This is a genomic window from Actinoplanes couchii, from assembly GCF_016862075.1.
Classification (GTDB): domain Bacteria; phylum Actinomycetota; class Actinomycetes; order Mycobacteriales; family Micromonosporaceae; genus Actinoplanes; species Actinoplanes couchii.
In genome coordinates this window covers 1-41,755 of record NZ_BOMG01000130.1, presented here as the reverse complement: position 1 = coordinate 41,755, position 41,755 = coordinate 1, and the positions used below count along the sequence as shown (strand labels likewise).

Annotated in this window: 43 protein-coding genes, 1 tRNA gene and 3 pseudogenes; 31 read left to right on the top strand and 16 right to left on the bottom strand. The window is 69.2% G+C overall.

The genetic code is table 11. The features are described 5' to 3' along the window. Positions 1-55: 55 nt before the first annotated feature. The gene (locus tag Aco03nite_RS49700) at positions 56-793 is read right to left on the bottom strand and encodes a carboxylesterase family protein (RefSeq protein ID WP_203809723.1); all 738 of its coding nucleotides are present in this window, start codon (positions 791-793) and stop codon (positions 56-58) included. Here Aco03nite_RS49700 and Aco03nite_RS49695 point away from each other — a divergent pair. Further along, positions 786-1,352: a helix-turn-helix domain-containing protein gene (locus Aco03nite_RS49695; protein ID WP_203809721.1), complete on the top strand. Its 567-nt coding sequence runs from the start codon at positions 786-788 to the stop codon at positions 1,350-1,352. The genes Aco03nite_RS49700 and Aco03nite_RS49695 overlap by 8 nt on opposite strands. On the opposite strand, the gene Aco03nite_RS49690 is transcribed toward Aco03nite_RS49695, so the two are convergent. After that, positions 1,345-2,307: a hypothetical protein gene (locus Aco03nite_RS49690; protein WP_203809719.1), complete on the bottom strand. Its 963-nt coding sequence runs from the start codon at positions 2,305-2,307 to the stop codon at positions 1,345-1,347. The genes Aco03nite_RS49695 and Aco03nite_RS49690 overlap by 8 nt on opposite strands. Before the next feature lie 214 nt (positions 2,308-2,521). Next, positions 2,522-2,791 carry a hypothetical protein gene (locus Aco03nite_RS49685; protein ID WP_203809717.1) on the bottom strand — a complete coding sequence of 90 codons (270 nt, stop codon included), beginning with the start codon at positions 2,789-2,791 and terminating at the stop codon, positions 2,522-2,524. Here Aco03nite_RS49685 and Aco03nite_RS54955 point away from each other — a divergent pair. Next, positions 2,754-3,179: pseudogene (locus tag Aco03nite_RS54955) on the top strand (alpha-L-rhamnosidase-related protein); the annotation flags it as partial. The gene Aco03nite_RS49685 and the pseudogene Aco03nite_RS54955 overlap by 38 nt on opposite strands. 537 nt (positions 3,180-3,716) lie before the next feature. Continuing rightward, positions 3,717-4,178, top strand: a complete 462-nt coding sequence (locus Aco03nite_RS49675) for a hypothetical protein (protein WP_203809715.1) — start codon at positions 3,717-3,719, stop codon at positions 4,176-4,178. On the opposite strand, the gene Aco03nite_RS49670 is transcribed toward Aco03nite_RS49675, so the two are convergent. Continuing rightward, positions 4,103-4,822, bottom strand: a complete 720-nt coding sequence (locus Aco03nite_RS49670) for an IS6 family transposase (RefSeq protein ID WP_203809713.1) — start codon at positions 4,820-4,822, stop codon at positions 4,103-4,105. The genes Aco03nite_RS49675 and Aco03nite_RS49670 overlap by 76 nt on opposite strands. Before the next feature lie 17 nt (positions 4,823-4,839). Here Aco03nite_RS49670 and Aco03nite_RS49665 point away from each other — a divergent pair, with 17 nt between their 5' ends. Both Aco03nite_RS49665 and Aco03nite_RS49660 read left to right on the top strand, forming a co-directional pair. After that, on the top strand, positions 4,840-6,102 hold the full coding sequence (locus Aco03nite_RS49665; protein WP_203809712.1) for an IS701 family transposase: 1,263 nt from the start codon (positions 4,840-4,842) through the stop codon (positions 6,100-6,102). 33 nt (positions 6,103-6,135) lie between these two features. After that, on the top strand, positions 6,136-6,540 hold the full coding sequence (locus Aco03nite_RS49660) for a nuclear transport factor 2 family protein (RefSeq protein ID WP_203809710.1): 405 nt from the start codon (positions 6,136-6,138) through the stop codon (positions 6,538-6,540). A gap of 111 nt (positions 6,541-6,651) precedes the next feature. Here Aco03nite_RS49660 and Aco03nite_RS49655 read toward each other — a convergent pair whose 3' ends face one another. After that, positions 6,652-7,845, bottom strand: a complete 1,194-nt coding sequence (locus Aco03nite_RS49655) for an MFS transporter (protein WP_203809707.1) — start codon at positions 7,843-7,845, stop codon at positions 6,652-6,654. Between the two features lie 96 nt (positions 7,846-7,941). On the opposite strand from Aco03nite_RS49655, the gene Aco03nite_RS49650 reads away from it, so the two are divergent. After that, the gene (locus Aco03nite_RS49650) at positions 7,942-8,523 is read left to right on the top strand and encodes a hypothetical protein (RefSeq protein WP_203809705.1); all 582 of its coding nucleotides are present in this window, start codon (positions 7,942-7,944) and stop codon (positions 8,521-8,523) included. A gap of 495 nt (positions 8,524-9,018) precedes the next feature. Here Aco03nite_RS49650 and Aco03nite_RS49645 read toward each other — a convergent pair. Continuing rightward, positions 9,019-9,294 (bottom strand): annotated as a pseudogene (locus tag Aco03nite_RS49645) (transposase); the annotation flags it as partial. A gap of 133 nt (positions 9,295-9,427) precedes the next feature. Between Aco03nite_RS49645 and Aco03nite_RS49640 the strand changes: the two are divergent. Both Aco03nite_RS49640 and Aco03nite_RS49635 read left to right on the top strand, forming a co-directional pair. Next, positions 9,428-9,931, top strand: a complete 504-nt coding sequence (locus Aco03nite_RS49640; RefSeq protein ID WP_203809703.1) for a hypothetical protein — start codon at positions 9,428-9,430, stop codon at positions 9,929-9,931. Positions 9,932-10,084: 153 nt separating this feature from the next. Further along, positions 10,085-10,778, top strand: a pseudogene (locus Aco03nite_RS49635) (IS6 family transposase). Positions 10,779-10,791: 13 nt separating this feature from the next. Here Aco03nite_RS49635 and Aco03nite_RS49630 read toward each other — a convergent pair. Continuing rightward, positions 10,792-11,262 carry a hypothetical protein gene (locus tag Aco03nite_RS49630; RefSeq protein ID WP_203809701.1) on the bottom strand — a complete coding sequence of 157 codons (471 nt, stop codon included), beginning with the start codon at positions 11,260-11,262 and terminating at the stop codon, positions 10,792-10,794. A gap of 205 nt (positions 11,263-11,467) precedes the next feature. Beyond that, positions 11,468-12,277, bottom strand: coding sequence for an ATP-binding protein (locus Aco03nite_RS49625; RefSeq protein WP_203809699.1), 810 nt, complete (start codon positions 12,275-12,277; stop codon positions 11,468-11,470). A 264-nt stretch (positions 12,278-12,541) separates the two neighbouring features. Here Aco03nite_RS49625 and Aco03nite_RS49620 point away from each other — a divergent pair, with 264 nt between their 5' ends. From Aco03nite_RS49620 to Aco03nite_RS49600, 5 genes are all read left to right on the top strand, one after another. Continuing rightward, positions 12,542-12,970 carry an ATP-binding protein gene (locus Aco03nite_RS49620; protein WP_203809697.1) on the top strand — a complete coding sequence of 143 codons (429 nt, stop codon included), beginning with the start codon at positions 12,542-12,544 and terminating at the stop codon, positions 12,968-12,970. A 110-nt stretch (positions 12,971-13,080) separates the two neighbouring features. Continuing rightward, on the top strand, positions 13,081-13,455 hold the full coding sequence (locus Aco03nite_RS49615) for an STAS domain-containing protein (RefSeq protein WP_203809695.1): 375 nt from the start codon (positions 13,081-13,083) through the stop codon (positions 13,453-13,455). 161 nt (positions 13,456-13,616) lie between these two features. Then, on the top strand, positions 13,617-14,012 hold the full coding sequence (locus Aco03nite_RS49610) for a response regulator (RefSeq protein ID WP_203809693.1): 396 nt from the start codon (positions 13,617-13,619) through the stop codon (positions 14,010-14,012). 267 nt (positions 14,013-14,279) lie between these two features. Continuing rightward, entirely contained in the window at positions 14,280-14,591 is a 312-nt protein-coding gene (locus Aco03nite_RS49605) for a hypothetical protein (protein ID WP_203809691.1), read from the top strand. A gap of 103 nt (positions 14,592-14,694) precedes the next feature. After that, positions 14,695-14,766: transfer RNA gene (locus Aco03nite_RS49600), tRNA-Lys, on the top strand. A 95-nt stretch (positions 14,767-14,861) separates the two neighbouring features. Here the strand turns inward: Aco03nite_RS49600 and Aco03nite_RS49595 are convergent. Together Aco03nite_RS49595 and Aco03nite_RS54485 are read right to left on the bottom strand one after the other, a co-directional pair. Further along, a complete protein-coding gene (locus Aco03nite_RS49595; protein WP_203809689.1) occupies positions 14,862-16,331 on the bottom strand; it encodes a site-specific integrase in 1,470 nt (489 codons plus the stop codon). 96 nt (positions 16,332-16,427) lie between these two features. Further along, positions 16,428-16,559 carry a hypothetical protein gene (locus Aco03nite_RS54485; RefSeq protein WP_275416009.1) on the bottom strand — a complete coding sequence of 44 codons (132 nt, stop codon included), beginning with the start codon at positions 16,557-16,559 and terminating at the stop codon, positions 16,428-16,430. A gap of 667 nt (positions 16,560-17,226) precedes the next feature. Between Aco03nite_RS54485 and Aco03nite_RS49585 the strand changes: the two genes are divergently transcribed. Together Aco03nite_RS49585 and Aco03nite_RS49580 are read left to right on the top strand one after the other, a co-directional pair. Further along, complete coding sequence (locus tag Aco03nite_RS49585; RefSeq protein WP_203809685.1) at positions 17,227-17,748, top strand: SigE family RNA polymerase sigma factor; 522 nt, start codon at positions 17,227-17,229, stop codon at positions 17,746-17,748. Next, the gene (locus tag Aco03nite_RS49580) at positions 17,741-19,018 is read left to right on the top strand and encodes a rod shape-determining protein MreC (RefSeq protein WP_203809683.1); all 1,278 of its coding nucleotides are present in this window, start codon (positions 17,741-17,743) and stop codon (positions 19,016-19,018) included. Before Aco03nite_RS49585 ends, Aco03nite_RS49580 begins: the two co-directional genes overlap by 8 nt. Positions 19,019-19,084: 66 nt before the next feature. Here Aco03nite_RS49580 and Aco03nite_RS49575 read toward each other — a convergent pair whose 3' ends face one another. The 6 genes from Aco03nite_RS49575 to Aco03nite_RS49550 form a co-directional block, all read right to left on the bottom strand. Continuing rightward, complete coding sequence (locus Aco03nite_RS49575) at positions 19,085-19,645, bottom strand: hypothetical protein (protein WP_203809681.1); 561 nt, start codon at positions 19,643-19,645, stop codon at positions 19,085-19,087. Between the two features lie 640 nt (positions 19,646-20,285). Beyond that, positions 20,286-21,059 carry a hypothetical protein gene (locus Aco03nite_RS49570; RefSeq protein WP_239146083.1) on the bottom strand — a complete coding sequence of 258 codons (774 nt, stop codon included), beginning with the start codon at positions 21,057-21,059 and terminating at the stop codon, positions 20,286-20,288. Between the two features lie 43 nt (positions 21,060-21,102). Then, a complete protein-coding gene (locus tag Aco03nite_RS49565) occupies positions 21,103-21,663 on the bottom strand; it encodes a DNA cytosine methyltransferase (protein WP_203809679.1) in 561 nt (186 codons plus the stop codon). Continuing rightward, positions 21,660-22,532, bottom strand: a complete 873-nt coding sequence (locus Aco03nite_RS49560) for an adenine nucleotide alpha hydrolase family protein (protein WP_203809677.1) — start codon at positions 22,530-22,532, stop codon at positions 21,660-21,662. Before Aco03nite_RS49560 ends, Aco03nite_RS49565 begins: the two co-directional genes overlap by 4 nt. Then, positions 22,529-23,524, bottom strand: a complete 996-nt coding sequence (locus Aco03nite_RS49555; protein WP_239146082.1) for a TRM11 family SAM-dependent methyltransferase — start codon at positions 23,522-23,524, stop codon at positions 22,529-22,531. The genes Aco03nite_RS49560 and Aco03nite_RS49555 overlap by 4 nt, the downstream gene beginning before the upstream one ends. Next, positions 23,517-24,404 (bottom strand): hypothetical protein, encoded by an 888-nt coding sequence (locus tag Aco03nite_RS49550; RefSeq protein ID WP_203809675.1) that lies wholly within the window; start codon positions 24,402-24,404, stop codon positions 23,517-23,519. The genes Aco03nite_RS49555 and Aco03nite_RS49550 overlap by 8 nt, the downstream gene beginning before the upstream one ends. A 719-nt stretch (positions 24,405-25,123) precedes the next feature. Here Aco03nite_RS49550 and Aco03nite_RS49545 point away from each other — a divergent pair. The 16 genes from Aco03nite_RS49545 (at position 25,124) to Aco03nite_RS49470 (ending at position 41,615) form a co-directional block, all read left to right on the top strand. Then, on the top strand, positions 25,124-26,005 hold the full coding sequence (locus Aco03nite_RS49545; protein WP_203809673.1) for a hypothetical protein: 882 nt from the start codon (positions 25,124-25,126) through the stop codon (positions 26,003-26,005). A 480-nt stretch (positions 26,006-26,485) separates the two neighbouring features. Beyond that, on the top strand, positions 26,486-26,866 hold the full coding sequence (locus Aco03nite_RS49540; RefSeq protein ID WP_373872700.1) for a pilin: 381 nt from the start codon (positions 26,486-26,488) through the stop codon (positions 26,864-26,866). Positions 26,867-26,873: 7 nt separating this feature from the next. Beyond that, positions 26,874-27,785 (top strand): TrbL/VirB6 family protein, encoded by a 912-nt coding sequence (locus tag Aco03nite_RS49535; protein ID WP_203809671.1) that lies wholly within the window; start codon positions 26,874-26,876, stop codon positions 27,783-27,785. A gap of 38 nt (positions 27,786-27,823) precedes the next feature. Then, positions 27,824-28,744, top strand: coding sequence for a PrgI family protein (locus Aco03nite_RS49530; protein WP_203809735.1), 921 nt, complete (start codon positions 27,824-27,826; stop codon positions 28,742-28,744). Beyond that, positions 28,741-30,513, top strand: coding sequence for a VirB4 family type IV secretion system protein (locus Aco03nite_RS49525; RefSeq protein WP_203809669.1), 1,773 nt, complete (start codon positions 28,741-28,743; stop codon positions 30,511-30,513). Before Aco03nite_RS49530 ends, Aco03nite_RS49525 begins: the two co-directional genes overlap by 4 nt. Positions 30,514-30,612: 99 nt before the next feature. After that, entirely contained in the window at positions 30,613-33,111 is a 2,499-nt protein-coding gene (locus tag Aco03nite_RS49520; protein WP_373872699.1) for a type IV secretory system conjugative DNA transfer family protein, read from the top strand. Positions 33,112-33,327: 216 nt separating this feature from the next. Next, positions 33,328-34,197 (top strand): replication-relaxation family protein, encoded by an 870-nt coding sequence (locus Aco03nite_RS49515; RefSeq protein ID WP_239146081.1) that lies wholly within the window; start codon positions 33,328-33,330, stop codon positions 34,195-34,197. Between the two features lie 426 nt (positions 34,198-34,623). Continuing rightward, complete coding sequence (locus Aco03nite_RS49510) at positions 34,624-35,421, top strand: hypothetical protein (protein ID WP_239146080.1); 798 nt, start codon at positions 34,624-34,626, stop codon at positions 35,419-35,421. 102 nt (positions 35,422-35,523) lie between these two features. Next, a complete protein-coding gene (locus Aco03nite_RS49505) occupies positions 35,524-35,805 on the top strand; it encodes a hypothetical protein (protein WP_203809665.1) in 282 nt (93 codons plus the stop codon). 254 nt (positions 35,806-36,059) lie between these two features. Then, positions 36,060-36,593, top strand: a complete 534-nt coding sequence (locus Aco03nite_RS49500) for a hypothetical protein (protein WP_203809663.1) — start codon at positions 36,060-36,062, stop codon at positions 36,591-36,593. A gap of 303 nt (positions 36,594-36,896) precedes the next feature. Then, entirely contained in the window at positions 36,897-37,808 is a 912-nt protein-coding gene (locus tag Aco03nite_RS49495; RefSeq protein WP_203809661.1) for a DNA-processing protein DprA, read from the top strand. Between the two features lie 268 nt (positions 37,809-38,076). After that, positions 38,077-39,141 carry a hypothetical protein gene (locus tag Aco03nite_RS49490; protein ID WP_203809659.1) on the top strand — a complete coding sequence of 355 codons (1,065 nt, stop codon included), beginning with the start codon at positions 38,077-38,079 and terminating at the stop codon, positions 39,139-39,141. A 96-nt stretch (positions 39,142-39,237) separates the two neighbouring features. Then, positions 39,238-39,669 carry a DUF3085 domain-containing protein gene (locus Aco03nite_RS49485; protein WP_203809657.1) on the top strand — a complete coding sequence of 144 codons (432 nt, stop codon included), beginning with the start codon at positions 39,238-39,240 and terminating at the stop codon, positions 39,667-39,669. A 112-nt stretch (positions 39,670-39,781) separates the two neighbouring features. Further along, positions 39,782-40,303, top strand: a complete 522-nt coding sequence (locus Aco03nite_RS49480; RefSeq protein WP_203809655.1) for a hypothetical protein — start codon at positions 39,782-39,784, stop codon at positions 40,301-40,303. Positions 40,304-40,368: 65 nt separating this feature from the next. Then, positions 40,369-40,719 (top strand): hypothetical protein, encoded by a 351-nt coding sequence (locus tag Aco03nite_RS49475; RefSeq protein WP_203809653.1) that lies wholly within the window; start codon positions 40,369-40,371, stop codon positions 40,717-40,719. 23 nt (positions 40,720-40,742) lie between these two features. Then, positions 40,743-41,615, top strand: coding sequence for a hypothetical protein (locus Aco03nite_RS49470; RefSeq protein ID WP_203809651.1), 873 nt, complete (start codon positions 40,743-40,745; stop codon positions 41,613-41,615). The last annotated feature ends 140 nt before the right edge of the window (positions 41,616-41,755 follow it).

Genomic DNA, 41,755 nt, shown 5'->3' with positions numbered 1-41,755 from the left:
CCTAGAAGCTCCAGTCACCAGTCGGCGGATCAACGGGGAACTAACCGGTGGTGTCTCAGATCTTGGTAGTCCAGAGGTGCCGCTCATCGGATGCGGGGTCGTCGGCGGCAACCATGTGATCGCTGATCATGGCGACCGTCCGTTCACCGACGGTGTAGGGCGCCCAGGCCGGTGCGTCGCCGGCGATGAAGGAGACCCACGTCATGTGGGTCAAGTCGGCGACATCTCGGGAGGGCGTTTCACCGATCCGGAGCCGGGTCTGCGGGTTGTCGATGGTGTGGAACACGAACGGGACGTCGGCGCCGTGGCAGGCGCCCAGGCCACCGTTCGTGTTCGGCTGAGGGTGGTCGAAACGGTACAGCCAGGTGTCCGACGCTGGGCGGGCTTCGGCTGCTCTGATTGCCGGGATGCTGAAGTGCCAGTCGGTGGTGACGGCGGCGAGGACGTCGCCGGGCGTGGCCGCCGGCCGGTTCGCGGTGTAGATCGCGACATCCTGGGAGGTGAGTCCGTAGGCTCCCGCCGCACCCGCCAGGGTCGCTTCATCGATGGCGTCGATCGCACCCGAGGCGACCAGGAACAGCCGGGCTTCGTCGCGGGTAGAACCGATCAGCAGCGGGATGCCGGTGCCTGCACCGTTACGCAGCGCCTCGAGAGGGCTTGCGGTGAGGAACTCGCCGTCGACGACCGGAGCGAACGGTGTCGGCCGTAGGGCCAGTTCGCCCCAGATTGCGGGATCGGCTGCGGTCTGCACCTCGGTGTTGAGGTCGCTGGCGGCCTCGACGAGTGTGTCCACCGGTAGGTCGGCTCAGAACGACGAGAACGGATTCACTGTCGGACCAGTCGAGGCCCTCCTGCGCGCCGGTATCACCGTCGTCTGCGACGACACGATCCTGACCGCCTACGACCTGATGATCCAGGCCCCACCCGAGCCTGCGGTCCTGATCTGTCTGGACAGCGCCGACGGCGATGAGCGCCCGGCCGGAGGACCGGTGCCCGCCGATGCCATGACCGGGGCCCAACGCCGGGCACGACAGCGGTCGGTCAGCGGCCCGGAACGACGTCGTCTCACCCTTCAGGCTGCCGCGCTCTATCGCTATGGGAACTCGATCCGGAAGATCGCCGGTGCGCTCGGCTGGTCCAGCCGCTTCATCCGCAACCTCCTGGCGGACGCCGACATTGGTCTGCGTTGCCCTGGCCGCGCGCCACAGCTGCCGAGCCTGGACAGTTGGCCTGCCGTCGACCTGAACAAGCTCGCCACCACAGCCAACGACCTCTACCAGAACGGAAGGTCGCTGCAAGCTACCTTGCGCGCTGGAGGTACGTCGTTCAAAACCGTGCGGCGTGTCAGCTGAGGGTGGCGCTCCAGTTCGCCAGGTTGGGCTGCGACCAGGCCAGGTGCGATCCGCACGTCAGGTCCAAGCTGTAGCGGACCGCGCGGTTGCTCGACGAGGCGTCGGCCCAGGCACCGTTGACCTTGACCTGGATCTTGCTGGCCTCGAACCGTTGTCCCGCCATGGACGTGCAGTAGTAGCCGACGCCGGTGGCAGGGTTGCGGGTGACGTACGGCTCGAACACGTCCCAGCCGTCCGCGCCGATCTGGCTGGTGCCGGCGCGCGTCCAGAAGGTGTCCCAGGTGCCTGTGGCGAAGTTGTAGAGGTACGCCGTCCAGGTGTTGTTGCTCGCGTTCGTCTTCGAGATCTCCACGCTGTACGCGGGTGATCCGTTCACCGGGGTGGTGTAGGTGGCGACGAAGCCGGCGTTGATGGTGACCTCCTTCGCTACGCCCGAGCCGCCCGAGGCGCACCAGTCCCAGGCCCAGACCACCGGGTTGCGCGAGGTGTATGCGGTCGTGATCTCGATGCAGGCGTTGCTGGGCGGCATGACGGTCGGGGCGTAGAGCACGTCGGTCGGGACGGTGCGGTCGCCTGCGCCGTAGAAGACGCTGTGGTTGGCGCGGATCCCGGTAGACGAGGTGAGCCCGCTGAAGTAGACACCGGCAGCGGGGTGCTCCACCGCCTCCTTGGTGGCGTTCCCGCTGCTCTGCGCGCCGATCCGGGCGAGGGTGCTCTCCCGGTGCAGCGACTGTGCCCGTGCCGACGCCGTGACGGCTGATCCGGTACGGCCCGGGACGACGCCTCCCAGCGGGGCGCTACCGGGGCCGGCGATCGCGGGCTTCGGCAGAGTGGCCGCGGCCGCCGTGCTCGGTGTCGTGGAAGCGGCGGCGACGTTCGGGAGAGCAACAGCGCTGCCCGCGATGACAGCCACGGTCGCGGCCGCGATGACCAGCCGGCGGGGGACGAACGTCATGGGAATCAGCGCTCCTGAGTGCTAGCCGCTCCGCGCTGCCAGCTTCCACATGCCGTAGCGCCTACCATCAGCGAGACGCTAACAATCGAAATATATCGATGTCAATTAGTCTGGTGTACTGACCTGAAGTGAGCGGGGTGAGGTGCCGACCGGCGGGCTCGGTGGTGCCGTCGACTCGCAAGCGCCCGGCAGGCCGGTGCCCGTACCGATCCGCTCATGCGCGGCGCCGATCCCGTTCGTACAGCGCGATCAGGTGGTCTCGTCCGGAACCCCCGGCGAGGTGTTCGAGCCGCGGCACACCGTGCACGGCTTTCGGTACGCCCGCATCGAGCGTGGCGATGTCCCTCTCGACCCGGCCGGCGTCGTCATGCGGGTGGTCCACACCGACCTGAACCCCCACCGCCACGTTCACCTGCGGCAGCGAGGACGTCAAACGGCTCGCCGAGATCGCGGTCTGGAGTTTCCGGAGCAACGCCGTCGACATCCCCACCGACTGCCCGACCCGGGAACGGCTAGGCTGGACCGGCGACTACCAGGTGTTCGCCCCCACCGCCGCCCGCCTGTTCGACGTCGGCGGTTTCAGCCGCAAGTGGCTGCGATCGGTACGCGACGACCAACTCCCCGACGGCCGTATCGTCAACGCCTCCCCCGATCACGCCCGCCTGAAGACGATCGAGAACCCGGAAGCCGACATCATCACCGGCTCGGCGGGCTGGGGTGACGCCATCGTGCTGGTGCCGTGGACGCTGTACGAGATGTACGGCGACGACCGGGTCCTGGCCGAGAACTTCGACGCCATGGTCCGCTGGGTGGAATGGGCCCTGAGAAGGGCCCGCGACCACCACCACCCGTCCCGGGCCGAACGGGCACCGCACCACGAGTTCCTCTGGGACGGCACCTTCCACTGGGGCGAATGGTGTGAGCCGAAACAGCGGGCCGCGGACGGCTGCCTGATCGACCCGGTAGCCAGCGACCTACGGTTTGTTCGCCGGTTCGGGCCCCACTGGGGCGCTTCCTCGATCGGGTGGATTCGATGTTCGCGAGTTCCGGACCCACCGAGGGCGGTGGGAGCATCGGCTGGTCTGGACGGGAGCCCGCCGATGCCGCCGATGTCGAAGGTCGAGGTGTTCGCGGCGATCCGCCGCGACTCGCGGGCCGGCATGTCGGTGCGTGCGCTTACCCGCAAGTATGAGGTCAGCCGTCGCACGGTCCGTTCGGCATTGAGTTCGGCCTGGCCGGCGCCGCGCAAGCCGATGCCGCCACGGCCCTCGAAGCTGGACGCCTTCAAGCCGATCATCGACGACATCCTGCGGACGGACCAGGACGCGCCCCGCAAGCAGCGGCACACCATCAAGCGGATCTACGACCGGCTGATCGACGAACACGGGATGCGCGAGGTGTCCTAATCAGTGGTGCGCCGCTACGTCGCCGACCGCAAGCCGAAGATCCGCGCCGAGGCCGGGCACGGCCCGGACGACGTGTTCTTCCCACAGACCCACCGGCCCGGTGTCGAGGCCGAGGTCGACTTCGGTGAGGTCGTGATCAACCTGCGCGGCGAGCCGGTGACCTGCATGCTGTTCGCGTTCCGGCTCTCGTTCTCCGGCAAATCGGTGCATCGGATCTTCGCTTCCGGCGGCACCGAAGCCTTCCTGGAGGGCCACGTCCACGCGTTCACCACGCTCGGCGGGGTCCCCACCGGCAAGATCCGATACGACAACCTGCGGGCCGCGGTCGCTCAAGGGCGCTGTTGCGTTGTTCGATCGAGAGACGTGTTCGGCCCGGCCAGGTGGCGTGGTCAGATCGCCGTGGCGAGTTCGGTGAACATGGCGGCCAGCCGAAGCCGGGTTGGTGTCTCGGCGGCGATCTCGTAGTGTCCGCGGCGGAGATTCTGGACGAAGGCGTGTCCTGCGATGACAGTCTGGGCGCTGCGGTCGGTCCGTAAGCCGCGCATCGACCGGAGCCGCTGCTTGAGCCGGCTGTGATCGGCCTCGACCGGGTTGTTCGCATACTGCTCGACGTGATGCCACGCCGCGGGAAGCAGGTCGGCGAGCACCACCGGGTAGACCGCCGCGGCATCGGTCACCACCTCGACCGGCACCGTCTTCAACGCCTTCAGGGATCGGGTGAAGAACCGGCGAGCCGCCGCCGCGTCCCGCCGGGTTGATACCAGCACGTCGATGACCTGGCCGTACTGGTCGATGGCCCGATACACATACCGCCACACCCCGGCGACCTTCACGTACGTTTCGTCGACGAACCAGCGGTCACCCGGAGCTCGGCGGGCGAACCGGGCCGCGTCGGCCAGCAGCGGCGTGAACCGCTGCACCCACCGGTAGACGGTGACGTGGTCCGCCTCGATGCCGCGTTCGGCAAGCAGTTCCTCGACGTCGCGGTAGGAGAGGTTGTAGCGCAGGTACCAACGCACCGCCACCACGATCACCTCCGGCGGAAAACGGAATCCGGAGAACGCCGACGAAGGCGCAGACCACGAACACGACCGGGCTGACGACCTCATCAATCAACTGTGCCTGAATGCCTGGTGAGGCCCCACCGCGGACACCCGATCGCTCAACGCAACAGAGCCGGCCCGAGCCCCGGGGCCGGGTCCGTGACTTCGTGGCCGGGCTGCTCGCACCGCTGCCGGTCAAGAACTGCTGGACCATCGCGGAACACGCCGGCGACGACGGCCCGGGCGGCATGCAGGACCTCATCGGCCGGGCCAGCTGGAACGACGCTGCGGTGCGTGCTGACGTGCGCGATTTCGTCACGGCCAGGCTCGGACACCCGGACGGGATCCTGGTGGTCGACGAGACCGGGGACCTGAAGAAGGGCCTCCACACCGTCGGGGTGCAACGGCAGTACTCCGGCACCGCCGGGAAGATCGAGAACTGCCAGCTCGCCGTGCATCTGTCGTATGCGACCCCGCTCGGGCACACCCTGCTCGACGTTGCGCTCTACCTGCCGAAATCCTGGACCGAAGACCCGGCACGACGTGCTGAAGCAGGAGTGCCCGACACCGTCGCCTTCGCCACCAAGCCGCAGTTAGCTCGTCGGCTGATCGCTACCGCGGTGGCCGGCGGACTGCCGTGCCGGTGGGTCGCCGGCGACGAGGCTTACGGCGGGGACCCGCAACTGGCGGCCGCACTGCGCGGGCACCGGCTCGGTTATGTCCTCGCGGTCGCCTGCTCACATCGGGTTCCGACTGGGCTCGGCGTTGCGCGGGCCGACCAGATCGCCGCCGGTCTGCCTCGTACGGCCTGGCAACGGCTGTCGGCCGGCACCGGGGCGAAAGGTTTCCGTTACTACGACTGGGCATTCATCGCCCTGCCCCTGGCCGAAGACACTCACGGCGGGCATCACTGGATGCTGATCCGCCGCAACCGGGCCACCGGTGAGCTGGCGTTCTACCGCTGCTGGAGCCCTGAACCTGTTGCGCTGCACCATCTGGTAACCGTGGCCGGCCGCCGGTGGAGTATCGAGGAATCGTTTCAGGCCACCAAAACTGGCCTTGGCCTGGACCAGCATCAGCACCGCCGGTGGCGGGCCTGGCACCGCTGGACGACCCTGGTCATCGCCGCGCACGCGTTCCTCGCCGCCGCGACCACGGTCAGCACCGAAAGCCCAGACGGGCTGATCGCGATCACCGTCAACGAACTACGCCGACTATTTTACGCCCTGGTCATCGACCCGGTCCGCCGCGACGCCGACGTCATCGCCTGGTCCATCTATCGGCGGCGGCACCAAGACCAGGCCAGCGCAAGCCACTACGCCCGGCAAGCCCTCACCGAGCCCTAAACGGATCTCTTGCTGAAGCACTACGGTGGCCGAATGGCTGACATCGCGGTGGGCGCCACCGATCCAGGTGAATTAGACCAGCAGGAACGGCGGCGACTCGCCGCGCTGGTGGCAGCGGACAGCGCGCTTCTGGACGATCTGCACGCCGATGACTTCATCCTGGTTAATCCGGGCGGCGGGGAGTGGGACAGGGCGTTCTACCTCGGCGGCATCGCCGACGGTTCGATTGATTACCGCCGGTTCGAAGCGGTGACACCTCTTCAGGTAATGGCTAGTGACGGCGTCGCAGTGGTGAGGTATCGATCCGCGATCGAGATAGCTATCGGCGGCGGGCCATACGTATCACTTATCGCGTGGCACCTCGATTGCTACCGACAAGACGAACAGTCCAATCGGTGGCGCTGCGTATGGTCCCAGGCTACCCGCAGCGACGACTGACGAACGGATCTCCTGCTGGAGTACTAGGAAGCGAATTTCTACGAAAGGCGCTTCGCAGCATCCACGTTCGCTGATCTTGTGGTGCGCACAAAGGGCTTCGCCGCTAACGGATCACAGCTTGTTAGGCCGCTGCACGGAACGGTCTCCGATCAGTGCCCCTCCGGCAGCGACCGCCAGCATCAGCGCGGCCGGCACGGTGACCGCGACGGTGAGCCCGCCGGCGGCCGCAACCGCGCCGATCACCACCGGCCCGGCCAGACTGCCGACGGTGCTGAGCCCGGTCACCACTGCGATGTTGCGGCTGGGGTGGCCCACTGGCGCGTGGCCGGCAGCGCTCACGATCTGGGGCACCACACAGGAGACCCCCAGACCCATTAAGACCAGCCCGAGGTACATGCCGGGCACCGTGTCCGACAGCACCCCGGCGGCGAGCCCGGAACCCGCCACCGCCGCGCCGATCTGGATCAGCCGGACGGTGCCCCATCGGGCGCTCAGTCGGTTGCCGGCCAGCCGGCCCGCTGCGACCGCCGCAGAGAAGCAGGTCAACCCCCACGACGCGGGGCCGGTCGCGGCGTTCAGCGCGTCGTGCAGGTACACCACGGACCAGTCGGTCATCGCGCCCTCGGCGGCCGCGCTGAACATGGCCAGCGTGCCGAGCAGAAGAACGGCTCGATGCAGGTCACGGCGGCGGATGCCGGCCGGGTTCGGGTCGGTGGCCGGTGCGGCGGGGTCGTCGGCGCCCGGATCGGTGGCCTCGTCGACGCCCAACGCACGGGCGAGCGCCAAGCCGGCGACGAAGAGAGCTATGCCGGTCACAGTGAACGAGGTGGCCGGGGTCCACTGAAGTTTCGCGAAGACGCCGCCGACCCCGGCGCCTGCGATCGCGCCGATGCTGAAAGCCGCATGGAAAGACGACATGAGCGGCCGCTGATGGGTCTTCTCGACGTCCACAGCACAGGCGTTCATCGCGATGTTGAGCAGGCACAGCGCCGAGCCGAACAGCAGCAGCACCAAGGCCAGCATGGCCAGGCCGCGGGCGAAGCCGACCGGAATCAGGGAGACCGGTGCGGCCAGTACAGCGACACGCAGAACGGCACAGCTGCCGTGGCGGATCACGGCGTTGCTGACGAAGGCCAGGCTGAGCACCGTGGCCAGCGGTAGGGCGAACAGGGCGATGCCGAGGGTGCCGTAGCTGAGCCCGGTCTGTAGCCGAACCTCCGGGATCCGGCTTCCCCAGATGCCCATCTCGATGCCGAGCAGAACGAAGCAGGCCAGCACCGGAGGGCGCAGCAACCCACGCTCCATGTGCACACGTTAGTCGCACGGGCGTGGCCCGGCACTTGCCTTGCCGGCAAGCCAGCACACAAACTGTACAGACGCGGTCACTCACTGGAGGCGCCGATGTGGGCTCAGTTATTAACGCTGGCCGGTGTCCTATTGGGCGGCTCCATCTCCTACGTGTTCACCTCCCGTCTTGAACGTGCCCGCAACCGGCGCGAGATGGTGATCCGCTGGGACATCCGCAAATACGAGGCGTTCGTCGAGTATCTGGCCGCGGTGACCCGGATGGCCCGGACGTGCGGCCAACTCGTCCGGGCCCGCGGCTGGGACACCTTAGCGGCCGAGGTGGAGCCGGAGGCCGGACGCAAGGTGCTGGACGAGTTTGAGAGCGCGCGTACGGCGGCCTATGAACGGGTCGTCATGCTCGCCGACGAGTCCGGTATCGGTGCTGCCAGTGCGCTGAACGTGGCGGTCTGGAAGCTAGAGTGGTTCGGGCGCGGCGTCGTTGACGACTGCTCCGTGGCGGACTGGCAGGAGGCGCTGTCGATCTACACAGCTGCCTTGGACCGCTTTCAGCGGGCAGCGCGGGCCAATCTGGTCGTGCCGGGGGAAATTTCAGCCCGGCAGATCGAGCGGCCGCTGCCAGCGCCGCGTCGTGCTGGTGACGACATAGGAGCCAAGCAGCGGCTGCAGGAGGGTTGACGGCGCGCGATCTTGGGATCGTACGGGTTGCTGTTCTCGTTCTTTTCTCATTTCTGTTCGCGGTCTTCGCGCTGTCGACCAGGCCTGCACGAACCCGGCCTGGTTGACGAGTACGCCGCCGTCGAGGACACCCTCGGGGCAACGGATTTGCCGATGACAGTGCATCGCAGCGCTTCGCGGCAACCGTACCGGCGCCATAGCCGAACTTGTCGCGAAATAAGCCGTACGAATCGTGAGGAAAGTTGCAGTCCCGACCGTAAAAGGTCACTTCTCTTACATTAAAGGGTGTTTTTATTGATCAATTTGACAGACTTCTTAACCTGATAATGTGACGACTCCCTGGGCTACAACCGAGAATACAAGAAGGCAAGAACCGACTCCAAGGAGGCCACATGCAGCGCTTTGGTGGCTGCTGGCAACGGTGCTACTGGCAGTCTTATCGCTCGGATTGATCAAGTTCGACCCACAGGGCTTAGTGAGTGTTTGAGAATGCTGTTATCCGGGCGTGCTGAACATTCGGCGGCTCTGGCGGGTGGCGGGTCGGCCGCGGTCGAGACGGCGGACCATGGTGTTGATCGCGGCCCAGCGGATCAGGGCCTCGGACACTGCGGGGTCACGTTCGTAGTCGCGGGCCAGACGGCGGTGGGCGGTCAGCCAGGCCAGGCTGCGTTCGACCACCCACCGCTTCGGATGTACGACGAACCCACGTTGGTCGGCGGGTTTGCGGACGATCTCGACGGTGGTGGAGAGGGTTTCGGCGGCCCAGCCGACCAGCCATTACTAGTGCGCGTAGTACCCCGGTACCACGCGGCGAGGGCACTAGGGTGTGATGTCCTCGATGGCCGGCAGCCGTAGCGTCATTACCAGTAAGCACGACCATCGACTACGCGAAAGAGTTACCACGATGACTGCGCAGCCCGGCCATCCGACGAGACCCCGCATCACCTCGATCGCCCGCTGGGTAGGTACCGCCGTGCTCGTGCTGATCGCCGCACTGACCCTGTGGGTGGGCTGGCCGAAGTCGCCGGCCATCGTGCCCGACGGGGCGTCCGAGGTCGAGGTGTACCTGATCGACGACGACCCCGCCGTGACCGTCCCGGCGGCCACCGGCGCGCGGTCCGGCTGGTTCGGCCGCCTCTCGCTCCCCTGCGGCGTCACCTCGTGGTACATCGAGTCGGCCGGCGCCGCCGTCTGCGCCTGGCTCGACGGCCCGAAGGGCAACATCACCGTCACCGGCGAGGACGGCCGGATCACCGTGCCCGCCGACAGCCAGAAGGCTCTCGCCGGCTGGGCCGCCGAATGGGCCGATGGCCCGTCACCGACTAAGCGGGCGCTGCTGCTCCGCGACGGCGACCCGGTCGGCATCGTCGTCCTGGCCACCCCCGCCACCGCGATCGCCGCCTCCTGATCAAGACCAAAACAAGATCACCGAGGGCCGCCGGTACAGCTACCCGGCCCTCGGTGAGGTGCTGGTGCATTGAGCGATCGGGTGCTGTGGTGCGGGTTCGGCCGCGCGTTCAGGCATAGTTGGGTGGTGAAGCCTGCAGCCCGTTCACGCCTGTTGTCTCCTTCGTCGTCGGCGTTCGCCGGCTTCCGGTTCCCGACGGAGGTGATAGTGGTGGCCGTGCGCTGATATCTGCGCTACAACCTGTCGTACCGCGACGTCGAGGAGTTGCTCGCCGAACGCGATATCGAAGCCGATCACGTGACCATGCACCGGTGGGTGCGGCGGTGCACCCCCGCTGCTGGCCGACGCGGCGCGGTTCGCCCGCCGTGCTCCGGGTGACAGCTAGTTCGTGGATGGACCATTGGTGAAGGTCACCGGGGTGTGGCGGTACGTGTACCGGGCCATCGACCAGCATGGGCAGGTCATCGACGTGCCGGTGTCGGCCCGCCGCGACGCGGTCGCGGCCCGCAGGTTCTTCACCTACACCCTGAAGGCGTTGAAGACGATACCGGTCGAGGTGGTGACCGACGCCGCAGCCGTCTACCCGGCCGTGCTCGCCGACCTGCTTCCCGCGGCGTGGCATCACGTCGAGCAGTATGCGAACAACCCGATCGAAGCCGATCACCGCCGACTCAAACACCGTCTCCGGCCGATGCACGGATTACAGACCGACCGGACCGCTCAGACCATGATCGCCGGACACGCCATCATCCAGAACCCACGCCGCGGACACTACGAGATCGCCACCGGAACCCCACCCCGGCTCCGGCTCGTCGCTGCGTTCACCGAACTCGCCACAGCGATCTGACTCCGCAGCCAGGCTAGGACGAACGCGTCTCCTGGTCGACAAACGCAACAGCGCCCCGCCGGCTCTGCACCAGCGGTACGGGCTCGTCGATCAGAACAGGGCTGCCTTCCATCGATAGGGTGCCGCCCTGCCTGGTGTATCGCTGGGCCAGCATGACGCCCCGGTCGTGGCCGATCTGGTAGCCCTCGACGAAGACCGCTTCACTGCGCCGGCCTTCGTGGGTGTAGTAGCCGTCCCATGCCAGCGCCACACAGGTGACGTCGTGCTCGACCACGCGCAGCGCCGTACGCCCGGCGGCAAGACATTCCTGGAGGTCTGTCCCCTCGCCAGCCAGGAACCTCGTCAAACCGCGACCTTTCGGGCTGTCCGAGAACGCGAAGGGCGTGAAGCCCGCGTCCGAGAGTCCGGCATTTTCCAGCGCGTAGGCCAAGGCGGCAAAGATCAGGTCTGCGCTTGCTGGGCTCATCTCGTCCAACATGGTCATCGCACGATTCTCCCAGGTGATGGTCGTCTGTTGCTCAGGTCCCTGGGCCCGCAGTGATCCGTGTGCAGTACCGCTGGCGGTAGGGGGGCAGTGGACGAGTACAGCCGGGAAGGAACGTTCTGTGGTGGCCGTTGCCGTTGGTCCCGGCGCCCGGGTTGCCCTCGCAGTATGCGCCGTCGCCGGCGTCTGTTGTGGCTGACTCGGATCAACCGTCCGGGGTTGCTGCTGGGGGGGAAACCACGGCCGGGTCAGTTCGCCGGGGATCTATGGATTGGCCTATGGTCGCGCGGTCGTCGAGGGGGAATCGGGCCCAGATATGTCGGGTGGTGTCGGTGACGTACCAGCCGACCGTCAGGGCGTAGCGCTGTGCGAGCCGCAGGCCGAGCCCGCTCGCACCGGGAGGGCGAGTGTCGGCGAATTCCGGGAGCATCTGGGTGTCGTGGTCGCCGATGTCCAGGATCAGATCCGGCATGCATCGTGACAGCTGTACGACGGTCGGTGGGGATCCCCGCCGGACGGCGTTGGCGGCCAGTTCCGTGGCGACCAGTACCACCTTGTCCACCACCGCACCGAAGGTGAACACCGCTGTGGCTGCGACCTGTTCTGTCACCGCTGACAGCACTGCCGCCCCGAGCCCGTGCACCTGCGCCTGGTCGCCCAGGACCCAGGTGTGCAGTGGCACGGCGTCGGCCGGTGGTCGGCTGGCTTGCGCAGTGACCATCCGTGCACCGTAGCCCAGCACCGCATCGGTGTCGGCCCATTGGGTAAACGTCGTCGCGATGGTTTGGCCTGCCGTCGCAAGGGCTTTCGGGTGAACCCGGCCCGGAGCATCGTTGACAGACCCTAAGTCGGTTACGGTTCTTTCAACGACGAGTGGTGTCTCCGCTCGTGCGAAATTTGAGGGGAGCCGGATGCCGTCATCGCACCCGCCGGTCGAGGCCCGTTCCCGCCGCCGGTGGACGATGGTGAGCCGCCGGGCCCGGCGATAGGTCGCCGCAGCGTTCGCGCTGATCACCCGGCGGATGACGGCATCTTCTACTACCGCACCGGCACCGTTGCTTTTGCCTGCACGAGGCACCGGTCCGGTGCCGGTCAGCGCCGATCCGGCCGCCGCTGCGGTGCTCGAGTGCCGCTATGCTTGCCCACCAGCGCAACGCTGCCAAGCATCGCCTGTCGCCGGAGTTATGCGGGGTCCGGTCGGGGACCGCCGGAGCCCGGGAATGATCTTGGTGGGACGAGTGCGGCGTGAAGCTGGGCCTCTGCGGGCGACACTGGTCATATGAGTTCGCTTCGCACGTCGCCGCCCCCGCCGGATGCCACTGAGGTGGCGGCGTGGGTGCTGGACTCGGCCGATCAGCTGCGCATCTTGCGTGCGGGCTTGATCGAGGCGCTCAACGAGCACGCCACGGCGCCGCGGGAAAGTCTGGCCGACATCCCAGACCGCATGATTTTGGTCGCCACCGAACTGGCCACCAACGCCATCAGACACGGCAGGCCACCTACCGTCATCCGGCTGCTGCGCACTCGGGACCAGTTCGTCCTCGACGTCGCCGACCACGACCTCGCCACCGTTCCTGAACTCGCCGACACCCGACCGGTCAACGCCGGCGGCCGCGGCCTGCATCTAGCCCAGGCGCTCGCTCTCACCGTCGGCTGGTACGCCACCGACACCACCAAACACATCTGGGCCACCTTCCCCCTCACCTGATGGAGACCCGCCCCGCGCTATCGCAGCCGGGTGTCGTGGTACCGACACGTGTACGAATCGTTAGACGGATCTCCCCGGATCCGCAGTTACTTGCTGGTAGACAAATATTCGTGGATCAGGAGTACTTCACCATCAGCCGACAGGCCCCCCAGCTGGGCGCCGACGGGATCCGGGAGAGTCTGATCCTGCTCACCGGGGAGTTCGACCTCGCGGCCCGCGACGAACTACGCGACGCCCTGCTCGCCGCCATCCGCCGCGACCAGCCGGGCCGGCTCGTCGTCGATCTCGCCGGTGTCACCTTCCTCGACTCTGAAGCCATCGGCGCCCTGATCGACGGCTACCTCGCCGCGAACGCCGCCGGGGCAGTCTTCTGGCTGGACAACACCACCCCCATGATCCGGCGCGTCCTGCAGATCATGGAACTACAGGATCTCCTGCACCCCGGCATCCCCAGCCCGCAACAGCATCCTGCTCCCGGTTCCTAAACCCGGTCGAATTCAACGCACGAATCAACGCAATCAGTGCATTTGCGGGACTCGCGGAATGGATCGTCCGCTTCTTTCGCATTCCGGTCACCATGGCGGCGAAAAAAGGCGCATGGTCGAACCGACAGATGTCACCCTTTGCGAAAGGTCGTGCCCGGGCCGTGTCCACCGTTCTGATCGCCGACGACGACACCGACATCAGCGACATCCTGCGCCGGATTCTGACCCGGGCCGGACTCGCGGTCCTGACCGCCGCCGACGGCCTCGACGCCCTCACGACCGCCGCCGCAGCCCTGCCTGACCTGATCCTGACCGACCTGGACATGCCCCGCATGGACGGGCTGCAACTATGCACCGCGATCCGCGCCACCCCGCAGACGGCCGCGATCCCGGTCGCCGTGTTCAGCGGATCCCTGCTTCCCGGCGACCCCCGGCCTGCCACCGCCCTGGCCTGCCGGGCCTGGCTGAAACCACTCACCAACTCGGCCCTGATAGCAGGAGTCCACGAGCTACTGGCCGCCGGCCGACACCGCCACACCCCAGCCCACCCCTGCTGACCAGCAGTTCGACCAGCCGCTGCGGATTCTGCCCCAGGCCTTCACCGACCCTTACGCCGCCTCGACGGGATTCGGGCTCCCACGCCTCGTGCGGTGCGCCGCCTCAGGGGTGCGCCGTGCGCTCTTGCCGGGTGTCCGACCTTACGGCTGCCGGTTCTACGTGGGCGCTACCAATTCGGTGGCGTGCGGCGGTTCTTCACCGCCCAGGACGATTCCCCGCGCACACCAGCGCGCCAGCGCCGAACGGGCACGTGCAGGCGCAGGCGCATGTCATCATCGAAATGGGCGGCGACCAGCGAATCCGCGCTGGCCGACAGGCGGCTGCGCTCGGTCCGCGCCGTGCCGACCGCGTTTGAGTCGATGTACGCGGCCAGGTCCTGCACGCCACACAACGGTCTCCTCGACCAGCGGCGTAGCACCGAACGCCTGCTCGATGGCCGCGACGTGCTCGGCCAGCCGTTCCTGACGGCGCAGGTCGCCGGGCAGGTCCCGGATCGGCATCGTCTCGACGGGGTCGGCGCCGCCGCGCAGGAGCGCGCCGACCGCCCGGTAGGTGCCGTTGCGGTATGGAGACCGTGACTCCCTCAAACTGACGCGCCATAAGCGCCTTGAACTGCATAAACACCCCGATGAGGGTATCCCGGTAGGCCCCAAGGCCCATCCACCGGTACTCTATCCATGCGGGCTGCTAGCTCAATGGCAGAGCTGAGGACTTTTAATCCTTAGGTTCGGGGTTCGAATCCCCGGCGGCCCACCGCCTCTGAGCTGCGGAAACCCTGTCCGCATCATAGAGAATTGTGAATCTAGGTAGCTCCGGTTCGAATGAGTTCGGAGCTACCTAGTACCTACTCAGCTAGCCCGGCGCGTGATCCTCGGAACCAGGGCTGCGGCGGCCTCGGCTTTGGCGCGTTCGGTTTCCAGTTCCTGGATGACCGAGGTGTAGGTGTCCGAGGTGATGGTGATCGTGGAGTGGCCGAGCATCTCCTTGATGTCCTGCAGGTCTGAGCCGGAGGCTTTGAGGAACGTCGCGGCGCAGTGACGCAGGTCGTGCAGCCGGATCGGTGGGAGACCGGACTTCTCGACGAGGTCGTCGAAGCGTTTGGTGATGGTGTCGGGGTGCCACGGCGTGCCGTCGGGCTGTACGTAGACCAGGCCCGTCTGGGGCCAGGCGGGGCCGCTGACGAGTCGCCAGCGGGCGCGGCGCGCGAGGTGGCTGCGGGTGATCGCGGTGGTGGTCTGGTCGAGAGCCACCGTGCGGTCGCCGGCTTCGGATTTGACCTTTTTGGTGACCGGCTGGTAGCCGACGGTGGTGATCTGTTGGCTGATGACGGCGGTGCCGGTGTCGAGGTCGAGGTCGAGGTCGAGGTCGCGCAGGCCGATGGCTTCGCCGCGGCGTAGTCCGCGGTGGAGCATGAGGGCGTACAGCGGGTACAGCACGATGTCGTGGTCTTCGGTGTAGTCGAGGAATGTGCCTGCTTGTTCGGGGGTCCACACCATGACCGGGCTCGGCCGCTGGGCGGTGGTCTTCCAGTGTTTGACGGCTGCCGCCGTCCACACCCGGGCCTTGGGCCGTTTGCCCGATGCCAGCTCGACGTGGGCGGCGGGGTTGAACTCGATGAGCCGGTGCACGCGGATGGCGTCGTTGAGCGCCTTGCGTAGGGTGGCGCGGATGCGTTGCATGCTGGCGGGGCCGGTCGTGCGTGCACTTTTGACGCTGGCGCGCACGGTGGGGTCTTCGCTGTCGCGGGCCGTCTCGATTGCGATGTTGCGGTCTGCGATCGCGGTGAACATCGCCTGGATGTGCCCGCCCCGGAGTTTCTCGATGGGGATGTGGCCGAGGTGGGGGTCGAGGTGGTTGCGGATGTGGCTGTCGTAGGCCAGTTGTGTTCCCGCGGCGATGCGGCGGCCGGTGAGCCATTCGCGGAGGTAGTCGCCCAGCAGTACGGCTGTGGTGGCGGGGATCCCGGCTTTGACTCGGCGGGCGATCATGTCCCGGTCGGGGAGTGGATCGGTGGGCTTGAGTTGCTGGAGCAGGTCCCCGATTTCGATGGCGAGGTCGGTGTTGGCGCGGGAGAGGGCGAGTAGCGCGAGGACGTTGTCGCGTTCGGTGGCGGCGGCGTCGCGGGTTTCGAACCGGTAGCGGCGCATCGGGCGGCGCCTGCCCTCTGCGGTTTTGGGCAGTTCGAGCTGGTAGGCCCAGCGGCCGTGGCTGGGGTGCCAGGCCCCGCCGGGGCGACGTAGCTTCGGGCAGCGGTTGGCGAGCCGTTTGCCGTCGTCGTCTTTGCAGCCGCAGTGTTTGAAGACGGAGCCTTCGGCCATGGTGGTTCCTCCGGTACGGGTAGGTCGGGCGTGGCCCTGCCGGGGCAGGGCTACGGATTTCGTGGTGTTGATCCACGCTCGATGACCCGCTGTTGATCAAGTCGTGCGGCGGATTTCTTCGTCGCCGGTATCGACGGGCATGCGCAGGGCGGCGAGGATCGCCGCGACGGGCACCCGGTAGCGGGAGCCGAGCCTGAGAATGGGCACGGGGAAGCTGCCGAGTCGCACGAGCTCGTAGGCAGCGGACCGGCCGATACCGAAGATCGCTGCGGCAGTAGGTACGTCGGTGACGGACCCCAGAGCACGGATACGCGTGGGTGTCCACCCTGCTGCGTTCACGAGCGCGGTTGCGGGGGAGCCAGGAGGCTGGTTCATAAGTGTTGACGGCTCCTGTTGACGCTGGTTCCGCTTCCGGAATCGGAAGCAGGGATCAAGATGATTCGGGACCACCGGTGGGATGCGGCGCCGGTGTTGCCTAAAACCTGAATTGGTCATGGTTGGCTTTAGTGCGGGCCACTCTGGTGACCGTGCTGGGCTCGGGACCAGGCGGGACGGTCGCCGGGGGGCGAGTACGCCGATCTACTGGCTGCGCAGATCCTCAGCCAGTAGATCGCTTGTCCTCTGCTGTTGTCGGCCAGAGGGGCGGGGCAGGCTGCAACGGTGAACCGGTGCCGTAGTTCGACACGGTGCATGGCGTAGCCGCCGCCGGCCAGTTCGCGGCGCACATACCCGCAGCGTGGCGGCTCGACGAACTTGGCACCGACATGGGGAGACAGAGCCAAGTCCAAACCGGCGAACGATGCCAGACAAGAAAGTTCCGGGCCACGGCAACGTTTGCTGGGGGTAAGAGCGTAAGTAGTGGTCATGGGATCGAGATCGAGGGTGCGGGGAGCTGATGAACGGGCGCGAGGATGAGGAGGTAACAGCCTTTGTCCGGGCGCGGTACGGGTCACTGCTCCGGACCGCCTTCCTGCTGTGCGGCGATCGAGGGAAGGCCGAGGACCTGGTCCAGACGACGCTGGCCAAGACAGTTGTGGTGTGGTCCCGGCTGCAACGCTCAGAAGGTATCGATCACTACGTCCAGCGGGTTCTGGTGAACACCTTTGTGACCTCGACGCGGCGTCGGTCCTGGTGGGAAAAGCCCCTGGGTCGTCTGGTCGAGAGCCAAGCCCGTGACGAGTACATGGGAGTGGAACAACGGGACGTGCTGCGCCGGGCACTGAACGCGCTGCCGGCGCGACAGCGTGCCGCCGTCGTGTTGCGCTTCTACGAGGATCTGTCCGAGCAGGACACGGCGTCTGCGCTTGGATGTTCCGTGGGTACGGTCAAGAGTCTTTCGTCGAGAGGCCTGCAGACCCTGCGGAAGCAGTGGGTGGAGGCCGGCACTGTCGCTGATCAGGAGGTGCGCTATGCATGACACGACCGAACTGCGTGACGGCTTGGTGGACCTGGCCGAGTCCGTGACACCAGCCGAAGGCTATGAGGACCGGATCATGCGCCAGGCGAACCGGCTCCGTAGCCGGCGGCGTCTCGCCACCGGCACTGCGGCCGCGGTGTGCTTGGCGGTATTGGTGACGATGTTCCGGGTAGTCGGACTTGGATCCACACCGCATTTGGTCGCGGCGCCCCCGGACGGCCCGTTCCTGGGCTGGTCACCAGTAGGAGACGTAAACGCTGACCTGGTGAGCGAGGCCAGCGAGGTCTGGGATCAGGCTGGTTCGACAGGCCCGCATACCGCCGTCCGCGCCTTTGTCGCGACACACCATCCACGCCTGGGCTCGGCTGTAGTCGTTCTTCAGGGATACGACAAGCTGGGCGTCGCGCGACTGGCGTTCTTCACTGGCGACTCCGGCGCGGCGGATGCCTTGCGGATGCGTGTTGACCGGCCGGCGCCGGACCCAGTGAAGACTCAGGTGATCAGTTTGGTCGGCCCTCGGCTGACCGGCGCTGTCGGCGAGGTGGGGCAGGGCTCCAACGCAAGTACGATCGCCATCGCCGTCGCCATGCCGGGTGTAACGGCCTTGCGAGTCTCCAGCACTGCGGTTGATGACGAGATGACCCAAGATCCGGGCGGTCCTACCAGCCGTCTGGTGGTAAAGCGATTCCCGATCGCTGCGACCGCGCAGACGACGACGATCACGGGGTTTGTCAAGCCGGATAGGCCGTTCGCCAGTGCCGCGAAGGTGTTCGAGGTGACCGGTGAAGACGGTGTCGACGGTGACGCACGGGCCGTATCCGCTGAGGTGGTCAGCAGAACCAGCCACCAGATTGTCGTGTCGTATCCGGCGGATCAGGAGGTCCTGCCGGGGCAATTGGCCGTCGAGGCCGAAGGACTGGTCGGACGTGTCAAGGCAGTCGATGCCACCCGCAGCGAAGCTACTGTCGAACTCGTCACCAGCACCGGGTTCGCGGGCCAGGTGTACACGAACATCAGCGACGTTCCAGGTTCAGTACGTGGCACCGGCGAAAAGTTGGTCATGGAGAACATTTCGGCAGACGGCGAGGTGTACCAGACCAACCGTGTTCTGATGCCGGATCCTTCTCAGCAGAGCGATCAGGTCGGCGCTGTCACGATCGGGCGAGCGTCCGTTGACAAAGCGGCGGGCGCCACCACAGTGGAACTAACGCCGACAGCTGACCTTGCTCACCTGACAAGTTTGTTCATCATGACGCCATCCGCCGACTGACGCGGCTGCTGACGCAAGGATGCGCGGAGGCGACTCGCCTCCGCGCATCCTCACCAGGACTGTGGGTCAGGCGTACCGGACCCTGCCGCTGCCGGAGGCAAATGCGATGTCGCCGTCTTCGTTGTTCGTCGACTTATAGTTGAAGAACATGATGGTGTTCGTCGGAACGCCCGACCAGCAGTAGGAACGTGCCACGCCGTCAGTGGGGACGGTGACCGTGCCACCCTTGGAAAGCTTGACCTGGAATTTGTGCCAGGACGCCTCAGGTGAATCCCACGTGACTTCGATGTCCTTGCAGATCTTCGTTTTCGTGGACTTGAAGTCACGGCCGGGCCAGTCGTGAACTCCATCGAAGGTGAAGTTGTACGGCACCGTCGCCGCAGCGAGAGCGGTCACTCCCGTCGTGGTCGTCGGGCCGTCCTGCGTGTAGTGGTCGATCGGCCCCACAAGCTCGGGCATCTCCCCGAGAACCGTCATGGTCACGTTCGGCGGCAGCGACTCCCATACTGCGGCATTGTTCGCCGCGATCTCGGCGGCGCTCACCGCCGCTTCCGTTACCTCGCCAGCTGCTTCGCTCTCAGGAGCTGCTTGAGCCGGAACGGCGAAAAGCAGCAGTCCTACGGTCACGGCAGCGGTAGATCTGACGGACCGCCACATCAACGAGTATGACACTCTGTAACCCTCCCCATGGGTTTGCGTGATGTGGCTCGATCTTGTCAAGGCGCGATCGAATACCTCAAGAGCGAAACCTGTCGATTTGACGTGCGCTTTTTCACGGTCTTCAGGGCGCCGTGTCGGGCAGTCATGTGGTATCGCCGGATGGTATGGCAACAGCACTCCTGGCCGACTGGGACGTCTACGCGAGATCTCCGTCACTCAAACTTTGATGCAGTTCTAAAGGCGTTGAAGATTGCGAACATGGAATCCGCCGCCGATCACGGTGCGTTCAAACGCTGATTCGGCATATTCCTAACTCGTGTAACGGCCGTCCCGCTGACGTCACTCTTTATCCGGCCGGCGTCGTGAAAATGCAAGCATGTTGCCACGCTTTTTCTGAAATCGCGATTCTTTCTAGGCGGAATGGTTTCTCCTCGCCGGTGGCGAGTAGAGAAACGCCGAGTGCACCGGCCGGGGATGGCCACATGCGGGCCTCCCCGGCCGGGTAAGGGGCTAAGCGATGGCGAAGGTCAGTGTGAAGCGCCTCAGTGCCGACCCCGCAGCCGCGGCGGCCCGAGCCGGGCTACGGCTCCGTCGTGATAAGCGGCGCTTACCGGACGGGCCATCGGTGCGGACATAGCAGAATCCGCAGGGCGAACGCGGCCTGCTGCCAAACCACGCCGTTGCCGAGCACGCGCAGTGCCCCGGTGCGCGGTAGGTCCAGGTCGGTGACCCAGCCCTGGCGGAGGCCCATCATCCACTCGACGAACGGTGGGTCCAGGACGGGCCGTCCGTGCCGGCCGGGCTGGGTGGGATCGGGCACGGCCCGACCGAGCAGTACCTCCCAACGGGCGACCGCCTGCGCGTAGCCGCCCCAGCGTGCCTGGTCGAGGCGGCCCAGCGGCCCGACAGCATCGGCCGGCCCGCAGCCGGGACAGTCCGGCCAGCGGTAGGTACCGGTCGCTGAGGGCACCTGCGCGGCTGCCGAGGGCAGGGTGAGGTCGCCGTGGCTTCCTCTCTGTCCCGGGCATCCTTTCGTCCCGTCGCTGGCCTTCGGGGTCGGCAGCAGCACCGCTGACAGCGGAGGCCGGAATCCGGCTCCGGGGCGCCTGCCTTCGGTGCCGGTGTCGCTGGCCCGTGGTGTCGGCAGCAGCCGTGCCGCGTCGGTCAGTGTGCAGCCGATATGCCCGGTAAGGGGTTTGCTGCGCCCGGCGGTGGCGTTGGCCGAGCTGCGGCTGTCGGCCACCGTCGGGGTCGGCAGCAGCCGGCTGAGCTGGTGCAGGCCGGGCCGGCGGGACGCGCCCGCCGACATCGACTTGTTCGATCCGTACGCGGCGGCCGTGGGGGTGGGCAGCAGCCCGTTCCACGGCGCGTCCGGTTCCAACAGGGTGGGCAGGCTGCTGGTCTGGTGCCCGCGTCCGCGGCCGTCACGGGCGCACGGTGTCGGCAGGGTCGGCGGCCCGCCGCCTGCCGCGGTGTGCTGGAACAGCCAGCAGGAACAACCGGTCTCGGCGGTGCGGGGCGCCGATGTCGGATGCGCGTACGCAAACCCAGCGCGCGTCGTACCCGATCTGGGCCAGGTCACCGACGACGACGTCGAGTCCGCGGCTGCGGAGGGCGGCCACGTTCTCCACGAGGACGATCGCCGGTTGTAGCGCGCGAACGGCTTGGGCGACGACGCTCCAGAGGCTGGAGTTCTTCCCGGTGATCCCGGCCCGGCGGCCCGCGTTGCTGATGTCCTGGCAGGGGAAACCGGCGGTGAGGACGTCGACCGGCTCGACCGTCGTCCAGTCGACGTGCCGGATGTCGCCGTGGTTGACGACGCCCGGCCACCGCTGCCGGAGGACGGTTTGGGCGTGCCGGTCGGTTTCGGCGTACCACGCGAGCCGGCCGCCGAGGACAGCCTCGACGGCGAGGTCGAGGCCGCCGTAGCCGGTGCAGAGCGAGCCGATCCGGAGGTCCGGCGCTGGGAACTGCTCATTGTTCACGCCACCTCCTGCACGCCGGCGGCCACGGCGGGCGCCGGTTCGCTGTGCGGGCAGGTCCACGGGCCGCAGCCGGGCCGCTGCGGCTGCGGGTCTTCCATGCGGGGCCGCAGCGTCACCTCGGCGAGGGGAATCCGCTGGGCGTGCAGGTAGAACTGGCCGCGCAGCGGGTGGCCGTCCGCGTTGGCCCGCGCCGATCCGGACCGGATCGCCGCGTCGAACGCGACAGCGTCCTGCCACGTTCGCGGGTCCTGCTTGATACGTGCCCATTCGTCATCGGTGTGGAAGGGACAGCCGACACAGGCGCTCCTCGGTGTCGAGGCCCACCCGCTGTCGGCTAGAAACCGCAGACAGTCCTCCCGCCGCCATTTCAGGTCGAGCAACGGGAAGACGTTGCGCATGTAGCCGACGTCGGAGTCACGGGCCCGGCCGATCTCGTCAAGACTGATCCCGATCGACATCTCCGCGACGGTGCCGGCCGGGATCCGGGTCCGGCCGGGAAAACCGAGCCAGTGGCGTACCTCCTTCTTGATCGGCCGGATCTTGTACTCCGAGGTGCACTGCCGGCGGGCCATGCCGCGCTCGCCGTCCGGGCCCAGCGTGAACAGCGGCATGCTGGCGAACCGGTGGGACGGGTCGAGGGCGTCGGCGCGGATGTCGCCGGCCGACACCCGCCGGATCGGGATACCGGCCTGCGCCGCTACCCCTTCGAGCCGGTCCGGATGGGCGACGACCTCCGGCGGTTCCCAGCCGGTGTCGGCGAAGATGGCCGCGTCGAACGGGGCGATCTTCCCGGCAGCCGCGAGCAGCAGCAGGGTGGTCGACTGCACTCCGGCTCCGAGCGACAGGAACCGGTACGCGGGCGCGGTCATCGGCCCACCCCCGGCCCAGCCGCATGACGACCACCTTCGCTGGATGTGTCAGGTTTGCCGAGAATGATCACGTCCTCGTGGGCGATGAGGTGCATGGGCACCCCGCTCGCGCGGGCCTTGCGGACCTGCGCAAGCTGGAAGAACGACGGCCGGGCAACGAACTGGTCATCGCGGACCGCAGCGAGCAGCGCGATGCACCGTTCCAGTGGCACCAGGCCGGCGTCGACGCCAGCGGCGATGACCGCTGACGGCAGGTCGACCAGCTCGCCCTTCTTGCGCCACGGCCGGGCGGTGATGACCGCCACCCCGCCGGGGCGCAGCAGCTGCTCGACCCCGCGCAGGATGTCGGTGAACCCGGCGGCGAGCCCGGCCAGCCCACCCGACCGGTAGGCGAGATTGCCCTTGTCGTCGCCGTACGCGGCGTCGGTCTTGGTGACCCCGCCCTCGCCGGGGGTGACCAGTCCGTGCACGGCCGGCCCGTACGGCGGACTGGTGATCACGAGCGCGACCTGGCCCTGCAACGCGGTCGGCAGCAGGTAGGTCATCCGGGTGGCGTCACCGCGGATGACCGAGCCACGGCCGGTCGCGCCCTGGCGCAGCGCGTGGGCGATGTTGGCGTCGGCGATGTTGGACCAGCGCGGCTCGTACTCCACACCGATGCCGTCGCGGCCGGCGTGGATCGCCTCGACGATCGTGGTGCCGATCCCGGCCATCGGGTCGAACACCAGATCACCGGGCTGGGTGTAGGAGTGGATGGCGTGCGCGGCGATCGCCGGCAACATCCGCGCGGGATGTTTGACCGACTCCGGCACGTACCGGCCGCGGCGCTGGACCGGGCCGGTCTGCTGCGCGGTCACCCACACCGACATCTGCTCGTCGCGGATCGGGTGCCGGCCCTCGCCGTCCGGGCCGACCTGTGTGGCGTCCGGTCCGGCGCGGTGCCGGCCGGTGTATCCGGCGTCCGCCGGCTGCGGCGGGGTGGGCTCAGGCACGAGCACCACCGGTGGTGGGGCAGGCGAGGAAGACCAGCAGGTCGCTGTTGACCCGCAGGTGCAGGTACCAGTGCTGGCCGCCGGCAGTCGCGGTGTCGGCCAGGTCGAGCAGGTCGTCGCCGGTGGCGTAGTAGGTGAACCGGTCGCCGTCGGTGGTCGCGGTGACCGCGACTATGTGCTGCAGGTAGCCGAGACCGGCTCCGGCGGCGGCGCCGACCACCCCGGTGAAGTCCTCCGGGACCGGGGTGACCTGGTCGCCGGCGCCGACGACCAGGACCAGGCAGCCGCCGGGGCGCAGCAGCCGGCCACAGCCGGTCAGCAGCCCGGCGAGCCGGGCCTGGTTGCTCACCTGCTCGGTGTGCAGCGGCCAGTTCGCCACGACCAGGCTGGTGCGGCCTTCCGGCGGGCCGTCTCCGGCGGCTGGGGCGGAGGTGCTGGTGTACGGGGGCAGCGGGTCGGTGAGGTCGTCACCGAACCAGCCGTCGAGGCCGTCCGGCTCGTCGCCGTCCGCAGCGTCGTCCGGCACCGTGACCGGGTCCGCGGTGGTGCCGGCCGGTTCGGTGGCCTCGGCGACGGTGACCGCGGTCTCGGCGAAGACGGCCGCGTGGTGGTGGCGTCCGCCCTTGGCGCAGGCGGCGGTGAGGGCGTGGCCGTCGGTGAGGTCGACGACCGCCTCGCCGGCCTGGCTGTAGGCGGACACGATCCGCGCGGCCAGCCGGGCACCGATGACACCGGGGGTGTCGTCGGTGGTGCGGGCGGTCCGCCAGACGGTGATCGGGACCGGCGGGGTGCCGCCGGTCAGGTCGGGCGACCCCAGAGGGGAGTCGTCGTGGGTGGTGCCGCTGGTGGCGGCGGGCTTCGGCGTGAAGTGCGTACCCATGGTGGTGTCGCTCCGCGCCGCGCCGTGATGCGCTGACGTCTCCCTAATCCGCTCTGGTCAGCGAATCCGAACAGCCGACCGCGCTGTCCACCTCTGTCCGCCGTGGGAACGAAATCCGCCTGGGTCCGGCATACCTATCGGTGGGACGCGCTGCCGGGCGCCGACTCGCGGTGGACAGATGGCCATGGCCAGCAGGCTGGGCTGCACGGACAGAGCGTGGACAGAAGAGCCGGGACACCGGCGAGCCAGAACGCCCCCGGGAAGTGTCCTGGCCGTGGCACGGGGTGGTGCCGCGATGGCCAGCCGTTGACGCCGCCCGATGGACAGGGCGCTGTCCATCGGGCGCGGGCCAGCCGGGACAGCGCGGACACCGTTCTGTCCCGGGCGGGCGTGGCCGCAGCGCCCGGCGTCGGCACACCAAGGGACAGCGCCCCGCCTTACTGCTGGACACGACCTGGCATCGGGGCCGGACTGTCCAGCGGACAGGCGCCGGTGGACAGGATGTGGCCAGTGGCCACCGGGTGACGGTTGTCGTCCGGGCAGGGTGTGGACAGAACCGCTGGACAACAGCCATGACTCGGTGGACAGGGGCTGTGAGCTGCAGGGCAAGGGTTTGGACAGCCGGGTGTGACGTACTGGCCGCCGCGATCACGCCGCCGGCATCTGCCGCGGCCATCCGCGGTCGCGTCCACCCCCTCTTCCTTCCTCTGGGAGCTGTCATGGCCACCGCCAACCTGACCACCCTGTCCACCGCTCCGGCGTCGCACCTGCAGGCCGCCGAGTGGGGCTTCGCCGCCCTGTCCGCCGCGCCGGCCTGCCTGGCCATGGACTGTGCCGCCCTGTCCGCCGCCGCCGCCGGCCACGACCTCGGCCTGCCGTCCGGGACGGTGTCGTTGTCCGTGCTGCGGGACTGGCTGATGGCCAACCCCGGCAAGGAAGCCGCCCGCGACGCGGTGTGGCGCGAGCTTGTCCTGCGGGCCCGCCTCGACGGTGGCCAGTGGCGGCTGGCCGCAGTCGGCATGGCCTTGCCCGGCCTGCGCCGGCACGCTCGTGTCCTGTCCGCCGGATACCGTGGGGATGCCGCGGACATGGACGCCGAGGTCCTGACCGGGTTCCTGACCGGCCTCGACGGCAAGGTCGATCTGGCCAAGCCAGCGCCGTTCGCCGCGCTGCTCGGCGGCGCGTTCAAAGCCGGCCACCGGCTGCGCGCCCAGGCCGACCCGGCCGAGCCGGTCGAGGACATCGACGCGGTGGCCGCCGGCCCGCGCGTACCGCGCCGCCCGTACGGACACCCCGACCTGCTCGTACACCGCGCCGCCCAGCTGCGGATCATCAACCCCGACGACGAGGAACCGTTCATCACCGTCCGGCTGGCCGGCAAGGCGATCGAGCCGGTCGCCGCCCGGCTGGGTATCACCGTCGACTGTCTGCGCCGCCGCCTCGACCGCGCCGGGGAACGCCTCGCTGTCGCGCTCGCGAAAGGGCGCCTGACCGGCACCCCGATGCCCGAGGCGGACACCGAGCTCGCCGCCAAGAAGCGTCACCCCGCCCTGGCCGCGTTGACGCACCGGCTCGCCCCACCGATGCCGGTCGCCGTCTAACACTCCCTCTTCTCCATCCGGACTGTCCGGGCCCCGACGCTGTCCAGCGCCGGGGCCCTTTTCCATGTGCCCACCACGGACGAGTCATCGTGGCCGGGCGGCCCCGGGCGGACAGCGCTCTGGGACAGCAGGGGACAGAACCGGGGCTGTTCGGCAGAGCTGTCCCGCCGGGATTAGCGAGATGCGGAACAACGACCGGCCACCGAGCCGGCGGGTTCCGCGTCCGCCGCCGGGCACCTCGCGTCCCGGCGTGCAGGTCACGGGCCGTCTCGGGTGCCGCGCCGTCGGTGCGCTGACACCTCATCGAACGATTCGCCTACCACCCGACAAGGGAGGACACGTTCCTCCCGAGCAGGCCGTGACCTGACAAGCCCTGGGTTCTGCTGCCCGGCGGCGGTCTTCTCCCACCCGTTCTGGTTCGCCCCGCGCCTCGCCCGCTTTCACCCCGGTGAGGGCGCGGGGCGGGAGGTGACCCGCTTCTTGTCCGGTACCCCCCACTCTGCCTTTTTCCGGCGCCGTCATGTCCGCATCGCGCTGCGCCTGACCCTCTCCGCGGCCGCCGTGACGGCCACCCTGCTTGCCCTGCCGACGGCGGCGTCCGCCGACCCCGGCGTGATCGTTCTCGCGGCCAACGACCTGCCCACCGTGGTGGCCAATCTGCGCCGGTGGCTGATGGGCATCCTGGCCGCCGTCGCCACCCTGTTCGCGGTGCTGGCCGGGGTGTACTGGGCCACCGCCGGCGGCGATCCCAGCCAGGTCGAGAAGGCCAAGTCCGCCCTGCGTAATGCCCTGGTGGGCTACGGCCTGGCCGTCCTGGCGCCGGTCCTGCTCACCGTGGTCCGCGGCATCGTCGGCGGCTGACCCGGCCATGGAATTCGTCATGGACGGCATCGTCGGCTGGCTCCTGGAGTTCCTCCTCGACGCCTTCACCACGGTCCTGCAGTTCATCCAGGCCGGGCTGCTACGGACCCCGGACGTCACCGCGCTGCCGCAGGTCATCGCGTTGAACAGCCGGTCGGTGGTCGTGGTGGACACCGTGTTCGTGCTGGTGTTCACCGCCGCGGCCGCGATCACGGTGACCGCCGGCGGCAACGAACGCGCCCGCTACGAGGTCAAGGACCTGCTGCCCCGCGCGGTCGTCGGGTTCATCGCCGCGCACTTCTCGCCCCTGGTCATCTCGCAGGCGATCACGGTGACCAACGCCTTCATCGGCGCGTTCAGCGTCGACGACCTCGACCGTTCCGGTGCCCTTCCGGCCATCCGCCGCATCGTCGACGTGGCCGGCTCGGACCCGGCATCACCGCTGCTGGTGGCCCTGTTGGTCGGCGTCGTCGCCGTCCTGCTGGCCACCACCGCCTTCGGGCTGCTGACCCGCATCGCCATCCTGCTGGTCCTCGCCGCGATCGCACCGGTGGCCCTGGCCCTGCACGCCCTCCCGCAAACCGACCCCCTCGCCCGGACCTGGTGGCGGGCTCTCGGCGGCTGTCTCATCACGCCCCTGCTGCAGGCGTTCTGCCTGCAAGCCGGCGCGTGGCTGCTGATGGCCCCCGAGGCGATGCTGCCGATGTTCAACGGCCTTGCCGGCGCCGCGATGGCGCTGGCCAACCTCCTGGTGGTGATTATGGTGCTCTATCTGACCGTCAAGGTTCCCGGACTGGTCAAGAAATACGTGATGAGCTCCGCATCGCAGAACACTGTGCTCGGCGTGGTGCTGCGCTCCGCCGCCGTGAAGCAGGCCGCCCGCGCCGTCGGCGTCCCCGTTCCGGGAGTCGGCCGGTGAACTCGACGCGTGACCCCGAAGCGGTGGCCCGGCGGCGGATGCCCGCGGACGTGGACGCCCCCGACAAGGTGATCTACGGGCTGACGTTTCGGCAGCTCGCGATCCTTGCCGTCGCCGCCGTGGCGTTTTACGGCATTTATCAGGGCCTGCATCGCCTGGTACCAATCGAGGTACTCGTCGGCGCCGGGGTCGTCCTGGCCGGATTGGCGTTCGGGCTCGCGGTCGGGCGCCGTGACGGGCTCCCCTTGGACGTGTGGCTGCTGCACGCGGTCCGCCACACCCGGGCACCGTCCGCATTGTCGGCCACCGACGTCGCCGCCGCGACCGCGCCCGGCTGGGTCGAACAACCCCCCGTCAAGCGGCGCACACCGCTGCCGGCGCCGCTGCGGCTGCCGGCCGCCGCGATCGCCGACGACGGGCAGATCACCCTGGCCGGCACGCACGCGGCCGTGGTCGCGGCCACCACCGTCAACCTGCAACTGCGCACCGGCGACGAACAGGCCGCGCTGATCGACGGGTTCGGCCGATGGCTCAACAGCCTCAACGCGCCCACCCAGATCGTGGTGTCCGCCCAGCCGGTCGACCTGGCCTCCCACGCGGCGGTGCTGGCCGACGCCACCCACCGGCAGCCGCATCCCGCCCTCGCCGCGGCGTGCGCCGACCACGCCGCGTTCCTGGCCGACCTCGCCGTGCGCCGTGACCCCCTGCGTCGGCAGGTCCTCGTGGTCACCGCCAGCACCGGCGCCGAACCCGGCACCGCCGCCCGCCGCCGCGCCGAGGACACCGTCCGGCAACTGTCCGGCCTCGGCGTGACCGGCCGCGCTCTCGACGGCCCGGACCTCACCGCCGCCCTTGCCGCCGCGGCCGACCCCTACCGGCCGCCGCGTCCCGGCGGCATCGCCGCCCCGCACACCGTGATCACCGGCCCCCAGCCGGGCCGACACAGGAGACACCCATGACTCCCACCCGCACCGCCACCGCCGACAGCGGGGTGGCTGCCACGATCGCCCCGTCCTCGGTCGAGGACACCCCCCGCCACCTGCGCGTCGGCGACGGCTACGCGGCCACCCTCGTCGTCACCGGCTATCCCGCGGAGGTCGGCGCCGGCTGGCTCGAACCGCTGCTGTCCTGGCCGGGCCGCCTCGATCTGTCCCTGCACATCGATCCGCTGCCCGCTCCGCTCGCCGCCGCCCGGCTGCGCAAGCAACGGGCCCGCCTGGAATCGTCGCGGCGGGCGAGCACCGTCAACGGCAAGTTGCCTGATCCGTACACCGACGCCGCTGCCGAGGACGCCGCCGACCTCGCCGAACGTCTCGCCCGCGGCGACAGCAAGCTGTTCAAGGTCGCGATCTACGCCACCGTGCACGCCCGCACCGAACTCGAACTCATCGAGGCGTGTGCGCAGGTCAAGGCTGCTGCCGCGTCCGTTCTCCTGGACGTGCAGCCGGCCACGTGGCGGCATCTGGCCGGCTGGACGTCGACCCTGCCCCTCGGGCACGACGGCCTGGACATGCGCCGCACCATGGACACCCACGCCCTCGCCGCGAGCTTCCCGTTCGCCGGACCGGACCTGCCCGCTCCGCTGCCCGGCGACCCGCCCCAGACCGGCGGCATCCTGTACGGCATCAACCCCGGCTCCAACGGCATCGTCTGGTGGAACCGCTTCGCTCAGGACAACTACAACAGCGTGGTGCTCGCCCGCAGCGGCGCCGGCAAGAGCTACTTGGTCAAGCTGGAAGCGCTGCGGCACCTCTACCAGGGCGTCCAGGTCGCGATCATCGACCCGGAAGACGAGTACCTGCGGCTGGCCGGCGCGGTCAACGGCACCGTCGTCCGGCTCGGCGCCCCCGGCGTCAAGGTCAACCCGTTCGAGCTGCCAGCCGCTGACACCCGCCCCGGCGCCCTGACCCGACGCGGACTGTTCCTGCACACCTTCATCGCGGTGCTGCTCGGCCACACCCCGCCCCCGGCGGAGAAAGCGGCGCTGGACCGCGCCATCCTCGCCGTCTATCGCGCCGCCGGGATCACCGCCGACCCGGCCACCCACCGGCGTCCCGCCCCGCTGCTGAAAGACCTGGCCGCCACGCTGTCCGCCGACACCGACCCGGCCGCCGGCCAGCTCGCCGCCCGCCTCGCCCCGTGGGTGCACGGCAGCTACTCGCAGCTGTTCGACGGCCCTACCACCACCCGCCCCGACGGGCACCTCGTCGTCTGGAGTCTGCGCCGCCTGCCCGACGAACTCCGCACGATCGGCACCCTGGTCGCCCTGGACACGATCTGGCGGCAGGTCGACACCCCACCCGCCAGTGGGCCCGCGCCGCAGCGTCTCGTCATTGTCGATGAAGCCTGGTTGCTGCTACGCGACGGCGAAGGCGCGAAGTTCCTGTTCCGGCTGTCCAAGGCCGGCCGCAAACGCAACACCGGGCTGACCGTGGCCACCCAGGACGCCGCCGACGTGCTGTCCACCGACCTGGGCCAGGCCGTCGTCGCCAACGCCGCCACCCAGATCCTGCTGCGGCAGGCACCGCAGGCCATCGACGCCGTCGGCGACGCGTTCGGCCTGACCGCCGGGGAACGACGGATGCTGCTGACCGCCCGCCGCGGACAGGGCCTGCTGATCTCCGGCACCAACCGGACCGCCGTCGAGGTCATCGCTTCCCCGGCCGAGGACGCCCTCGCGTCGACCTCCCCGGGATTCGAGGTCGACGACCTCGACGACGACGCCTGACAAGTTCACCTTCTTTCTGTCCGCCGACGGCGGCGTTCCCACCGCGAGGCAACACCGCGGTGGGAACGCCGCCGTTTTCTGTCTCTCGCGAAGGTCACCGTGTTCCTTCTCGCCGTTCCCGCACCGATCACGCCACCGCCGGAGCCGCCCGGTGTCGTCTGGCTGTCCGACGCCGTCCAGCTGGTGGTGCACCGGCCGTGGCTGCTCGCCGTCGTCGCCGCCATCGCCGCCGCCGGGCTCGTGGCCTACGTGGCCGGGCGCAACGTGCTCGCCGACATCCGCCACAGCCACCACGCCCACCGCGCCCGGCAGATCACCATCGCCGTCCCGCCCCAGGTCCCACCGGCCGGCGCGGCAGCCCTGTGGGCCAATCTGCACGGCCTGTTCCGGCCGGCTGGCCGCCGCCGGTGGCTCTACGGCGCACCGCACCTGGCCTGGCAGTACGCCTGGACCGGCCGGCACCTACAGATCAGCGTCTGGGTGCCCGGCACCGTCGCCGACGGCGCCGTCGAAGCCGCCATCCGCGCCGCTTGGCCCGGCACCGCCACCACCACCGCACCGGCCACCGACCCGATCCCCGACCAGGTGGCCTCCGCCGCCGGGGGACAACTGTTGATCACCCAGCCCGAGTGGCTGCCGATCAACACCGACCACGCCGCCGACCCGCTGCGCGCGCTGATGGCCGCCGGTGCCCAGCTCAAACACGACGAGTACGCGGTCGTGCAGGTCCTCACCCGGCCCGCTGCCCCGGCCCGGATCCGCCGCGCCCGCCGCGCCGCTCGCAGCCTGCGCACCGGCGGTAGTACACCAGCTTTCCACCCGGGCGCGCTAATCAGCGAGATCCTGTCGGTGTTCCTGCCCGGCCAGGGCCACCGGTCTCCCACGGGCCGGAGCCCGGCGGTGCAGGATCCGGGTACGGCCCGTGACGTGCGGCTGGTGCTCGACAAGACCAGCCAGCCGCTGTGGCAGACCGGCATCCGCTACGCGGTCGCTAAGACCGGCGGCCGGGGCAGCGCCCCCGCCGAAGGCCGGGTCCGCAACATCGCCGACGCGATCAGCTCCTCCTACGCCGTCCACGCCGGCCGCAACACCCTCGCCCGCCACCAGCGCCTGCCCCGCCCCGTCCCGGTCCTCGCCGCGCGGCGGCTCGGCGCCGGATTCCTCACCAACACCACCGAGCTGTCGGTCTTGGCCGCGCTGCCGCAGGATCTGGCCGTCCCCGGCCTCGACCGCGCGCGGGCCAAGTCCATGCCGGTGCCGGTCGGCGTGCCGTCCGGCGGCCGGGGCACCACGGTGCTTGGCGACGCCGAGATCGGCGGCCACGCGGTGGCGCTGTCGGTCGCCGACGCCCGCTTCCACACCCACATGGTCGGACAAACCGGCTCCGGCAAGACCACCCTGCTCGCCAACATGATCATCGACGACATCAACGCCGGCCGCGGCACCGTCGTCCTCGACCCGCACGGCGACCTCGTCCTCGACGTCCTGGACCGGATCCCCGCCAGCAAGGCCGACCGCATCGTGCTGTTCGACCCCGACCAGCCCAACCCTCCGGTCCTCAACCCCCTGGAAGGTGACGACCACGACCTGGTCGTCGACAACCTCGTCTCCATCTTCGGATCGATCTTCTCCAAGGCCTGGGGGCCGCGGATGGACGACGTGATGCGGGTGTCCTGCCTGACCTTGCTCCGGCACCCGAACGTCACGCTCCAGCACATCCCACCGCTGTTGAACAGCGCACAGTTCCGGTCGGAGATGATCGTCGACCTCGACGACCCGGACGGCCTGGCCGGCTTCTGGCAGTGGTACGACTCGATGGGAGACAGCGTCCGCGCCCAGGTCATCGGGCCCGTCCTCGCCCGCCTGCGTGCCTTTCTCCTCAGAGACTTCGTGCGGCGCACGATGCGGTACCCGAAGTCCACCTTCGACATGGGCAAGGTCCTCGACGGCGGCGTCCTGCTCGTGCGCATCCCGAAAGGCGTACTCGGCGAGGACACCTCCCGGCTGCTCGGCTCCCTGATCCTGGCCCGGGTCTGGCAGGCCGCCGCCGCCCGCGCCACCATCCCCGCCGACCAGCGCAAAGACTGCTCGGTCTACCTCGACGAGTGCCAGAACTTCCTCACCCTGGCCAGCAGCCTGGACACGATGCTCGCCGAAGCCCGCAAATACCGGATGCGCATGACCCTCGCGCATCAGGACCTGGCCCAGTTCCCCCGCGAGCTCCTCGCAGCGACCAGCGCCAACGCCAGAAACAAGATCTACTTCTCGGTGGCGCCCGAGGACGCCCGGGTACTGGCCCGGCACACGCTGCCGGAACTCGACGAGCACGATCTGGCACACCTGGACGCCTACACCGCCGCCGGTCGGCTCGTCGCGGGTGGCCGGCAGACCGCCGCGTTCACGATGAAGACCCGGCCACCGCGGGCGCTCGTCGGCGAGGCCGACGAGATCCGCCGACGGCTCGCCGAGCGCACCCCCGTGCAGGACAGCTCCGTGGTCGACCAGGTCGTCCGCAACCTCTCCACGCCACCGGCCAAGGCGAGCGGGGACCGGCCGGAACGAGGCCGGCAACGCCGCCCCAAGGGCACCAAACCCTGACTGTCCGTGCCAGAAAGACGAGGGCGTTGGGGCGGTGGTTGACCTCGGCGTTCAGCCCGGCGTCGCCCCGTCCTTCGACGAACGCCCTGCGGGTTCATGGCCTGCGCCATCGTGGCCGCACACGGCCGATCAACGGCGCCAGCCGGGCGGCCTGCTCTCGAAGACTCCCTCCCTCACGGAGGGTTCCCTTCCTCACCCCTTGGAGTGTGCTCACCCGTGCCCCCCAACCCCGCCACCGATCCCCTCGCCGCCGTCCGCAGACTCACCGACCGCGACCGGCTCCTGCTGTCCTGGCTCGCCGAGCACTACGTCCTGACCACCGACCAGATCACCGACGCCCTGTTCACCACCCGCCGCGCCGCTCAGAAACGGCTGATCCAGCTGTACCGCATCGGCGCGGTCTCCCGGTTCGCGTTCGCCCGCACCGACACCGAGACCGGCTCCTACCGCTACACCCTCGGCCCGCTCGGCGCCCTGCTACACCCGAGCGCCTACACCGACCCCGACAACCCCGCAGCGAAAGCGCCCAAGACCCACGTCGAGCGGCGCACCCGCATCATCCGCAGCCCACGACTGGCGCACCTGACCGGCGTGAACCAGTTCTTCATCGACCTGCACGCGTCCGCGAAACGCCCCGACGGCAACAGCGAACTGCTGCGCTGGTGGTCCGAGCAGCACGCCACCACCGTCTTCCGGTCGGCCACCAGCCAGATCCGGCCCGACGGGCACGGCATCTGGCGCACCGGCGACACCACCGTCGGATTCTTCCTCGAGTACGACACCGGCAGCGAGGACCTGTCGAGGGTGGTCAAGAAACTCGGCCAGTACGAACGGCTCGCCGCCGACCGCGACGTCCGCTACCCGCTGCTGCTCTGGCTGCCCGACCGTCGCCGCGAAGCCCACCTGCTGCGCCTGTTCGCCGGCGTCCGGCTCCCGCTCCCGGTCGCCACCGCCGTGCACTCCCGTGACCCGGCCGGCCCGGTCTGGGCCCTGCCCGGCGACCCCGGCCCCCGGCTGCGCCTGCACGAACTGCCCGGCTCGGCATCCTCCGTCGACCTTGGCCCTCCCGGCGACAGCGGCAGCTGACCCAGACCCGGTCGAGTACCCGCCAGGACGGCCGGTGGACAGAACCACCTTTCTGTCCACCGGCCCGGCACCGCTGCCCGTTCCTCCCCGCCTCGCGCTATACCCGCAGGTCAACACCAGTCCCGCGGGTTCCATCACGCGGGCGGGGTGGATAGAGCAGCGCCGTACCGTTTCGGCTTCAACAGCACCTCACATATCGCACCACCCGGTCGGTCCCACCACGGAACCGCTCGCCGCGCCTCCGGCAACCCTGCATCGCCCACCCGCCTTCCGGCCGGTCGGCAGCAGGAACAGCCCCCAGCGGCGACCCTCCGACGGTCGCACCCACCACCCGCCCCCCAACCCGCTGGCACTGCCGCCCCGCACCACGCGGGCCGGTCCTTGTCGCGCGCCTTCCGGCGCATCACACCCCTGAAGGAGTTCCGTATGGCCAACGCTTCTGGCACCCCGCTGACCCGCTTCGGCAGCCGCGTGCCCCACCCCACAGCCCACGGCGGCCGATCGAGCACCTCGACCGGTAACCGGTCGGCGAAGCCGGCTCCCACCACGCAGGCCACGGTCGCACCGACGATCCGCACCATGGTCGTCTGCGTACCCGACACCCTGCCCAGTGAGGCCATCGCCTCCGGACAGCTCGGCGAGCACCTGAAAGTCCGGGGCACTCTGCTGCCCCGGTTCTGGACCACCGCTGGGCTCCTGCAGCGCATCAAGCTGTTCGGGTTCCGGGCCGGCAAGCCCGCCTACTGCGCCGGTGGCCCAGTCCGGTTGCTCAACCTCGATGGCATGCGCCAAGCGGCGGGATTCGCCGCCGGCGTGCGCCACCAGCTGTGGCAGCAGGCCATCCACGGCACCCGCCCCGCGCACAGCTGGCCGGTATACCTGCGGCGGCACCTGAGCGAACCGGACCGCTACCCCCGCCAGCAAGCCGAAGACGACTTCCGGCGACAGCCCCGGGTCCTCGCCGTCGAACTCCACAACATCAACCGCCCGCCGGCCGAGGCGTTCGACCTCGCCGAGCTGGACATGTACCAGGCCGGGCCCGCCGCCTACCAGCACTACAGCGCAGCGGCGGCGGTCACCGGCGACGCGGTCCTTACCCGCGACGGCAACCTGCTGGCCCCGGCCAGCGACACCGCCCCCGACCGCGTCACCTTCCTCAACCAGGCCAGCCATTACCTACACGGCGTCACACCCCAGCAACGGCTGCTCGCCCTGTCCCTGTAGAAACCCGCCGCCCGCAGGGCTGGGTGCCTTCCCGGCGCTCGGCCCTCGGGCCTCACCCCGTCGCCCCACCGGTAACCGGCACCTGATCAGAGAAAAGACACCGTGACCGACATCGCCGCCGCGCTGCTCACTGCCGGCCTGCCCGCCGACGATGTCGCCGCGCTGGCTGACGCCCTACGCCGGGCCCACGAAGTCAACGACGAGGACGTGCGAGGCCACGAAGGCGACGAACTGTGGGAGACCGCTCACGGCACCCCGGCGCGCGCCCGTGAACACCACGAGGCCGCAGCCTTCCTGCGAGGTCAGGCCGATCAGTGGCGGCGCCTGCTCCGCGCGCTGGAACCAGCGAAAGGCCACCGGCAGATGCTCGTTCTACCGCTTTGAGTCACCCCACCACCGCCGGAGGACGGCATCGCTAAGAGGACGACCTCCGGGAAGTCGTTGTCACGCGGACAGAGGTGATCCGCCGGGCGCCCCGGGCCAGGGGCGGGAGACATCCCGCCTCGGCCGGCGCAACGGCCTCCCTTTCCCTCTTCGTCAACAGCCATGAATGTCCCCCGGTGCTGACACATGACTTGCGGACCCCACCCTGAACAGCCACCGCCGACGCAAACCCCTCGAAAGGACACCAAAACCACATGGGTGCAACGACCTTCACCAATTACCACGACGGTGCCGATGCCGACACCGCCTTCAACGCCGCATGCCGCGACGCCCGGTACGAATACGGCCACGGCGGCTACACCGGCACGCTCGCCGAAAAGTACAGCTACGTGATAGTCACCCAGACGCTGATGACCTACGACGAGGCGTGCGACCACGCCAACCACCTGCTCGACACCAATGATCACCGCATCGACGACAAGTGGGGACCGGCCGGAGCCATCCCGGTCAAGACCGATCACCGGACCGTCGCCGTCGACGACATTCCCGCTTCCGTCATCGGCACCCTCATCCCCTATGACCTGGAGCGGATCACCCGCATCGCCCGGACCCGCGACCTGATCACCGACGGCGAGACGGTGGCCAGCGGCTGGGTGGAAAACCGATACCAGCCGAACAACAGGTTCCCGGTCCAGGTCGCCCACCTCACGGTCACCAGGAACGCAGCCGAACTGGCCGCGCAGACGAAACCCGACGGCTGGCTCTTCTTCGGCTGGGCCAGCAGCTGACCCTGCTCTCACGGCGACCTGCTGTAACCCCACAGCGCTGCTGAACCGGCCGGTTCCCTGAACACACTGCCGCGCACCCCGAGGTGACCGGACCCTCGAAGCCCTTCAGGGGACATCCGCCGCTGGCACCGCGTGCGGAGCCGATCAAGACCGCCGGTCTCACTGGCCGCCACCGGATCAGCTGCCGCCACTCTCCTTTCCTAAACCTGGCCGTTGCCCGGCCTGAGCGCGCATCCGCGCACCTCCGGGCACGGCCGATCAGCCGTGCCCGGATTCCTATCTCTCCGATCTGGAGGAATCCGCATGAATAAGTCTCCGGCCACCCCCTACCGAGGGCGCCTCGCCATCGCCGACAGCGACGACCGGCTCGCCCTGGCCGGGCTGACCGCCCTCACCGCCTACGGCAACCCCACCGTGCGGACCCTGGTCCGGCAGCACGGCGCGGTCGACACCTACCGGCGACTCACCGCCGACGAGCAGGCCCACGTCCCCGGCCGGGTCGACCGGGTACGCCACGCCCTCTCCGCCCTGCACCGCGGCCTGCAGCGCCTGGTCATTCCCGGCGACCCGGACTGGCCGGCCAACCTGGACGCGGTCCCGCCCACCGGTTTCCGGCAGCCACCGCTAGCGCTGTGGGTCCACGGCACAGCCCCGCTGGCCACCGCCTTGCAGCGCAGCGTCGCCGTCGTGGGTTCGAAGGCCGCGACCAGCTACGGCAACCATGTGGCCACCGAGATCGCCTCCGGCTGCACCGCCGGAGGATGGACGGTCGTCGCCAGCGGCGGGTTCGGCTGCGACGCCGCTGCGCACCGCGCTGCGCTCGCCCAGGACGCGGTGACCGTGGCGGTCCTCGGCGGCGGCCTCGACCGGCCCCACCCCGCCGGCCACAACGCCCTCTTCGACCGGATCACCGAGAAGGGCGTGCTGGTCAGCCCGTACCCGCCGGACACGCATCCCACTCGCGCTCGGCATATCGCACGGATGGCGCTGATCGGTCTACTGACCAGCGGAAGCGTGCTGGTCGAGGCTGCCCAGGACAGCAATGCCTTGGTCACGCTGAAAACCTCGGCGGGGCTCGGCAGGCCGGTGATGGCCGTGCCAGGCCCGGTCACCTCGGCCCTCTCGTCCGGCCCTCACCAGCTGCTGCGCCGACCCCTCTACCGGCTGGTCACCAGCGCCGCCGACGTACTCGCCCACCTGACCAAGCCGCTCTGATACCGCAGACCGGCCGCCGGCCGTGACATCTCCGGCGCGGCAGTGCCGTGATCAGCGCAGCCGGTCTGCGGTGACTTGACTCCACCGCCCGGCGAAGCGTCCATGGCATGCCGCCGGACAGACCAGGCCGGGCAGGCCGGCAGGCGCTGAATCTCAGGGCTGAAACGGCGCTCACCAGCCAATCCGGCTTCCCGGCTGCCGTCCTTCCGGCGGCAGCTCCACGACTCCGCCGGAAGCAACCGGCGGCGAAGGAAAGAGAAAAATACGTATGTCCGACACGATGAGTGCCCTGCACCGGGTGCTGACCGCTCTGGCGATCCTCGGTGAAGCCACCCCCTCCGCCATCGCCGGCAAGGCAGGGCTGGGCTACTCCACCGTTCCCCCGAAACTGCGCCAGCTGGAAACCGACGAGCTGGCCGCCCGGACGACCGACAGCGCCGGCAAGGCTCTGTGGACGTTGACGCCCAAAGGGGTGCTGGCCGCCGCGGTGACTCCGGACGCCGGAACCGCCGAACTGCTGACCCCCGACGGCGCCTTGCCCGGCGAGACCCCGGCCAAGGTCGACACCGAGGCGAAGGCCGTCACCGGAATTGCCGATGAGGGCGACAACGCCACCTCCGCGCTGGCTGACGTCGGCCAGATGCCGCAGGAGCAGCCGACGACTACCGAAGCCGCCACCGGACGGTCGGAGGCATCGCCGGAAACCGGCCCCACCGCCGAAGCCGTCATCGCGGCAGCGGCTGAGCTCCAGCCGGAGCCGGAGGACACCCCAGCTGACTCCACCAGCGACGACGCTCCCGAGGACGTCACCGAGACGCCGCACCGTGACGCGGCCGGTACGACCGAGACACCGCATCCGGACGACGAGGACTCCACGGCAACGGCGGATGGGCCATCGCTCCACGAGGGCCCCGTCTCCACCAGCGACACGGCCCCCGGCCTCGCCACCGAAGACCCGGGCGACGCCGGTGAGGCCGCAGAAGGGCCGAGCGCTGACAGCTCATCCGGTGAGCCGCTGGCAGTGGCCGACGCACCGTCCGAACCAGTCGAGCAGGCTGCCGTCACGCCGTCGGCGGATGCCGAGGATGCCGCCGGGGGAGAGGAGAAGCCGCGACGGCCTGCGGGGCAGCTGCGTGCGGAAGTCCTGCAGATCCTGACGGACAACCCCGGCGAGACGTTCAAGGTCAGCCAGATGTGCAAGGCGATCACCGAGGCCAGCGAGGGGCCGAAAAAGCAGTTGAGCGGCTCGGTCGCCAACGCACTGGCGAAGCTGGCCAACGACGGCCAGGCCCGGATCATCGCCGAGAAACCGGCCACCTACCAGGCCATCTGACCCACCCCACACACCGATGAAGGGCCGGAGTGCCACGCCGACAAGCGTGCGCACCCCGGCCCTTCACCACACCTGCACGAAGGACAAACACCACTCATGACCATCGACTTGTACTTCGACCTGCCCGCTGTCCTGCGGCTGGCCGAACACGCCACCGCCGCCGACGACAACCTGCCGAGCCTCATCGAGGTCGCGGCCGGGCAGACCAGCGGCGCGCCGGCGCTGACCTGGGTCGCCGACTCGGGCACGTACCTGATGTCCAACGGCATCCCGGCGCTGCTGACCGATCCGCACGATCAGGCGAGCAATGTGGTCGTCTTCGCCGACGGCTGGGGGCCCGACAGCGACCGCCACGCACTCGGTGCCAGCGCCGTCGGGCACGACGACTTCGTCGAGCACCTCGCGCTGGACGACGGCCAGCTGCTCACCCTGCTGCAACGCGCCCACGCCTGCGACTTCCGATGGTTCGTGCTGAACGTCACCACCGACCAGATCACCTTTCGGGTCAGCCAGGACCAGCGCCGATGACCACCGGCCATCTCCGCCATCCCGCGATCCCTCAGCCGGCCCGCTCACGCGAGCCCGCAGCGCGGCATTTCCCACCCGCACCGCACTCATCGCAGAAAAGGACCGTTCGCGCGTGCTGCCCCACCACACCGTCGAGCGTCTCACCAAGAGGCTGCTCGCCATCGAAGCCGACGCCCACCGCCGCGGCTGGGACCGCCCACCGGTGCCGCTGGTCATCGTGAACCGTCGCGACACCACCTCCGCCAAGCCGTCGTTGCAGATCATCACCCTGCCACTGCAGACCCGCAGCGCTGCGGCCCGCGACCTGCCGCTGCCGGACCAGCTGCACCAGCTCGCCGCAGCCCTGCACAGCCGCGCCGGCCACGACCGGTCCACCGGCAGCCAGGTCCTGCTGTGCGCAGTGCTCTACCACGATCTGCACGCCACTCTCGACGAACTGTGCCCCAGCCGCCGGCTGGACGCCCTCGACGCCGACGGCCGCCGGTACGAGATCGTGCGACGGCAGAACCGGCCCTACCCCACCGTCCACCGCATCCCCGTCTTCGCCAACGGCCCGGTCCCCGCCACCCACGGCGGCCTCACCGACCTCCTCGCCGCGGCCGGACGGATCCTCACCGCCGGGAGCACTTCGTGACCCATCCGAACGGCCCGCGATCTGATCATCCGGCGAGTAGCTCAGCGCCCGCCGCCGGTACTCCGGTGCGGCCCGATGTAGTGCCGTCGGCCGAGCTGGAACTGGAGGAGTTCCGGCGGTCACTGCGCCACCGGCTCCGGGCGATGACCGTTGACGGCCGACTGGCCATCGACGTGGCCAACCAGCTGCTGATCGCGATTGTCGAACCGCCGTTGCGCAGACAGTGGACGGTCGACGTGACCATGACATTCCGCTGCGATGTCACCGCCGGGCAGGCCCATGACGCCGCCGAGGCCGCCGAGACGATGGTCGCGAACGCGATCGACGACGCCGGCCCCCTAGCGCTGGAACTGCTCTGGGAGAGCCGTACCTCCAGCGACCCCATCCCAGGCGACCTCGATCGCAACAACCCCTGACCACGAAGGAACCGCACTCTGTCATGACCTCACGCAGCAACTTCCTAGTGGCCGTGCTCGTCCCGGCTACCGCCACCACCGCCACCATCAACGCTCATCTGGCCGGGCCGATGAGAGTGTTCATGCCGGGCGTCATCGACCGCTACCGGCTCGGCGGCGGGTACACCGGAGCCTGGGATCCCGACTACGACCCGCGCACGGACCCCACCAACTGGCGGCCCTGCACCGGCTGCGCAGCAACCGGCATGATCGACGGCCAGCCGTGCCCCACCTGCCGCCAAACCCCACCGCAACCACACCGGCCCGGCATGACCCTGGCCGGCCCACAGGACTGGACCGCACACCCGGGAGACATCGTTACCCTCACTCGGCTGCTCGACACCAGCTGGCGATATCCGCAGCTACCCGCCGATACCGCTAGCCCATCGCACCGGTTCAGCGTCCCCGACGCGTACGCCGACGCCTACGGGATGGCCTGGATCGGCGGCCCCGACACCGGCGAAACCCCTGGCGACCTCCAGAGACACTGGGACGCCCTGCTCGACGGCCACCGTCACTCCAGCGGCGAACGGTTCGACCCGCACCGGTGGGCAGTGGCGATCGTCGACGCCCACTGGAGACCCGAAGACGGCACGTCGACGATGCCGGTGACCGGCTCGGTAGTGCTGATCACCGATCCGCAATGGGCCGAGGACGACGCCGCACCCGACCAGCTGTACGTGGTGATCGATGACTTCCGGGCACCGTATTACCAGCTGTTACGCCTGGGCGAGGAAGGCGGTCCGCAGGTGCCGGGGTACGCCCTCACCGAAGTCGACCCCGCCCGCATCCGCCTGGACCCGGCACCGGACGGCACGCCGCCCTACCCACCGCAGCCCGCCACCACGGACAGCTGACCACCCGGCTGCCGGTCACGGCCGAGCAGCCCCTCCTGAACACCCGCCAGGCAGTCACGACCTCGGCATTCCCCTGATCCGCACCTTCTGTTCGGCCCCGTCACCGCCCCTCGCGGTGCGGGGCCTTTGTCATGTCATCG

Coding starts and splice junctions, on each gene's coding strand:
- Aco03nite_RS49495 (WP_203809661.1), top strand. CDS start 36,897: ATGAATAAGTCTCCGGCCACCCCCTACCGAGGGCGCCTCGCCATCGCC.
- Aco03nite_RS49650 (WP_203809705.1), top strand. CDS start 7,942: ATGTGGGCTCAGTTATTAACGCTGGCCGGTGTCCTATTGGGCGGCTCC.
- Aco03nite_RS49490 (WP_203809659.1), top strand. CDS start 38,077: ATGTCCGACACGATGAGTGCCCTGCACCGGGTGCTGACCGCTCTGGCG.
- Aco03nite_RS49525 (WP_203809669.1), top strand. CDS start 28,741: ATGACTCCCACCCGCACCGCCACCGCCGACAGCGGGGTGGCTGCCACG.
- Aco03nite_RS49595 (WP_203809689.1), bottom strand. CDS start 16,331: ATGGCCGAAGGCTCCGTCTTCAAACACTGCGGCTGCAAAGACGACGAC.
- Aco03nite_RS49585 (WP_203809685.1), top strand. CDS start 17,227: ATGAACGGGCGCGAGGATGAGGAGGTAACAGCCTTTGTCCGGGCGCGG.
- Aco03nite_RS49510 (WP_239146080.1), top strand. CDS start 34,624: ATGGCCAACGCTTCTGGCACCCCGCTGACCCGCTTCGGCAGCCGCGTG.
- Aco03nite_RS49485 (WP_203809657.1), top strand. CDS start 39,238: ATGACCATCGACTTGTACTTCGACCTGCCCGCTGTCCTGCGGCTGGCC.
- Aco03nite_RS49630 (WP_203809701.1), bottom strand. CDS start 11,262: ATGACCATGTTGGACGAGATGAGCCCAGCAAGCGCAGACCTGATCTTT.
- Aco03nite_RS49665 (WP_203809712.1), top strand. CDS start 4,840: ATGCCTGGTGAGGCCCCACCGCGGACACCCGATCGCTCAACGCAACAG.
- Aco03nite_RS49550 (WP_203809675.1), bottom strand. CDS start 24,404: ATGGGTACGCACTTCACGCCGAAGCCCGCCGCCACCAGCGGCACCACC.
- Aco03nite_RS49660 (WP_203809710.1), top strand. CDS start 6,136: ATGGCTGACATCGCGGTGGGCGCCACCGATCCAGGTGAATTAGACCAG.
- Aco03nite_RS49535 (WP_203809671.1), top strand. CDS start 26,874: ATGGAATTCGTCATGGACGGCATCGTCGGCTGGCTCCTGGAGTTCCTC.
- Aco03nite_RS49655 (WP_203809707.1), bottom strand. CDS start 7,845: ATGGAGCGTGGGTTGCTGCGCCCTCCGGTGCTGGCCTGCTTCGTTCTG.
- Aco03nite_RS49605 (WP_203809691.1), top strand. CDS start 14,280: ATGTCATCATCGAAATGGGCGGCGACCAGCGAATCCGCGCTGGCCGAC.
- Aco03nite_RS49670 (WP_203809713.1), bottom strand. CDS start 4,822: ATGAGGTCGTCAGCCCGGTCGTGTTCGTGGTCTGCGCCTTCGTCGGCG.
- Aco03nite_RS49580 (WP_203809683.1), top strand. CDS start 17,741: ATGCATGACACGACCGAACTGCGTGACGGCTTGGTGGACCTGGCCGAG.
- Aco03nite_RS49545 (WP_203809673.1), top strand. CDS start 25,124: ATGGCCACCGCCAACCTGACCACCCTGTCCACCGCTCCGGCGTCGCAC.
- Aco03nite_RS49560 (WP_203809677.1), bottom strand. CDS start 22,532: ATGACCGCGCCCGCGTACCGGTTCCTGTCGCTCGGAGCCGGAGTGCAG.
- Aco03nite_RS49690 (WP_203809719.1), bottom strand. CDS start 2,307: ATGACGTTCGTCCCCCGCCGGCTGGTCATCGCGGCCGCGACCGTGGCT.
- Aco03nite_RS49470 (WP_203809651.1), top strand. CDS start 40,743: ATGACCTCACGCAGCAACTTCCTAGTGGCCGTGCTCGTCCCGGCTACC.
- Aco03nite_RS49685 (WP_203809717.1), bottom strand. CDS start 2,791: ATGTCGACGGCGTTGCTCCGGAAACTCCAGACCGCGATCTCGGCGAGC.
- Aco03nite_RS49500 (WP_203809663.1), top strand. CDS start 36,060: ATGGGTGCAACGACCTTCACCAATTACCACGACGGTGCCGATGCCGAC.
- Aco03nite_RS49620 (WP_203809697.1), top strand. CDS start 12,542: ATGAGTTCGCTTCGCACGTCGCCGCCCCCGCCGGATGCCACTGAGGTG.
- Aco03nite_RS49640 (WP_203809703.1), top strand. CDS start 9,428: ATGACTGCGCAGCCCGGCCATCCGACGAGACCCCGCATCACCTCGATC.
- Aco03nite_RS49530 (WP_203809735.1), top strand. CDS start 27,824: ATGCCCGCGGACGTGGACGCCCCCGACAAGGTGATCTACGGGCTGACG.